Source organism: Acinetobacter sp. V104_13 (assembly GCF_031798995.1).
Lineage (GTDB): Bacteria > Pseudomonadota > Gammaproteobacteria > Pseudomonadales > Moraxellaceae > Acinetobacter > Acinetobacter pittii.
Genome location: NZ_JAVQNP010000027.1, coordinates 115,343 through 173,013, shown reverse-complemented (window position 1 = coordinate 173,013; position 57,671 = coordinate 115,343). Strand labels below are relative to the sequence as shown.

The window sequence follows — 57,671 nt, the reverse complement described above, 5'->3', positions numbered from 1 at the left end:
TAAAGTTTAGGCCGAAAACACAAAGGCCTTGCAGCATACAAAACAAGTGATCTTTTAAAGCAATTCGCTGTAATTTTCCTGAAAATAGTAAAACAACCCACAGTAATAAGGCTGAAATAGCAAAACGCCATAAAATTGCGACAACTGGTGTTGCATAATGGCTTTGAACGGCAATTCCAATCCATGTTGTTCCCCAAATCAACACCACCGCAACATAGAGTAAAATATTCATAACTTCATCCTCGATTACCAAGCTTAAGTATCTAGGAATGCTTCATTTTTCACGTATATATTCTTGTGTTTCACATGCAAGATCTTGCGTTTTTTTATATGACTGAACTAGCTGAATTTTGCTGAATATGGTTAACTTAAGCTCAATGATATTTGTTTTAATTTTGCATGGCCTATCAAACTTTAGAACAGCTACAGCAATCTAAAGCCAAGCTTCACGAAACTGTGGTGCTTGATGAGAATATGCAACTTGCATTTTGGTCTAATCAGCAAGATCGTGTAAGTGTCTGTAGCGATCACCACACTTTAAGTCTCTATATTCAAGATGGCTATGAAAGCTATCAAAAAACCCCTGCAGGCTGGAAAAACGGCGGTGGGCCGGGGCGTTTTTGCTTATTGCCTGAGCATCAGGAGTCGACTTGGGATATACGTGGTGGGCTTAAATTCGTTCACTTGTATTATACCGACCAACATTTGCGTGATGTTGCCGAAAAAATATGGGACAAAGAACCTAATCAAATTGAACTAAACGAAGTTGTTTTTAACGATGACGAAAAGATTCGAGCGCTTTATCAGTTTTTCTTGCTAGATTGTGATTGGAAAGATTCAGCAAACCATTTACAAATGAGTACAACTGCCAGTTTATTGCTGAACCATTTAATTCGAAGATATAGCAGTGTTCAATGGCAACAACCTACTATCAAGGGTGGGCTCGCTCCTCATAAACTCAAATATATTCAGGACTGGATTGAAGGGCATCTAGATCAAGCACTTACCTTGTCTGATTTGGCGAATGTTGTAAATTTAAGCGAATACCATTTTGCTCATATGTTTAAACAGTCCATGAATATGGCACCTCACCAATATGTCATGCAAAGACGCTTAACCAAGGCCAAAAGGCTAATTCAGTCATCTCAGCTTTCTTTGCAAGATATTGCCCTAGTATGTGGGTTTAGTTCAGCAAGCCATTTAAGTCATCGCTTTAAACAATTTTATGGCATAAGTCCTTCGCAGTTACGTTAAGTGTCTAATGTAATTGGTTTATCTTGAGCTGCATCAAACGCAGCTCTTGCCGCATCAATATCCGCAATATGCTGCTGAGCCCATTGGCCTAAAGCAATTACAGGTTCTGTAAGTGAATGGCCCAATGGAGTTAATTCATATTCAACATGAGGTGGAACTACAGGATAAACCGTACGTTTAACCAATCCATCTCTTTCTAAACCACGCAAACATAAGGTAAGCATACGCTGTGATATTCCATTGATACTTCTTTTAATTTCAGAAAAGCGATGAGAACGTGATGCAAGTGTCATTACAATGAGTATACTCCATTTCTCGCCAACTCTAGCCAATACTTGGCTGACTCTTTGGCAATCTGAACTTTGGATATCATGAGGTATAGTTACAGTCATATTACTTGGTTCCCTAAATGTGCCTTCTTGTGCATCAGAATAATAGTAGTAACATAATTAGTTCAAGTAACAATTTTATACTGTGAGTATAAACGATGAAACTACTTCAAATTGACACAAGTATTTTAGGTGAGCAGTCTGTTAGCCGCCAACTCACCTCATCTGTTATTGGAAAGCTCAGCGTAGCTTATCCTGATGCAAAAATTATTCATCACGATTTTGCTTTAGAACCAATTCCTCATTTATCTGATGCTGAGTTTTTGGCATGGCAAGGTGTTGAACCTAATAATGAAATAGCGCAGCAACATGTTGCACGAAACACCCAATATTTGGACGAGTTCTTATCGTCAGATATCGTTGTAATCGGCGCGCCAATGTATAACTTTAGCTTTCCATCACAGTTAAAAGCGTGGCTTGACCGACTATCTGTTGCTGGAAAAACATTCCGTTATACGGAAAACGGCCCTCAAGGTTTAGTAGAAGGTAAACGTGTCATTATTGCTTCTTCGCGTGGTGGTGTGTACTCAGAAGGTTCACCAGCCGAAGCTTTAGACTATCAAGAAACTTATATCAAAGCGTTTTTCAATTTTATTGGTGTGACTGATATTACTTTTGTGCGCGCGGAAGGGATCGCTTTCGGCCCAGAAGCACGTCAAGCTGCCTTAGATAATGCAGCAGCACAAATCGCACAATTAGCGGGTTAAAAATATAAACAGCCGAACAGAAAAGAAACTGTTCGGCCTTATTGATAAGATTTTCTGAATTTAAAAAATATTTAAATCAATAGTTAACTAAAAAAAGTGACAGCTAGTCCAACCAGCGCTGATGCAAAAATCACATATAACACGTTCACGTTAAAGCGGAATAAAGCAATAAATGCACCAACAGTAATGAAGGCTGCAACAATGTCAAAATGCCCTGAAAAGCCTTGTGGCCATAACACGTGATAACTAAAAAATAGTGCGAGATTTAAAATTACACCGACCACAGCCGCGGTAATTGCAGTGAGTGGCGCAGTAAATTTAATTTCATTATGTGTAGATTCAATAATAGGCGCACCCGCAAAAATAAATACAAATGAAAAGAGAAAGGTAAACCAAGTCACAATGACTGCACCAAGTGCTCCAGCAAAAAATAGATGCTCAGAGCCAAGTAATGAATGATTGACGCCTCCTAAAAAGCCAACAAAAGCCACTACCATAATCAGTGGACCCGGTGTAGTTTCACCTAAAGCTAAACCATCAATCATTTGTGTAGGTGAAAGCCATCCAAAATGATTTACAGCTCCTTGATAGACATAAGGTAAAACTGCATAGGCCCCACCAAAAGTGAGTAATGCAGCTTTAGTAAAAAACCACGCCATTTGAGTATAAGAATGATGCCATCCAAAATATGCGCCTAAAGCTAAAATTGGCAATAGCCATAAAGCGATTGCTACAAAAATAAGTTTAGCTAAACGCAACCAATGGAATTTAGCGTGCTCAGGTGTTGGAGTCTCATCATCAATAAATGCCGGACCATAATCTTTTTGACTGGCTTTATGTCCAGCCGCGGAGGAAAATAGTTCTGGGTACTTTTTACTCGCTAAATAGCCAGCAATACCAGCTGATAAAACGATAAGCGGGAAAGGAAGCTTTAAGACAAAGATGGCAAAGAACGCCGCAATCGCGACGATCCATAAAAACTTATTTTTAAGCGAACGACTACCTATACGGTACGTTGCATGGAAAACAATTGCGGTAACGGCAGGCTTGATTCCGTAGAAAATACCTGCAATAACGGGAACATCTCCAAATTTTATGTAAATCCAAGACAGTCCAATTAAAATAAATAAGGAGGGTAATACAAATAGAATACCTGCAACCAATCCTCCAGCAGTTCTATGCATAAGCCAACCAATGTAGGTTGCTAATTGCTGTGCTTCAGGACCAGGTAATAACATGCAGTAGTTCAGGGCATGCAAAAATCTTTTTTCGGATATCCAGCGTTTTTGCTCAACGAGTTCCTGATGCATCACAGCAATTTGTCCAGCTGGTCCCCCAAAGCTAATAAAGCCGAGCTTGAGCCAAAATAAAAAGGCTTGCCAGAAGGTGACTTGTACCACTGAATCATCAGGGGTATTTTGTTGTTTTTGTTGCATATTATCCCCTAAAAAATAATATTAATTTTTACGTTTATGGCATAACGGAGTATGTTTTATAGCATAACAAACACAAATGTATTTTTTATGATAAAAATTCAACTTTTATAGATAACTATTTATTAATTTATTGATATTAAATGAAATTATTTTTTTAACTAAAGTTATCGCTTTAAATTATTTCCAAAGCTGAAACATTTTAAACATTATTTGCTCAAGTTGTTATAACAGGTTGTGAGCCGTGAGCCAGCTACCCCAAGATCCCAAAAATCATAAGCCTCTTTACGATCAGTTAAGGGAACTCATCCTTAACAAAATTGTAAATGGTGAATATGCCGTGTTGAGTCAAATTCCATCTGAAAACGAGTTTGCTGAACAGTTCGGTGTAAGCCGAATCACAGTTCGCCAAGCACTCAACCAATTACAGTTGGAAGGCTATATTTTTAAGGTGCCGGGTAAAGGGACCTTTGTAAGTAAGCCAAAAACGTTCCAGAACATCTCAAGTTTGCAAGGTTTTGCAGAAGCAATGTCATCTGCTGGTCACGAAATTTTAAACCGTGTCATCTCCGCCGAGCTTAAGCAGGTCCCGATGCATGTTGTACCCAAATTAAAGTTACCAGTTAAAGCCAATGTGTATGAAATTCAACGTGTCCGTTTACTCAACCGTCAGCCAGTGTCGTATGAGTTGACTTATTTGCCTGAACATATTGGTTTGAAGCTTAAAGAGAAAGCGATTGATTTACGTACAACCGATATTTTCAAGGCATTAGAACAAGAGTGCGATATTCCTTTGGGACATGCGGATTTAAGCATTGATGCCACGGTAGCAGATGAAGAGTTAGCGGCTTTGTTGCAAGTCGAAATCGGAACTCCGGTATTACGGGTCGAACGTTTGACTCATGACGCAAATGGCCAACCAATTGACTATGAATATCTCTATTTCTCGGGCGATACCTTCCAGTACCGTTTACGTATTCATCGTTAATAACTCAAATAAAAATAAGGATTTTACAATGGAAACTAAATATCTTGAGTTCGATATTGTGGTGATTGGTGGTGGAACTGCTGGACCAATGGCTGCGATTAAAGCAAAACAAGAAAACCCGAATTTAAAAGTCTTGCTCATTGAAAAAGCGAATGTAAAACGCAGTGGGGCGATTTCAATGGGAATGGACGGGCTGAATAATGCTGTCATTCCGGGCTACGCAACACCTGAGCAATACACCAAAGAAATTACCATTGCTAATGATGGGGTAGTTAACCAAACCACTGTATATGCATATGCAAAGCATAGTTTCAAAACCATTCAACAGCTCGATCAATGGGGCATTAAGTTTGAAAAAGATGAGACTGGTGAATTTGCAGTAAAAAAAGTACATCACATGGGGGCATATGTTTTACCAATGCCCGAAGGTCATGACGTTAAAAAAGTTTTATATCGTCAATTAAAGCGTGCTCAAGTCAAAATTAATAATCGGATTGTCACCACGAAGCTTTTAAAAAATGAGCAAGGTGCAATCAATGGTGTACTTGGTTTTGACTGTCGTAGTGGTGACTTTTATGTCATTAAAACGAAAGCTGCCATTTTATGTTGTGGTGCGGCAGGGCGTTTAGGTTTGCCAGCTTCAGGCTACTTGATGGGCACTTATGAGAACCCAACCAATGCGGGTGACGGCTATGCAATGGCATATCATGCAGGTGCTGAACTTGCCAACTTAGAATGCTTCCAAATCAATCCACTGATTAAAGACTATAACGGCCCAGCTTGTGCCTATGTAACTGGTCCCCTAGGAGGTTATACGGCCAATAGTAAAGGTGAACGTTTCATTGAATGTGACTACTGGAGTGGTCAAATGATGTGGGAATTTTATCAAGAATTGGAAAGTGGTAATGGTCCTGTTTATTTAAAAGTAGATCATCTGGCCGAAGAAACCATTCAAACTATTGAAGAGATTCTACATACCAATGAGCGCCCAAGCCGTGGTCGTTTCCATGAGGGCCGAGGAACCAATTACCGTCAAGATATGGTGGAAATGCATATTTCAGAAATTGGTTTCTGTAGTGGACACAGTGCTTCTGGTGTATGGGTTAATGAAAAAGCTGAGACTTCGGTTAAAGGCTTATACAGTGCAGGTGATATGGCGGCTGTACCTCATAACTATATGCTTGGTGCATTTACCTACGGATGGTTTGCGGGTGTAAATGCTGCGCAATACGTAAATGCAATTGAAGATAGCGAATTAAACCAAAGCGAAATAGAAGCAGAAAAAGCTCGAATATTTGCGCCACTGGATTGCTCAGAAGGTTTACCTCCAGAACAAGTGGAATATAAGCTGCGCCGTTTTGTAAATGACTATTTGCAACCGCCTAAGACTCGCCAAAAAATGGAAATTGGGCTCAAACGTTTTGAAGAAATCAAACAGGATATTAAGCGAATCTCTGCAAGAAACCCGCATGAATTGATGCGTGCTGCTGAAGTTTCTTTTATTCGAGACTGCGCGGAAATGGCTGCTAGAGCCTCACTGTTTAGAGAAGAAAGCCGCTGGGGACTGTACCACTATAGAGCAGATTTCCCTCAAAAAAATAACTCGGATTGGTTCTGTCACGCTCATTTGAAAAAAGATGAACACGGCAACATGGTCAGTTTTAAAAAGCCAATCGAGCCTTATGTGGTTCCGATTAATCAAGATGAAGCTGTGTCGTATGACCGTTTACGCATTCAAAAAGATGTTGCTCTAGCAGACTAAATAAATCAGGAATTTAAATCATGGCTTTTATTTTTAAAGAAGTTCAACACCGTACTGTCGCACCCGTCATTATCGATGAAGATAAATGTATTGCTGATAAAGGATGCACAGTCTGTGTAGATGTTTGTCCAATGGACTTATTAGCAATCGATCCAATAACTCAAAAAGCTTTCATGCAGTTTGATGAATGTTGGTACTGCATGCCTTGTGAAAAAGACTGCCCAACAGATGCAGTCAAAGTAAATATCCCGTACCTACTCAAATAATTAATTTGGAATACGTAACATGAGACAAAATAAATTGATCAATAAAAAACTATTACTCAGTAGCTTAATTGGTGCCATTGTACTTGGCACTTTGGGGTGCAGTAGTAAAACAGAAACTGTTCGTGTAGCGATTGGCACACAAGACACGACTATTAACTGTGCAACAGGTGGGTTGCTCATTCGTGAATTGAATTTATTACCAAAATATTTGCCTAAAGATGGTAAATACAAACACGTTAAATATGATATTCAATGGAAAAACTTTACCTCTGGTGCACCACTTACCAGTGAGATGGTGGCTGGGCGTCTAGATTTGGGAGCAATGGCTGACTTTCCTGCTGTTAATAATTTAGCGGCATTAAAAAAAGCTGGAAAAGAAAGCATATTTTTAGCGCCATTGTCGGGCAGTATTAATGGTAGCGGTAATGCGATTGTTGTTCCAATTGACTCAAAAGTAACCTCGCTTAAAGAGCTAAAGGGGCAGACTATTTCCGTACCTTTTGCGTCAACTGCTCATGGCCTGTTGCTACGAGCCATTCAGGCAGAAGGCTGGCAACTTGATAAAGATATTAAAGTGATTGCTCAGGCGCCAGAAGTGGCGGGGCCTGCATTAAAAAGTCATAAGATTGCTGCGCATGCTGACTTCGTACCATTTGGAGAGTTATTTGCTTACCAAGGTTTTGCTAAAAAAATCTATGATGGTTCACAAGCAAAATCACCTACATTTCATGGTTCACTTGCCAGCAAGGATTATGCACAGCAGCATCCAGAAGTCATAAAAGCTTATTTACAGGCAACTATTGAAGCAAATCGTTTAATTCGCGAACAACCTGAAAAATATAGTGAATTTATTGCTGAAAAAACAGGTATTCCTGCCGAAGTGGTCTATCTGTTTCATGGTCCACTAGGTCTGCAAACTCGTGACTTAACTTGGAAACCTGAATATCGAAAAGCGACTCAAATTGCGATAGACACATTAAAAGTTTTAGGCAAAAACGACGGTACGCTTGATGTAAGTAAATTTATTGATGATCAATATATTAAGGATGCATTTCAGGCATCTGGACTTAATTACAGCCAGCAATTGGCTGACTATGCAAAATCACCTTTAGTTGCCAATGACGCTTTAACGGGACAACCCATCAAAACATTTGATAGGGTGACTCAAATTTGGGTAAAGGGTGAAGAAAAAGTGCGTAGCTATGAAACACCTGAGAATGCTTTTTCTGATTTAAAGAAAATTCAAGCCGCTGGAAAAACGGTGCGTGTGGTTTATAGCCAAGATCATCAGTCCGACATTAAGTTACTTGCCAATCTGGCATGGTATGCCACAGATAAAGCAGGACAAATTCAGGCCTTTTTATTAAAAGATGATGCTGAAAAATGGGCTAAACAACAGGGCGGAAAAGTATATGACTTTAAAGCTATTCAGCTTGTAACACAGAGCTGATGTGTTGTCTTACCTAATGAGCAGGAGGTGACGAATGAGTAGTTTAGTCCAAACAAAACCTAAAAACCAAAGTACATTTTTGATTAAATTTTTCCAACAATTGAGGTTATATCCGACGCATTTAAAAAACTACGCGATTGCTTTTATATCGATAGTTTTCTGGATAGTCATTTGGCAAGGCCTAGCTCAGTTTAAAATAAATTTAGGTATTGTGAACTTTAGCAATGTACCCACACCTTTAGATGTTATTCATGCACTGTGGACTTTCTTTCAACTCAGCACTGCATTTGAACATGTTGAATCTAGTGTCTTTCGCGTAGTAGTTGGTTTTGTATTGGCAGCTCTAATTGGTGTAGGTATTGGTTTGTTAGCAGGACGTTATCAAAAACTTGCTGCATTTCTAATGCCGCCATTAGAAGTACTACGTCCAATTCCAGCAGTTGCATGGATTCCTTTAGCGATTCTGATTTTTCCATCATCAGAAGCTTCCATGATTTTTATTACCTTTATTGGGGCTTTATTTCCCATTTTATTAAACACGGTACATGGCGTTGGTGCAGTTGACCCAAGACTCGTTGCATCTGCGAAAAGTCTAGGTGCTTCTGATCTCGCCATTATTCATGAAGTCATCATTCCGGGAGCATTACCGAACATCATTACCGGTTTATCTATTGGAATGGGTACTTGTTGGTTCTGTTTAGTGACTGCCGAAATGATTTCAGGCCAACACGGAATTGGATACTTCACATGGGAATCGTTCACCTTGCAAAACTATAGCAATATTGTGGTTGGCATGGTGTTGATCGGAGCTTTGGGTATGTTTAGCAGTACCTTGGTACGTGTGATTGGAAACCGATTTACCCCATGGTATCAACTAAGGAAGTCTTAAAATGTCAATTACACAAGGCCATGTGCGTATTCAAAATCTATCTCTACATTTAGGGCAAGCTAAAAATCGTTTTCAGGCATTAGATCGGGTTAATTTCGAAATACAACCGGGCGAGTTTATATGTCTACTTGGCCCGTCGGGTTGTGGTAAATCCACATTATTAGGCGCTTTAGCAGGACATTTACCGATTAGTTCTGGGACTTTAACGGTCGATAATGAATCTATACTTGAACCGCATCCAGACAGAGGTTTGGTATTCCAGCAACATACCTTATTTCCATGGAAAAGTGTGCTTGAAAATATTGCCTTTGGTTTAAAAATGAAAGGCATCGCCAAACAAAAGCGTATTGAACAAGCTAAGAAAATGATTGATCTGGTCGGGCTTAAAGGTTTTGAACATAAATTTCCAGCCGAACTCTCTGGAGGCATGCAGCAACGGGTTGAAATTGCGAGAGTACTGATTAATCAACCTCGCATTTTATTAATGGATGAGCCTTTTGGTGCGTTAGATGCGCAAACTCGTTTAAAAATGCAAATGCTATTACTCGAAATTTGGCAAGAAATTCAAACATCGGTTTTATTTATTACCCACGATATTGATGAGGCACTTTTTTTAGCTGATCGAGTGCTGATTATGAGCCATAGACCGGGGCGAATTATTGAAGAAATTCCGCTTAAGTTTGAACGCCCAAGAGACGTTGAGCTTGTAACAAGTAGTGAATTTACAGCCATTAAAAAACATTGCATCCAGACTTTAAAAGAAGCAACCCAACAAGAAGAGTTAAGCCGTTTAAATCCATTAGGGCTTGGAAAGAAATCACAAATTAAGGAATACGAATGAGTTTTTATTATCAAGCTTTAGATGACCTCGATGAATATAATCAGGAATTTCTTGCGCAGCTCAATCATGCAGATGAAAAGATCCGCTTTGTCGCTTTAATGAATATTGGTGATGAAGAAAATCCGGATTTACTTCCTTGGTTGCATACAGCACTGCAACACGACTCTTCAGCTTTAGTCCGTGAAGAGGCGGCAAAAAAACTAGAAAGTTGGGAAGATCCAACCAGTTTGCAAGTATTGGCACAAGCCTTATTTGATACTGATCTGAATGTAAAACAAGCTGCCAGCCAAAGCTTAAGTGAAGTAAAAAATGCGGCATCAGCCCAGATCCTTGCGCCTTATTTAAAGCATACGGATACTTTTGCTCTTAGTGCAATTTTACGTGCTTTAAGACCTTTACGACCACAGCAATTATTCACAGAGATATCTGCTTTGGTACATCATGAAGATGCTTTAGTGCGCCGTGAGGCAGTCAGTGCATTAAGTTGGTTACAACAAGACCAAGCGATTACGATATTGGCAAAAATTGCAGAAACAGATACAGATGATGAGGTTCGCCGCATTGCAACAGGTGGTTTGGCTTATAGCCAGAACATAAACGCTGATGTTATCCAAGCGCTTCAACATTCTTTAACCTCGGAAAGTTGGCAACTAAGAGTGGAAGCCGCACTTACGATTGGAAAATTACATATCATTCAGCTTGAAACTCTCTTAATTCATGCTTTATCTGACTTGTATTGGCAAGTACGTATTGCAGCAGTAAGGAGCTTGGGACTACTTAAATCACATCTGGCAGTTGCTCATTTGACTGATAACTTTAAACATGAAATTAGTAATTTACGTAAAGAAGTCGCTTTAGCACTCGGTGAAATTGGTACATCAGAAGCTCAGAAGCTATTGGAACAACATCAAAATGATCCAGATCCTGAAGTACGAAAAGCGATTCGTATTGGATTAAATCAAATTGGTGAGGTGAAATATGCAAATCAGACCTGATATCCGTGTCGACACTATAAATAAGCAGGTTCACTTTATATGGACCGATGGCTCAAGCGTATCTTTGAGCCATCAAAATTTAAGGGAAATTTGCCCATGTGGCTTTTGCCGAGCGAAGCGAATTAAGCAAATTAAAATTGAAGATCAAAATGTCGAAGTAACAGCTATGTTCGATCAAGGTTACGGTGCCCAAATTTGTTTTAGTGATGGGCATGATAAAGGGATTTTTCCGTGGGCTTTTTTAAAAGAATTTGCTAAGTGCTAAAAAATGCCTTCTGGTTGGGACAGAAGGCATCTGATTTAATTAATGATCATGTTCTAAATAATCTGGTTTTTTCGGAAGCGCAAGGCTACATAAGAAACAGATAATCAGCATGACAATGACATATATAAAGAAGGTATTTTCAATTCCGGCAGCTTTGAACTGTAAGGCAACTGAAGGTGCAGAACCACCAAACAGCGCATTACCTACCGCATAAGAAAATCCTACGCCTAAAGCTCGTACATGAGGTGGGAACATTTCAGCTTTTACCAAGCCACTGATAGATGTATAGAAACTGAGTAACATCATCATAAAAATAAGTAGCAAGGTAATAATGATCGGCGAATCAATATAGGCACGCATCCCGATCACCATGACTGGGTATATAAAAATCGCAGACAATAAGCTAAAGGCCAGCATTGAAGAGCGTCGCCCAATACGGTCGGAAATTGCACCAAATACAGGTTGAGCACACATATAGACAAATAGGGCGAAGGTCATGATATAACCAACGGTTTTTCCATCCATCCCTAAATTGGTTAAATAGGTTTTTGAATAAACAGTCTCTACATAAAACGTTAATGAACCAGCAGAAGTGTATCCAACCACCAATAAAAAGGTTTTCCAGTGCTTTTTAAAGAGTTCTCTTAAGCTACCAGACTCTTTTCGTTCGCTGTCTTGATGAGAAAGCGTTTCTTCTAAACGACTACGTGCAAGCAAAGATAAGATTGCTGCAATACCACCAATAACAAATGGAATACGCCATCCACCATCATGTAATTGTTGTTCACTTAAGAACGTTAATAAAATTACACCAAGTAAGCTTGCGAGTAACTGACCACCAGAAAGGGTGACATATTGGAAAGATGAGTAAAAACCACGTTGGCCTTTTAAACCCAATTCACTCATATATGTTGCTACTGCACCATATTCACCACCAACCGATAAGCCTTGAAGTAAGCGCACTACCAGTAAAAGAAAAGGGGCAAATAAGCCAACTTGGTCATAAGTAGGTAGGGCTGCAAATAGAAAAGAACTCAAAGCCATCAGACAAATTGAGATGACCATCGACTTTTTTCGACCATGCCGGTCTGCAATTCGTCCAAATACCCAACTACCAATAGGACGCATAAAAAAGCTTGCAGCGAATACGCCCCAAACATAGATAGATTTAGTCGTACTATCCATATCAGGTGCTGTTAATGCTTGAGTAAAGTAGGCAGCAAATACTGCATAGATATAAAAGTCGAACCATTCAACTAAATTACCAGAGGCTGCGCCTACAATCCCACGTATTCTGCTACGTTTTTCTTCCTGAGTGTATGTCATATTTCTTCCATCATTTTGCAGACAAAAATGAGGAATTTTTAGATATGCTGGATAGAAAATAGAATGAAACTTTAAATATCACTCAATCCTGAGCACTTCCTTAAATTCCTAACCATTCATTTTTTCTAATTTTAAAATTCGTTTCTAGTAAGATTACGTCCTTTTGTTCGATTTAAAGATAATTTTACCAATGATCGAACACTTCCTTTCATTTAACTTAATAATTAATTCTATTTAAAATCAGTGAGCTAATTTACAACGGTACTTTTCTATTTTATTTCTCCTTTTAAGTTTCATTTCGAGCTTAAGTTTATTTTGAATATTTGGTAATACTTAAAAAGTTATAGCGTCAATTCCTAATAAAATAAATGAAATTTATATAATGATAAGTTTATAAAATTTGTGTCAAATACACTTAATCGAAAAAGTACAGAATGTATTGTTTCTCAATATATGTAGCTGTATTCTTGCGTGGCTAAAAATAGACTCCGCACTCATTTCTAGCGCTTTAGAATTATGCACGGTATGGCAGGTAGTTATTCAATGGAAAGACGTTCGATAAATCTTCACTTCATGACATGCTCTAAAACAGCATTGGCTTCATCTATTGCACTCATAACATCTGTCGTCTATGCAAATGAAGCGGAGGTTTCGCAGCTCCCAACTATTACTGTGAATGCTACACAAAATAATGATGCACTATATACGTCTAAAAAAGTTAATTTATCTGGTTTTCAAACTAGTGATGTAAAGAAAGCTCCTGCATCTATTACAACTATTACATCTGAGCGCATAGCAGACCAACACGCAAAAACTTTAACTGATGTTATTAAAAACGATTCTTCTTTAGGGGATGGCTATGCTGCAATTGGCTACTATCCAAATTTTGTAGCACGTGGTTTTGCGCTTGATTTAGGCTCAAGTTATCTCATTAATGGCCATACTATACGTGGCGAACAAAACGTGGCTTTAGAAAATAAAGAACAAGTTGAAATCTTAAAAGGCATTTCTGCAATTCAATCTGGAATGTCGACGCCGGGTGGTGTGGTTAACTATGTAACCAAAAGACCAGCCGATGTTAAAAACATTACTGTAGATGCAAATTCAGAAGGTGGCTATACGCTGGCAACAGATGTTGGCGGCTTTGTTAATAATAGTTTTGGTTATCGAATCAATTTAGCCCATGAAAGCATCCATCCAAATGTTGATCATGCAAATGGTAAACGAGAGTTTGGTTCAGTTGCTTTAGACTGGAAAATTAATGATCGTTCTAAATTATTGTTTGATATTGAAGCTCAGCATCAAAGTCAACGTTCAGTACCAGGTTATCAACTGCTTGATGGGCAAGAAGTACCAACAAATGTAGATCAAGACCGTTTATTGGGTTATCAGTCTTGGAGTAAACCTGTTGTAAATAACAGTGTAAATGCAAGTTTGAAATATCAATATGCATTTAATGATCAATGGAATGCTAGCTTAAGTGCATCGCAAAGCCGTGTTGTGATTGATGATTATATTGTGTTTCCTTATGGAAGTTATTATTCATCGGGTAATCCACTTGCAGTATTTGACAAAGATGGAAACTATGATCTTTATGACTATCGTAGCCCAGATGACACACGTATAACTAATCAGTTTTCTGCTGGGTTAGAGGGTCAATTCAATACTGGCAATATTGAGCATCAGGTAGCTTTTGAATTGCAAAATACACGTAAAAACCTGAAGCGTTATGATCCGAGTAATCAACTTATTGAGAATGAAATTGGCAATATTTATACTGATTCATCAGATTTTAAAATGCCACCTGAAAAATTAGGCAATCGCTTTAAAGCTCTAGAAAGCGATCAGACTGCTTTTACTATATCTGACCGAGTTCAGTTTAACGATCAATGGTCAACTTTATTGGGTGGAAAACTTATTCATCTTGACGAACAAGCCTATAAGCCAGATGGCCAGCAAAGTCGTGATACCGACTTAAACAAGTTCTTACCACAATTAGCGCTTATGTATAGCCCAACTGCTAAGACTAATCTTTATGCTTCATATGCTAAAGGTTTATCAGATGGTGGCGAAGCTCCTTGGTTTGCTAATAATGCTCTAGAAGTTCTATCACCGAAAAATTCTGAACAATATGAACTTGGTGTTAAGCAACAAATACGAAACTTCTTATTAACAGCAGCTATTTTTGATTTAAAACAAGACAATCAATATAGCAAAGTAAATGCAGAAGGAACTTTCGATTTTGTTTCACAAGGTGAACAACACAATAAAGGTATTGAATTAGGTTTAACAGGTGCTTTAACTGATACACTCGATGTAAGTTCAGGTATTACCTATACCAAATCTCGTCTAGTTGATATTGATAATGACAGCTACAAAGGTCATCAAACTCAAAATGTACCGAAAGTACGCGCAACTGCACAGTTATCTTATAAAGTTCCGTCAGTTGAAGGGTTAAGATTACTTAGTGGTATGCAATACAGTAGCAGTAAATATGCAAACAAAGAGGGAACTGCAAAAGTAGGCGGTTACAGCGTTTTTAATATTGGTGCGGCCTATAAAACAAATTTTGCTGGGCATGACACAACTTTTAGATTCAATATTGATAACTTGTTTAATAAGAAATATTGGCGTGATGTAGGGGCATTTATGGGTGATGACTATTTATTCTTAGGTAATCCACGTACAGCCCAGTTCTCTACAACTTTCAGTTTTTAAAATATAGAACAAATAAAAAAGGAGCTTATAAAAGCTCCTTTTTTATTTTCAGGAATTAAGCCGACATTTTTGGTTTAACCATATTATTAATCGACAAGATATCATCAAGCACTTGTGCCGATAATAAACCTTCATTTTGAACTAAAGCCAATACGCTTTGTCCAGTTTCGTTTGCAGTTTTAGCAATACGAGTTGTAGTTTCATAACCTAGATATGGGTTAAGTGCAGTCACAATACCAATTGAGTTTTCAACCAAAGCTTTACAATGCTCAGGGTTCGCCGTAATTGTATCAATACACTTACTTTGGAACATTGCCATTGCCTTACCAAGCAAATCCATAGATTCAAACAGTTTGAATGCAATAAGTGGTTCCATTGCATTTAACTGTAATTGGCCCGCTTCAGCAGCTAAAGTTACAGCCAAGTCATTTGCAATGATCTGGAAACAAGCAAGGTTCATCGCTTCAGGAATAACTGGGTTTACTTTACCCGGCATGATCGAGCTACCCGGTTGGCGAGCTTCTAAATTAATTTCATTAATGCCAGTACGTGGACCACTTGAAAGTAAACGTAAGTCATTGGCAATTTTTGAAAGTTTAGTTGCGGTACGCTTTAATAAACCAGATAAAAGAACAAAGTCACCCATATCTGAAGTTGCTTCGATTAGATCAGGAGCAGACTTAATTTTCTTACCAGAAATTTTTGCAAGTGCTTGAATAGCAAGTTCACGGTAACTATATTCAGTAGTAATTCCCGTACCAATCGCCGTACCACCAAGGTTCATATAGGCTAAAACATTTGGAATAAGCGTATTAATTTGTTCAAGGTCTTTTTGTAAAGTTACTGCAAAAGCACCAAACTCTTGACCTAATGTCATTGGCACAGCATCTTGTAACTGTGTACGGCCCATTTTCAGGATGTGAGCAAACTCTTGAGATTTATTGCGGAAACTTAAAATTAAATTGTTAAAAGGAAGATTTAGTTCATCTAAGCTTAATAACAAACCTAAGCGAATCGCAGTAGGGTACACGTCATTTGTTGACTGTGACATGTTAATGTCATTATTAGGATGCAAATATTGATATTGGCCTTTTGCATGTCCCATATATTCTAAAGCGACGTTTGCTAATACTTCATTTGCGTTCATATTGGTTGAAGTACCAGCACCGCCTTGCATCATATCTATCGGAAACTGATCATGAAAATTACCGCGAATCAGCTGATTACAGCTGTATTCAATTGCTTCAAATTTAGTCTGATCTAAGCTTTTAAGATTATAGTTCGCTTCAGCGCAAGCAAGCTTTACCATTGCTAAAGCTTTAATAAGGTGAGGGAAATTTCCGACCTTGCTTTGAGTTAAATTAAAGTTTTCTAGAGCACGTAATGTTTGAACTCCGTAGTAGTCGTTATTATTGATCTCTCTATAACCAATAAGATCCTTCTCAATACGGGTGGTAATTTCAGCGTTCATCATTAAACTTCGAATTAGTAAAGAAGATAATTCATATTAGATTTCGAAATGCTTCACTTCTAATGCATTTATCAAGTTGATTATGCATTTTTTGCATATCAATTTTTTAATTTTATAGTCAACTAAATAGGAGAGCTCATTTTCAACTATTAATTTAACTTTATAAATTAACAACTTAAGATTGATATGAAGTTGATTTCAAAATTTGCTTGATACAATGAATGGTCATCTAATTTTTGAAAGAAACCCATTGTAAAAATTAAGACTAGTTAATTTAAGTGAAATATCAACTTAATTATCTTTATTATTAGCTTTTAAAGTGAAGCTTATCTAACAAATTCATATAAAAATGTGATGCATTTCACATAAAAAACACTATAATACGAAAAAATCTTAGTTTTAAGTTTATGTTAAAAGTCACAGCCGCATTAATTATTTTGGGAAGTTTTACATACTATGTGCTTTTCCACGGTGAAGAGAAAAGTGAGTCTAAAACTTCTCGTCTGCTTAAAGAAGCAGAGCAATCAATCGCTTCTGCTGAAACCTCAGTAAACAAAGCTAATAGTATTGTGCCCATATCTTACAAGTAGCCTCAGTTCTTAGGTTAACCATTCCATATTATCCATCAAAATATTGTTTTATCTAGATTTTCTTAAAATTTGGGTAAAAGACTGTATGTATAGAGACAAAATTCATGAGAATGAAGTTTATCGCCTATGATCCCAATTCTGGGGAAAAATTAAGCTTAAAAGAGCATATCCACCATATGGATAAATACACCACTTATATCTTTTTTAGTGATGAAAACGACAATATGGTGTTCAATCCCCAGAAAAAGCAAGTTTTTGAAATTACTCAATATACTTCTAATATGATGGTTGAAATTTCAAGAAAGTTATATTACCTCATTGGTGAATATTAGAAATTCGGTTTTTATTCAATCTTAAGTTAAATACTTTAGTAGAATAGTCAGGTTTTATGGACTGAGCTATACTACAAGCATATCTTCTGATTTAAATGAATTTATTGAGTCAGAGAGCTTAATTCCTGAAATAAGCAAGATAGTCAATTTCAGTTTTACAGTCCGTATTCTTCCCCAAGGTGCGGACTTTTTTTATAAAAAAAACATGAGTAAAGCATAGGGTTATTTCTATTTTTTATTAACTTAAAACTTGTTATTTACTTGCTTTATATGCTCTTTACTTTTTGATTTAAAATAATTTTTAGAGTGATAATTTTATATTTGTATGAGTTGTTGATTTAAATCAAAGTCTTTTATTCTCTTACGCTCTTTTCTATGTCAGAATTATTTAAATACTTACTTTTATTGTTTGGCTTTGCCAACCCTCCATCGCATTTTTGCAGGTACTCCCATGTTTTATAGTTTTTATTCATCTATTCAGCTATTTATTCAGCTTCCCAACCAGACAGATTAAGGACATAAATATAAAAAGGGAATGCATAAAATGAACTTAGAAGTACGTTGGGTAGAAGACCTTTTGACACTTGAACGTGAGCGTTCTATTTCAAAAGCAGCCGAAAAACGATTTATTAGTCAATCTGCGTTTACGCGTAGAATTCAGCAAATAGAAGAGATGATCGGAGCTGAAGTTATTATTCGAAATAATAAAAATAATATTGAATTTACAGACATTGGGCGGATTATGCTGGTGATGTCTAAAAATATTGAGAAGCAGGTAGAAGAAACAGCAAAGCTGATTAAAAACATCAAAAATGAAACCGAATCTACGATTCGTTTCTGTGTTGTTCATTCATTAGCATCAGGTTTTTTAACCACTTTTTTAAAAAAATTCCCAACGTTTATGCGTGATTTAAAAATTGAAATTGTCGCAACGAATAGTGGTGAAGGCTTATCTCTTTTAAAAGAAGGTGCCTGCGATTTTATGATTTGCTATGCAGATCGATCTAATATTAATCGAGTTGGTGATGATATTTTAAGTGGCATCAAGATCGCTGAAACAGAGATTGTTCCAGTGTCAGCTACCGAAGCAGATCATACGCCTAAGCATACAATTCAGAGTAATTTTTCATTACTTGCTTATAGTAAACATGCTTATTTGCGCAAATTGGTCGATCAATTGATTGAAGGTAAACTGATCTATAAAACCTTATATGAAACTGACAATGCCACCAACTTGAAAGAGCTTGTATTACAAGGTTTAGGTGTAGCATGGATTCCAAAAATTAATGTAGAGGAAGATCTCGCTACCGGAAAATTGGTCATGTTGGACCATAACGAATACTGCCTGCCACAGGATATTTATATTTTTAAAAATAACTTGAGTGATAACAAATCTGTTCAGCAAATTTGGAAGGGCTTCCAAACTCAGCATGATTAAAATTTATAATGATATGTGATGTCCTCAAGATATTTACATACAAAGTAATCAATTAAAGAGCTCATACCTTTGTCTTTATGATGAAAGGCTTTATAAAGCATTGCTCATGGTCTAGATTCTTTGTTAATTTAGACCATATATCAATAATTCAGAAATCTAGAGAGCATTTTTATATCTGCTGTGCCTGATTTCATTCCTTTTGAATGGATTATTTGATCCAGACGGAGACAATTTTGTTTGATCTAGATAGTAGATTACTAAATATTTTTTATCATATTTATCGGTTTAAAAGTGTTTCAATGGCTGCTGATGCTATTGGCCTTACACAACCGAGCGTTAGTAATGGACTGAACAAAATCCGTCAGCATTTTAATGATCCACTTTTTATTCGTGTTGGGAATGAGATGATCCCAACCGAATTAGCAAAAGAAATTTTTCCACTCATTAGTGAAGTTATTGATAAAGTGGAAAGCATTAATAACTTTAGTGTGAACTTTGATCCGCTAACTTCAGACCAACTTTTTACAATTGCGATGACAGATGTATCTCATTTGGTTTTATTACCGCAATTAACAAACTATTTAAAAGAGAAAGCCCCTTTAATTCGCTTGAATATCAGGCCCATTACGCCAGAAACCAGCTATCAAATGGCAAATGGTGAGATTGATCTTGCAATTGGCTTTTTACCCCAACTAGAAGAAGGCTTTTATCAACAAAAGTTTTTTAAACAACATTATGTGGTGATTAGCTCTAAGAGCCATCCTCGTTTAGACCCAAATAATTTTACTTTAGATGATTATATGCGCGAGTATCATATCGATATTGATGCGGGAATCGGGCACTACCATATTAAAAATGAATTACAGAACAAAGGATTGGATCGAAATATCTTAATTCGATTACCGAGCTATCTTGGAGTGGGATTAGTCGTACAAGAAACAGATGCGATCGCAACGGTACCGTATTATTTAAGCCAAGTCTTATTGGTGAGAGAAAATTTACAGATTTTACCAGCACCTCTAGACTTCCCAACTTATGATGTTAAACAACATTGGCATATGTCTTGCCATCATAAAAGTAGCCATAAATGGTTCCGTCAAACCTGTTATGAACTTTTTAAAGTCTAAAAAAGAAGATGTAAGAAAAATTCTTACATCTTCCGTGCACTTTAATTTTTAGATTTCAATTGCAACAGCTGTAGCTTCACCACCACCAATACATAATGCAGCAACACCTTTCTTCTTACCAAAGCGTTTTAAAGCATAGATAAGAGAAAGAATAATTCTTGAACCAGTTGCGCCAATTGGATGGCCTAAAGCACAAGCACCACCATGGACGTTTACTTTTGCCTCATCAATGCCGAGTTCATGAATTGGCGCCATTGCGACCATTGCAAAAGCTTCATTAATTTCCCAAGCATCTACCTCGTCAACTGACCAACCAGCGCGCTCAAGCACTTTTTGAATAGCACTAATTGGAGCGATGGTAAATTCACTTGGATGCTGGGAGTGCGTAGAAGTTGCAACAATTTTTGCTAAAGTATTTAAACCATGACTTTGAGCATATTCTTCAGTGGTGAGTACTAACGCCGCAGCACCATCAGAAATTGAGCTTGAGTTCGCAGCTGTAATTGTCCCATCTTTACTAAAAGCTGGACGTAATGTTGGGATCTTCTCAAGATTCGCTTTTAATGGCTGTTCATCTTGATCGATAACTTCAACACCTTTACGTGTTTTTACTTCAACAGGAACAATTTCTTCTTTGAAATAACCTTCAGTAATCGCAGTTTGCGCTTTTTTAAGTGAAGAAATCGCAAAGTTATCCATTTGCTCACGTGTAAAACCTTTGGTGTTTGCCATGTCTTGAGCAAAAGAACCCATTAAGCGGCCTGTTTCAGCATCTTCAAGACCATCTAAAAACATATGGTCTTTAATTTCACCATGTCCCATACGGTAACCACCGCGAGCTTTAGGTAAAATATAAGGCGCATTGGTCATAGATTCCATGCCACCTGCCACAATAATATTGGCACTGCCTGCTTTTAAAGTATCTGATGCCATTAACACCGCTTTCATGGCAGAGCCACATAGTTTATTAATGGTAACTGCGCCGACATGATCAGGTACACCAGCTTTACGCATCGCCTGACGAGCAGGACCTTGACCTATACCTGCACTCAATACACAACCAAAAATAACTTCATCTACTTGGTCAGGTGCAACACCTGCACGTTGAATAGATTCACGAATTACAGCTGCGCCAAGCTCTGGTGCAGTTAAAGCAGATAGGTTACCTTGAAAACCGCCCATTGCAGTACGGCTACCTGAAACTATAACAATTGAACTCATCTTAATATCTCTTATTGATGTATTTGCTAAATTTGCCTTTAGCCTAAACCAAAGGCGCCAGTAAATTAAAAAGTAGGTGGGGTATAGCTAAGCGTTCTTCCAAAGAACCATAATAAAAATAAAACTAACGGAAAATGCACAACGAGCTGAGTGACTGTAAAACCAATCACATCTTTTGCTTTTAGTTTTAAAATGCCTAACATTGGAAGCATAAAGAACGGATTGATTAAGTTCGGTAAAGCTTCGGCTGCATTATAAATTTGTACAGACCAGCCTAAATGAACTTTCAAATCATTTGCTGCTTGCATGACATATGGGGCTTCAATAATCCATTTTCCACCGCCAGATGGCACAAAGAACCCAAGAATCGCAGAGTAAATTCCCATCACAATTGCAAAGGTTTCTTTTGAGGCGATTGAAACGAAAAACTCAGCTATATAATGCGACAGCGATAAATCTTGACTGTTTAAAGCTTGCGTCATAATAAAGGCGATACTTCCATAAAGTGGAAACTGAATTAAGATTCCTGAGACAGCCGGAACTGCTTTTGAAACTGCATTTAAAAAGTTTCGTGGTGTGCCATGTAACGCTAAACCAAGCATTAAAAACACAAAGTTGTATGTATTTAAGCTTGAAATAGCAATAATTGGATTACTTTTTGAAAACTCAAAAAACATCCAGATTAATCCTAATGCGACCACAATAATCGTTAAGATAGGCGAGTTTTCTAACCAGTCACCTGGACGATTAGATTTCTCATCATGGGGTTTGTCTTCTTCAAATTGAACATCAAAACTATCAATCGTTTTAACATTATTACCTTTTGGAGCTGACCAGTAAGCGATTGCGATTGAAACAATCACTAAAATAATAGTCATCGCAATTGATTGCCAAAGGAAAATCGTTTCAGTAAATGGAATAACGCCAGTTAGGTTGTAAATTGACTCAGGTAAACTAGTTTTATTCGCTTGAAGCTGTGCTGCCGAAGAGCTGATTCCAAGAGCCCAAGTTGCACCCATACCAATGATTGCTGCCGCTGCCGCAGCGCGGTAATCCATATTCAGCTCTTTACGTTTCGCTAATGCAATCACTAAAAGTGCTGTAAGAATCGTGCTTACTGCCCAATTGACCAGTGAAATTAACAAGCTGACGGTTGCAACTAAAACAATAGCACCACGTCCAGAATTTGGAATACGTGCCATTTTTTGAATGAGGAACTTTACGGGCTTAGATACAGAAACGACATAACCTACAATAATGAGCATCGTCATTTGCAGAGTAAAGGGAATAAGACTCCAGAAACCGTTACCGAAGGAAGTCGCGACATCGTGAATAGGTGCACCAATACCTAAAGCGGCAACTGACACGATAATGACGCCAAGTAATGCAAAAATATATGAATCAGGAAACCATTTTTCAGACCAATCACTAATCCGAAGAGCGAATCTTTCAAAAATTCCTTGCTTTTTTTCCATAGCTGAAAAAATCCTTCTCATTCTTATTTATAGACAGCACATCCGGTGCTTTAAAGGGCTAAGACTCAAGCTCACTTTCTAACTTAAGTCTTATCTGGCTTACTAAAAATTAAAATTTACGCGACTAAGGTTTTATAAAACTCAACGCCAGTAGCAGCTTGAATCTGTTCAAGCGTGACATCTTTAGCAAGTTCAATCAGCTCTACGCCTTGTGGTGTAATGTCCATTACACCTAAGTCAGTAATGACGCGATGAACCACACCTTTACCTGTTAAAGGTAGGCTACAGTTTTTAACGATCTTTGGCGTACCATCTTTTGCACAGTGTTCCATAAGCACTACAACTTTTTGGACACCAACAACCAAATCCATGGCACCACCCATACCTTTGACTTTCTTGCCAGGAATCATCCAGTTCGCTAAGTCACCATTTTCGGAAACTTCCATTGCACCTAAAATTGCAATGTTGACATGGCCACCGCGGATCATGGCAAAAGATTCTGAGCTTGAGAAAAATGCTGCACCAGGGCGAGCAGTAACTGTTTGTTTACCGGCGTTAATTAAATCAGCATCAACAGTTTCTTCAGTTGGAAACTCACCAATGCCTAATAGACCATTTTCAGATTGAAGCCAAACATTAATATTTTCTGGAATATAGTTAGCAACTAGAGTAGGTAAGCCAATACCTAAATTGACATAAAAACCGTCTTCAAGTTCTTTTGCAGCACGTTGTGCCATTTCATTGCGTGACCAAGCCATTTTATACTGCCTCCGTGCTTAAAGTTTTATGCTCAATACGTTTTTCAGGTGACGCATTAAGTACAATGCGGTTTACATAGATACCCGCTAAATGGATCTCATCCGGATCTAATTCACCAATTTCAACAACCTGTTCAACTTCGGCGATTGTAATTTTTCCAGCCATTGCACATTCAGGGTTAAAATTCTGAGCAGTTTTACGGAACACTAAGTTACCAGCCTTATCTGCCTTATAGGCCTTAACAAGAGCCACATCTGCTGTTAAAGATTCTTCTAAAATGTAGTTTTTGCCATTAAAGGTACGTTCTTCTTTACCTTCGGCAATGAGTGTACCAACGCCAGTTTGTGTATAAAACGCCGGAATTCCAGCACCGCCAGCACGTAACTTTTCAGCTAAAGTACCTTGTGGAGTAAGTTCTACATCAAGTTCACCATTTAAATATTGGCGCTCAAATTCTTTGTTTTCACCAACATAAGAAGAGATCATTTTTTTGATCTGTTTGGTTTGAAGCAAAATACCTAAACCAAAATCATCTACACCTGCGTTATTTGAAATACAAGTTAGACCAGTCACACCACTTTGCTTAACTGCAACAATCAGTTTTTCCGGAATTCCACATAAACCAAAACCGCCCACGGCAAGTGTTTGATTATCTGCAATAACATCTTTCAGTGCTGCCTCTGCATTGGCATAAACTTTATTCATTCTATTGTTATCCTATATCCCTTAGTAATCTTAGTTTTAGCATCACATTTTGCGTTATAGAAGTTAATTTTTTTAAATGATTAATAAGTATAATCAATGAATGGTTTCAAATCGTCTACAAAAGATCAGACGAACATAAAGCAAAATACTTTAAAAAATCACCTCATATCATTGAAAATTATTATAATTAATAATTTTAGCTTAAGCGTATGCTTAGCTCATCCTAAAAAGCAGTCTTTAATTTTTTAAAATTTATATTGAATCAAAGCTTCAATAAATTGAGTCGAAATATTTGAAATTTCAAAGTTCTTTTTATAAACAATTCCTACAGTCTTATGGATAGATTCATCCTTTAACTCAATGAGTACGTTATGTTCTTTATCAATGTGTTTAGCAAAATGTCTTGGAATTGCACTTACCCCAATTCCATAAGCCACAAAACTTGAAAGTGATGAAATTTGATGACATTCAACTTTCAAATCGAGCGTTATATTATTTCGCAAACAATTCTGCTCAACCAAATATCGAACAATTGAAGGTTTTTGCAATGTCACGAATGGATTTGAACAAAGCTCTTGCCATGTAATAGAAGATGATTGAGCAAGTGGGTGAGTCTTTGGTAATAGAGCTAAGAAATCTTCTTCAAATAGTGGTTTGAACTCTAGGCCTTCGGTGAGATCAGGTTCAAAGCAGATACCAAGCTCGAAAATACCATCTTGTACTTTTTCTATAATGGTTTCATTGGGAATATCGTGAATTGAAAAGTTAAGATTGGGATGAAGTTCTAAAAATTGATGAATCACCTCAGGCAAAATTGCATGGGTCACAAAGGGCATTGAGGCAATACTTAAAGTTCCACGATTGAGCTTAAAACGTTGTTTAACATCGTTTTCCATTTCATCCCAATTGGCGAGTAATTTTTTAGCATAGGGAATGAGGGATTTACCTTCTTGTGTAAGCTCAACACGGCGAGTATTACGGTTAAAGAGCTTTCCGCCTAATTCTTCCTCTAAGCTTTTGATGGTGAGACTTAAAGCAGACTGGCTGAGATGTAGCTCTAAAGAGGCATTAGCATAGTTGAGGGTACGCGCAAGGGCTAAAAAAGCTTTTAGTTGTTTAAGCGTCATTTCATTCCTTTAGATTACCCAGCTCACTTAGAAGGGTAATTTATACGAAAATTTGTTTAATATGATGTTTTTTTAAAAAAAATTAAGAAAATAAAGCAGGGGACAATAGGCTGAGCTACTTCAGTAAATTTTCCCAACAAAACTCATCTGTGTTGTTAGCAAAGTATAGAGCCATTCCAACTATATGGAAAAACAAATAACCTAGCCAAATTGCTTGAGGAGCAACTTTTAAGCCTTCTAATAAAATAGTTATTGAATAGATTGTTAACAAAAAGGTAAAGAGGATGATGTATGTAGTACTCGCTACAAATTTATATTTTGGTGCTAATTGAGGAATTTTATAACCAATCAAAATTTGCATACCGCAATTTATGATCAATGAAAGTATAGCTACAAGGATTTGTGGCATATTTAGATATGTTAAAGAGAGTTGCATAATTATGAAAATAATTTGCCACAGTATAAACATCCCCCAAGGATATATTATAAATTTAATCCACATCATATTTTGTTTTCTTATCAAGATCTTACATTGTTATTCTATTGAATAATTTAAATTAAATAAATACTATTTTTAAAAAATTTAAAGCACTGGCAGGTGGTTTTTAACTTTCTGAGCTGTTAAATTTTAAACATTATTAAAATGGATAATTTCATGAAAAAGATTATTTTTTTAGGATTAGTTCTTGGTTTATTTGGGTGTTCAACAGCTCCAGTTGTTTCGAATACAGCGAAACCAATACCTAATGAGAGAGTGTACAATCAGAACTACTTAAAGAAACAGACTCCTGAACAAGCACAAGTTACATTTTTAAGAGATAAAGGTTTTCTAGGATCTGGCTGTACTCATGATATTTATGTAAATAACGAAAAAGCATTCTCAATCCACTCAAACGAAATAGCTACCATTTATCTTGAGCCTAAATATTATATCTTTAGATTAGAAACTGGTGGGGGAATGTGCCCAAATATTGCAACTTCCCAAGAAACGGAAGTCAGACCAGGAGCTGAGATAGAATATCGCATTTTACTTCCATCCGACTTTAATTTAAGACTAACTCGAATGAAATAAAAGAGTAAGTTTCTGGGGCTAAGGCAATCGAGTAATATTAGCTTTTAATTAAACCCACTCGTCATAAGGTGGGTTTTTTCTTACTTACTAATAGACATTAATCTAAGCCAAGAAAATATTTATCAAATTAATTTAAAAAACATATTATTTAATTGTCTTTATTAAATAATAAAAAGATATTGATTTAATTTACTCAATAATTAATAAGTTTTATTAAATAATAATAGTTTTTAAATAATTAAATTTTACTAATGAAGAAACTTAACTATTTGTATTTCATTTATATTTTAAAATTAAAATAAATTACATTGTTTTTAAATATTTTAATGATATTTTATTTTTAAGCTCATTTACCTATTACCACACATGGATATTGTGATTTTTATCATTATAGGTTTGGGATAACCTAAATATCTTTTGGTAATTTAATTGAACCTAATATCTATTCTTTAGGGAGAAAGAATATATGTGGGAATTATTTGTAATTCTACTTTCACTTGGGCTGTTGATGTATACAGCTTACAAGGGCTTTTCAGTCATTCTCATGGCACCAATTTGTGCCTTACTTGCTGTTCTACTCATTAACCCTGCAAATGTCTTACCGTTTTATTCGGGTGTATTTATGCCCAAAATGGTGAACTTTATTAAAGATTACTTTCTTGTATTTTTACTCGGGGCAATTTTCGGTAAAGTCGTTGAAATGTCAGGAATTGCTGAGTCTATTGCACGAACCATTGTGAGATGGATTGGAGCAAAAAAAGCAATTTTAACCGTTGTATTGTTAGGTGCAATTTTAACATATAGCGGTGTAAGTTTATTTGTTGCTGTGTTTGCCATTTATCCTTTTGCAAACCAGCTATTTAGACAAGCCAATATTCCAAAACGTTTAATTCCGGGGACCATCGCGCTTGGTGCATTTACATTTACCATGGATGCATTGCCAGGTACGCCACAAATTCAAAACGTAATTCCAACTACATTCTTTGGCACCAATATTTATGCCGCACCATTTCTAGGAATTATCGGTGCAATTTTTGTTTTATGCATGGGTTTGGCTTACTTAGAATGGCGTCGCCGCGCTGCTGCAAAAGCAGGTGAAGGGTACTCTGGCTTTGGCGCAGACAACACACAGCCTCAAGAAATTGAAGCCGATATGAACTTGCAAAATAACGGAAGTACGGCGCGTCAGTTTTTAGCTTTTGTACCTCTTATTCTTGTTGCTGTAATGAACAAATATTTGTCTAAAGCAATCAAAGAGTGGTATCCAAATGGTTTTGATTTTGCCGCAGTTGGATTAGCGGATTACACCGTAGATGTTGCGAAAACTGGCGCGATCTGGGCGGTGGGCCTTGCGCTTATTGTCGGGATTATTTCCGCAATTTTATTTGATTATCAGCGTGTAGTGATGAACTTCAAAGAGGGTATTAATGCGAGTATTGGTGGTTCACTTTTAGCGGTGATGAATACAGCTTCTGAGTATGGTTTCGGTGCAATTATTGCGTCATTACCGGGCTTTGCTCTGATTAGCCATGCAATGAGTAGTACCTTCACAAATCCTTTAGTCAATGGGGCTGTGACCACAACCGTTTTAGCAGGTATTACCGGTTCAGCTTCGGGTGGTATGAGTATCGCTTTAAGTGCGATGGCTGAACAATATAACGCCGCGATTTTAGCTGCGGGTATTCCACCAGAAGTCATGCACCGTGTGGTTGCGATGGCGTCAGGCGGTATGGATACACTTCCGCATAATGGTGCTGTTATTACTTTACTCGCTGTTACTGGGTTAACCCATAAACAATCGTATAAAGATATTTTTGCAGTTACCGTAATTAAAACATTAGCGGTATTTGTGGTGATTACGGTCTTTACCGTAACAGGTATTGTTTAAATCAGCACATTATAAGTATTAAGGAGTAAATAAATGACTAAACTTTTAGACGGTAAAGTTGCTTTTATTACAGGTTCTGCAAGTGGTATCGGTCTAGAGATTGCTAAGAAATTTGCTCAAGAAGGTGCCAAAGTTGTTATTTCTGATATGAATGCTGAAAAGTGCCAAGAAACGGCGAACTCTCTTAAAGAGCAAGGTTTTGATGCATTATCTGCACCTTGTGATGTGACCGATGAAGATGCTTATAGACAAGCCATTGAGCTGACTCAAAAGACCTTTGGTACAGTTGATATCTTAATTAATAATGCTGGTTTCCAGCATGTTGCGCCTATTGAAGAGTTTCCAACTGCTGTTTTTCAAAAGTTAGTTCAAGTCATGTTAACGGGGGCATTTATTGGGATTAAACATGTCCTTCCAATTATGAAAGCTCAAAAATATGGCCGTATCATTAATATGGCTTCAATTAATGGTTTGATTGGTTTCGCTGGAAAGGCCGGTTATAACAGTGCTAAACATGGCGTAATTGGTCTAACAAAAGTTGCCGCTTTAGAATGTGCACGTGACGGTATTACAGTAAATGCTTTATGTCCAGGTTATGTAGATACGCCATTGGTTCGTGGGCAAATTGCAGATTTAGCTAAAACTCGTAATGTAAGTTTAGACAGCGCACTTGAAGATGTAATTTTGGCAATGGTTCCTCAAAAGCGGTTGCTCTCTGTTGAAGAAATTGCTGACTATGCAATTTTCCTTGCGAGTAGCAAAGCAGGTGGGGTAACAGGCCAAGCTGTGGTGATGGATGGTGGTTACACTGCCCAATAATTTAAGTATTTTATAAAAGCCGCTTATTTAAAATAGGTGGTTTTTTTATTCGTTAAAAATTTACGATAATCTACTGTTCAAAAGAATGCTTTATCTCTACTCTATTTCTTTATAAAAAATCTAATAAAATAAGTTTGTTAAGGTATGAAATTATACTTTAAAGGTATTTAACTTATTTCCATTTTTAAAATCTAATAGAGTATGAGAAAGTAATCTTCAGTTTCTTTCTTGATTCGATATTTTTTCAGGAAAACTCGTCAATTAAAGGATATTAATTGGCATACAAGTTGCTTTTTAAGCAATAAGTTATTTAGCTAGGTGAAAAGGATATGATATCACTCAGCCAACAGACGGAACTCAATCATTATTCGCGCAAAGCTGAATTTGCGCAGAATTTGATGTCCACAATTTGTGGGGAACACCGTCTAGATACAATTTACAAAGACACTCTCGATTTTCACTATGACGGAATGCGTTTGCCTAATAAAAAAATGGCAATCGGTACAATCAGTTATGGTGCAAACGTTGCCATTAACATCTCAAATTTAAAAGCGTATAGTATTAGCTTACCTATACAAGGGCGACAAGCTCTCAATATTCGTGGCGCTCATTATCAGTCTGATGAAAACAGAGGCCTTATTGTTTCTAATAACGATCAGCAAGATTTGATTATCGATAAAGATTGTAGAAAATTTCAGGTCGTTATTCCTGAGCGAAGTATGCAGATTGTCCTTGCGGATCTACTGAATAAACCCATAGAGACACCTATCATTTTTAATCCTGAAATGCACTTAGACTCTGAGCAACTTATTGGTGCATGGTGGAAGAATATTCAAAATTTTTTACAGCTAAAATCGCAATATAGCAATTTTTATGGTTTGCAGATGTTATCTGAAGACTATGAAAATTTTGTAATTAAAGCTTTACTATTATCTCAAGAAAACAACTACTCTGAAGCCTTAAAGTCACTTTCACATCAAGATGAGCCAGCTTATATACGTAAGGTTCGTAATTTTATTATTGAACATGCGCACGAGGAAATCTGTGCAGAAGATTTGCAGCGTTTGGCTGGGGTTTCAAAATCAAAATTGTATGATGAATTTCAACAATACTACGGCACCAGTCCAATGTCGTATTTAAAAAAATATCGCCTCCAACAAATTTACAAAATTCTGAGCACCACAGGAGCTGATAGAAAGGTTTCTATTTCAAAGCTTGCGTATGACTGGGGCTTTAACCATTTAAGTCGTTTTTCTCAAGAATATCGTGAAGAATTTGGAGAAAATCCAAGTGAGACTAAAGGGAAAATTTTCTAATATTTAATTTTTCGCAATAAAAAACTGATTTAGGCAACTAAATCAGTTTTTTATTTATCGCTTAATATTTATAGACTTTCTTCGAGCTTTAACACTTGTTTGTTTTTAGATTTCTCATAAATCACTTTCAAGCTAAGCGCAATAAATGAGATGAAGGTTGGTAATGCAAGAATAAAGAAAATACCGCTTAAGCTTAGGTTAAAAGTGAAAATGAGCGAGCCAAAGAAAGCACCTAAAATTGCACCGATACGACCAATACCATGCATCCATGAAACACCAACCGCGCGGCAAACTGCTGGATAGAACATAGCTGCAAGTGGCAGTAATGAAGACTGTGCACCAGCGAGCAATGCACCAATTAAGAAGATAGTAAGACCTAACAAGAAAATATTTGAGCTCACTAGACCTGCAATAATGAACAGTCCGAAAGCGATGAGATATGAATATTTAATCACTGTAGTTGGATTCAGTTTATCCATGTACCATCCCATAATGGTTGCACCAATCACACCACCAAAAGGGAAAATCGCGGCAATTAAACTAAACTGTTGCGTACTAAAACCAGCTGTTTTTAAAATTGTTGGCATCCAGCTTGTTAAAAGATAAAACACTAAAAGACTCGTAAAGCAGCAGAGCCAAAGCATGCTTGAACCCCACAGATATTTTCCTAAAGCCACTTTAACTGGATTTTCATCTGAAGCATTTTCTGCTTGAGTTAAAACAAGTTTTACTGGCTCTTGGAAGGAATGTCCTTGAATATTTTCTAATATACGCTGAGCTTTGTCTTGTTGATGACGTGTAATTAAGTATTGAGTTGATTCAGGTAATTTAAGCAATAAAGCAACCACTAAAATTAGGGGAATGCTTCCGCCAATAATAATCACTTTTGCCCAGCCATAGCTTTCTAATAGATAAGCTGACAACACACCGCCACAAGAAATACCCAGCATAAAACCACAGCCAGCAAGACCTGTAAGGAATGCTTTACGTTTTACAGGCATATATTCAGAGACAATGGTACTGATGTTTGGCATGGCTGCGCCTAAACCAACACCTGTAATAAAGCGATAAATCATTAAGTCTTGAGTTGAATTAGCAAAGCCACACAAAATCGTAAATATGGAAAACAAAAGGCTGGTAAAAACAATAACGCCTTTACGGCCAAATTTATCGGCTAAGGGCCCCGAAATGATTGCACCAATTGACATGCCGACTAAAGCTGCACTTAAAACTGGGGCAAGCTGAGGCTTGGTAATTCCCCAATCATCTAATAATGCTGGGGCAATAAAACCGATAATTCCTGTGTCTAGACCATCACAGAAGAAGACAAAAAAGCCTAGGATAAAAACCATCCATTGTAATGGAGACAGTTTTTCGCGATTGATAATCGTGTTTGCATCTATCGTTTTCATACGTATTCCTTATTCATTAAAATTTTTTGCTGTAATTGACGAAGAAACGGTTTTCAGAGAAATCGTTTCCATGCTTAACGTCGTAATTGATAAAGATGTATTGAAGAGCTAAACCTTTGAGGAGTGGCTGTTGAAGGGCATAATTGACAATAACGTTTGCTTCACTTTCTTTATTTTTTAAGCCATCTGCTGTCTTAAAGTGATCGCCATATACATACTTCAAAGTGGTATTTAGGCCCAGCACATAATCTTTAAAGTCATAGCCATAGATGAAGTGATAAGACTTTTCATCTTGTTTGAAGAAACCAGTCGTATTCCAGTTAATGAAATAAGTTTCAGGCAAGAAACCATCTGGTAACGGGTAAGCAGACTCACCAATAATTTGCTGATAACCCACACCAAAACTATGATTTTTTATTTTAAGCGTTTCTAGTAACCCTACATTTTGTGCGTCGATGTCAAAAAGATTTCCATTATCTTTGGCATTGAAATATTTGAATTTTGAATTAACTGAAAAATTAGCGTTTTTCCATAGGTGGTCAACGCCGACATAATGTTTGTTATATAAATCCTCCATATTTCCAAAGTAATATTCGCCTTTCAACGTAGGCGTAAATTGATAGCGAAGATCTATATAGTTAAGGCCGTCGGAGTAACCAGTCACACCTTTTGAAGTAAAAGAAAATCGATGGAAATCTTCTTCATTTCGCGGTGATACTTTTTCAATACGGCCAATTTCTGCAAAAAGCTTATCGTTTAGCTGACTTTTAAGATTAGTTCCCCAATAAGACGTTAGAAGTTGTCGACTTGCATCTACAGTGGTTACGGGTAAATCCAGCCATAATTCACCAATGCTGAGTAGTGTCTTGTTATAGCCTAACTTTAAGGTTGCGCCATATTTTAGATAATCAGGTGCTTGGGACTGCGTCGCTTTATCGAAAGGTAATACCGTATCTGCAACATGTTTATCTTGGCTTAAACGAACCGCATATTGTGCTGAAGCATTTGCGCCAATTTGAATTGGGGTTCCACCAATTTCTAACGGCGTATCATGCATATTTGAGTTGTAAAATAGAGAAACTGATTGTGACCAGCTACCTGTGTCTTTTACATCTGGATTGTCATAGTTTCTGTCTATATATGCATTTTTTGATATAAATTTCCATTCTTCATCCGCTGAATAAGCCTGAGTAGAAAATGCACTACAACATAAAATATTGATGAGCATTAACGTTTTTTGTTGTCCATAAATTGGCCATGGTCGATGCATAAATAAAACGCCTTAATTTAGAAAATGACTGGGCTTTTTTTATGTAATCAAACGAATTACATGACTTGATTGAACTATTTTTAGCCAATCGTCACTATCCAATAAGTCCTAATCTTCATCCATTTTTTCCAAATTAGATAAAAAGTATTAATTTAATTTTTTAATTTAAAGTTATGAAATTTATTAGTTTTATTATTTTTAGTGTTTTATCCATTTTTATTGATTTTGATAATTGCGCAGAGATTGGATAGTGCTTGCAGCTTTTGGACAGCCTAAAAAAATATTCGGATAGAAGATAAAGCCATAACAATGTCAGGAGTTGACACTATGGCTGGTCAAACCGTTCAAATTAAAACAGCATCTGGAAAGCAGTTCAGTGCATATCTAGCGACACCAGAAACAGGAAAAGGACCTGGAGTGGTGCTTTGTCAGGAAATCTTTGGGGTGAATGCGGCCATGCGAGAAAAAGCAGAATTTCTTGCAGAAGAAGGCTATACCGTTTTAGTTCCTGATTTATTTTGGCGTGTAGCACCTAATATAGAACTGGGTTACACACCAGATGACTTTCAAAAAGCTTTTGAAATTTATCAGCAATATGACGAAAACCTCGGTGTTGAAGATATTCAGGACAGCTTAGCTTTTTTAAAGACTCGACCAGAATGTGACACTTCTACAGGTCTCGGTGTGGTGGGGTACTGTTTGGGTGGAAAGCTTGCTTATCTGGCAGGCTGCCGACTTCCTGATGTGGCATGTGCTGTAGGTTATTACGGTGTAGGCATTGAAAAATCGTTAGATGAGTTAGCCAACGTAAAAGGACGTTTGGTTTTACATATTGCAGAACTGGACCAATTTACACCGCCAGATACGAGACAAGCGATTGTTGATGCAGCCAACCAATATTCAAATGTACAAACTTATGTTTACAAAGGTGTTGATCATGCATTTGCACGCCCAAAAAGCAATCATTATCACAAACCTTCAGCACGTTTTGCCCACGAGCGTACAGTAACAGCTCTACATGACACGATTGGACCGAAATATGACCTAGTTGCCTTATGGGAAGAGCATATTCGTCATGAGTTTGATACGCGTGATGTGCCAGCAACCATGGCAACAATGGTCGCAGAACCGTATGTGAACCATATTCCAACTTTAACTGGTGGTGTAGGCCAAAGCCAGCTTGCTCGTTTTTATCAATATCACTTTGTCCATCAAAACCCGAAAGATATGAAGATCACCTCGATCTCTCGTACGGTTGGCTCAACGCAAGTGGTAGACGAGTTCATTATGAGCTTTACACACGACGCTGAAATTGACTGGTTATTACCGGGTGTAAAACCGACTGGTAAATATGTCGAGATTCCAATGTTAGGTGTAATTCAGTTCAGAGGTTCAAAGCTATGCCATGAGCATATTTACTGGGACCAAGCATCTGTACTTGTTCAAATTGGTTTATTAGACCCAACAGGCTTACCAGTTGCAGGTGTCGAGACAGCAAGAAAACTTCTTGATGAAGATCTTCCTTCAAATACGTTGATGCCATCTTGGTCAAGTAGTGAAGGCAAACCAGTCAATTAAGGAGAATCTGCAATGAATATAGATTTAAAAGGAAAAGTCGCTGTGGTGAGTGGCGGTGCAACACTGATTGGTAAAGCTGTTGTACAAGCTTTGGTAAGTGCGGGCGCTCATGTCGCTATCTTAGATATTGATGCCAAAGGCAAGTCAATTGCAGAAAGCTTTAACCATGATGTGATGTTTATTCAAACCGATTTAACCAGCGATGCGGCTATTCAACAAGCTGTGGCGGATATTCACCAACATTTAGGTGAAGTGAGTTACTTGGTCAATCTAGCATGTACCTACTTAGATGACGGTTTTAAATCTTCACGTCAGGACTGGTTACAAGCACTCGATCTTAATTTGGTCTCTACCGTTGAGCTGAGTCGTGCTTTATACCATGACCTAAAAAAGCAACAAGGTTCAATCGTTAATTTTACTTCAATCTCGGCCAAAGTGGCGCAAACAGGGCGCTGGTTATATCCAGTTTCCAAAGCTGCAATACGTCAACTCACACAAAGCATGGCAATGGATTTTGCTGCCGATGGTATTCGCGTCAATTCAGTTTCACCGGGTTGGACATGGTCTCGTGTCATTGCAGAAGTCAGTGGTAATAACCGTGAAAAAGCCGACAGTGTAGCAGCCGATTATCACTTGCTAGGCCGATTGGGTCATCCCGAAGAAGTTGCCAATGTTGTTTTGTTTTTATTGTCACCTGCTGCGAGCTTTGTTACCGGAGCAGATTACGCAGTTGACGGTGGCTATTCAGTGATGGGCCCCGAAGGATTACAGCCCGCTATTCCACGTTTAGCCGAATAGCACAGCGTTTTAAAAGCACATTTAGAAAATTATGGAGAAGATTATGCGCCGTATTGCAATTGTTGGAGCAGGACAGTCTGGTTTACAGCTTGGTTTGGGTTTATTAGATACAGGTTACGACGTGACAATGATCACCAACCGAACTGCCGATGAAATCCGTCAAGGTAAAGTCATGTCAAGCCAGTGTATGTTTCATACCGCTTTACAAACTGAACGTGACTTGGGACTAAATTTCTGGGAAGAACAATGTCCAGCGGTTGAAGGCATTGGGCTAGCTTTAGTTAATCCTGAAAATGGTGGTAAAGCATTTGAATGGAGTGCTCGTCTTGAGCGCTACGCTCAATCGGTCGATCAACGCGTCAAAATGCCATATTGGATGGAAGAATTTGAACGCCGTGGTGGTCGATTAGTAATTCAGGATGTTGGAATAGAAGAGTTAGAACAACTCGCAAACGACTACGAGCTTGTATTACTCGCGGCTGGTAAAGGCGAAGTTGTTAAACAATTTGAACGTGATGATGTACGAAGTGTTTTTGATAAACCGCAGCGTGCTTTGGCTTTGACCTATGTCAAGAACATGAAGCCAATTTCACCTTATTCACGTGTGACTTTTAACATTATTCCTGAAGTCGGTGAATACTTTTCATTTCCAGCACTTACCGTGAATGGGCCTTGCGACATTATGGTGTTTGAAGGTATTCCAAACGGTCCAATGGACTGCTGGCAAGATGTCAAAACACCTGAACAGCACCTGCAATGCAGTCTGGACTTACTCAAGAAATTTGTGCCTTGGGAATATGAACGTTGCACAAATGTTGAGTTGACCGATGCAGGCGGATATTTGGCTGGACGTTTCCCACCGACCGTACGTAAACCCGTTTTGACATTACCGTCTGGCAAGAAGATTCTTGGCATGGCAGATGCCTTAGTGGTCAATGATCCGATTACCGGTCAAGGCTCAAACAATGCGGCAAAGTGTAGCAAGATCTATTTCGATGCCATTTTAGCCAATGATAATCAAAGCTTTAGCGAACAATGGATGGTTCAAACTTTTGAGCGTTATTGGGCTTATGCAGAAAAAGTCGTGGCTTGGACCAATAGCTTGTTATTACCACCTGAGCCTCATGTCGTTGAACTCCTAGCAGCTGCAAGTCAAAACCAGAGCATTGCTTCAATTATGGCCAATAACTTTGATGACCCTCGCGCTTTTGCCCCTTGGTGGTTTGATGCAGATCAGGCTCAGGCATTCATAGCCTCAAAAACCGCAGCAAAAGTGGCTTAAGGTCAAAATATCAAAGGGAGAATTAAAAATGGACATAATTGAAACTCAAGGTTTACAAACCATTAATGCTGAAAACCCAAGAGAAATTCGTAATTTACTTGGTCAGTTTGCAACTGGCGTTACCGTGATTACAACCCGTGGTAAAGACGGTCGGAAAATAGGCATGACAGCCAATTCATTTTCATCACTGTCTTTAGACCCGCCATTAATTTTATGGAGCCTTTCAAAAACAGCGCCAAGTTTGTTTGATTTTGTAGAAGCTGAATATTTTGCCATTCACATGTTGGCACAGGAGCATCACCAGCTTTCGGGACATTTTGCTCGGGGAGCTGAAGACAAATTTGCAGGCATTGCCCATCAACAATGCAATGCTGGCGTTCCAATTTTGTCCGATGCGCTCGCAACCTTGGTTTGCCGCAATGTAAATCAATACGAAGGCGGAGATCACCTGATTTTTATTGGTCAAATTGAACAATACCAACAACGCCAAGGTGAACCATTGGTATTCCACGCAGGAAAGTATCGGATTGCCGCAGAGCATCCAGAATTAGCACATTAATTCACCACAATCACGATCAATCCGGTCGTGATTTTTTTTATAGGAAATAAGAATATGAAAAGCACTTTAATTAAACATGGTTTTTTAGCAGGGACATTGTTGGGTTTGCCATGGGTTACACATGCCTATGATTTACCGACCGTAAACTTAGGTATGACCAGCTTTCTCGATGGTGGTTTACCCGCAGGGCCTGGCTGGTATGCTCAAACTTACTTTCAAAATTACGATAGCAATAAACTAGTCGATGCCAATGGACAAAAATTAGGTCTACCTAAAACAGATTTAAGTTATCAAGTACTGGTTGAGCAGATTAGTTATTTATCGAATGTTCGAGTAAAAGATAAAGCCAGCCTAGGTATGAATTTTTTAATTCCTTTTGTCAGTAAAATGGACATGCATGATGGCTTGAATAATGCTGCCATTAAGGCCCAAAGCGGATTTGGGGACATTATGATTGGACCTTTTATTCAGTTTGATCCAGTCATGGGCGCACAAGGACCGAAGTTTGTACATCGTTTTGAGTTTCAGGTCAATTTACCTACTGGGGAGTACGACCAGCAAAAAGATATTAATCCAAGTAATAACGCTGTTTCATTTGATCCTTATTGGGCTGCCACATATTGGTTTAATCCAAAATGGACAGCTTCAACGCGTATTCATTATCTCTATAACTTTAAGAATAATGACCCAAGCTATGCATTTGCTGGAGCAAATGATATGCGAGCTGGGCAAGCAATTCATGCAAACTTTGCAACAGACTATGCTATTACCGAACAGTTCCGCTTAGGACTAAATGGTTATTGGCTAAAACAAATCACAGACACCGAAGTTGATGGTGAAAAAGTCAAAGGCCGACGTGAACAAGTCTGGGCGATTGGCCCCGGTGCGATGTATAGTTTTTCTAAAAATGACCATTTAGTTGCAAATGCTTATTTTGAGCAAGATGCTGAAAACCGCCCAGAGGGAACACGACTGCAAGTTCGTTATATCCATCATTTTTAAGTCATAAAAAAAGCCTTTTATATCAAAAATATAAAAGGCTTTTATCTATTTTAGTTTAAGAAAAAGTTGAAGTAATTAAGCCTTCACTGTGACCAGATCGGCGAGTAGACGAAGGTAACTCACCATAACGGCGTTTATATTCTTGAGAAAAACGGCCTAAATGGCTAAATCCCCATTTAAATGCAACGTCTGTGACCGATAGATTTTCATTGTGCATCAGCTCTAAATGGGCTTGCTCAAAGCGTAACTCTTTTAAATAAGACATTGGGGTTGTCCCCAAATAATTTTTAAAACCGGTAAATAGCGTTCTCACACTCACGCCTGCATGTTCAGCCAAAATTTCGACATTAAGCGGCTCATGTAAATGTTCTTTAATATAGGCTTCTGTGCGCTTCACAAAATAAGGAGAGACGGTTTTTTCTTTATGCTGATCTATTTTATGTAATGCGTTATTGGGTTGACCATAAATGAGTGCATTGAATAGATTCGACTCAAACTGTTTAAAGGCTAAAGGATGATGAAGCGGGTGTTGTTCACAAGCCAAAGCATCCATCAATGTTCTAACGAGCTGTAAAAAGTAGCCTCCACTTTGTGTAGCAAAGTCTAATTTTGGGTCGAAAATGAGTAAGTTGTTTTCTGAATCGGCAATGTGTTGGCGACAATGGTAAGTAAAATCATCCTTTGAAACTTTTAAAATGAGCTGCGGTGAGTTAGCGTGCCAGCGCATACGTAAAGATTGCTGAGGAGAAATAAGAGAAGCAACTTGAGAATAAGAAATAAACTTTTGAGAACCAAACTCGATTTCTGCGTAGCCTTGAGTTGGAATTTGAATTAGGTAAAAGCTATCAAGGTAATCTGGTTCAATAATGACATCCGCACCATATTCCAAGCGACTAATAGACAGTGCGCCTGTTTTAACATGGTGCATGGTTGCACTGAAATCTCGCTTCTGCTGAGAGATTTTAAGATCATGCGGTTTAAAAATTTGGCCTACATTTCGGCAAGTTTCGCTTAAATCGTGGTGATCAAACACCAGATTATGATTGGTAAAGATAGACTCATTTTGAAAATGACGCCCACTGAGTTCTGGGGAGTTGGCTTGGTTCATATTTATCCCTTTTGGCTCACTCCTGTATTTACTTGTATTGCAAGAGCTTTAAAACTTCGCTGCACAGCAAGTAAATACGGCACTTAAAAAATTAAGTTACTCGCAAATTACAATGAGATATAAGCAAAATACAGACCAATTTAACCGCTAGTTAATGTGATTTTCTCAAATTTTTACATCGGATTTTGTCCATCAATTTAGTAAATTCGAGAAAGAAATAGAATAGGGGGATATAAAAGGTGCTATAAGTTAATCTCATCATGATCTTATTCCTTAAGATCTATCAAAATATATAGCAAATCCGAGTGAGCTGGTCAATTTATTTTGTCGGAATTTATTGTTTTATATTATTGATATATAAAAACTTTTAATTTAAATGCAAAAATTCAATATACCCCCTACAGAGTATATTGAATCATTTCAGGTTTTAGTGGTTTTTAAATTATTTATACTTCAACGTGATGTATTACTCTGTAAAAACTTCTCGCTGTAAATACGGTAGTTTTGCAAAGATTGTTCATCTAACCAATTTTTAACAGCTTCAATCATTGGCGGTGGACCACATAAATACATATCAAAAGCCTGCTCGGCCAATTGATCTTTATTTAAATGCTCATGAATATAACCCGCTTTGCCTTGCCAAGCTTCGGTTGCTTTAGTCACAATCGGGTGATAACTAAAGTTTGGTAGCTGTTCAGCATAGGCATGTAAACGCTGTTGTTCACACAAGTCAGTTTCATTATTTACGCCGTAATACAACTGAACTGCAGGTGAGTTAGGTTGTTCGACCAAGTTATCTAGCATTCCCAAGAAAGCTGATAATCCTGTTCCACCTGCCACAAAAACCAGTGGTCGCTGTACTTCACGTAAATAGAAACTACCAAGCGGCGCTTCAATAAGTAGGGCTTGTCCAACCTGACAGCGATCACGCAAATAATTACTCATCACACCGTCTGGCAAGAGACGAATGAGAAATTGCAATTGATTGGTTGCATTTGGTCTATTTGCAAAAGAATAAGAACGCCAATCTTCAGTATCTGGAATTTGCAAACGAGCATATTGACCCGGTAAAAACTGAAGCTGTTCAGCATGACTGCTCGCATCAAGATGTAAAATTGCTGTCGTTTCAGAAACCAGCTCAACTGCAGTCACTTTGGTTTCAATTTTTAAAGTATCACCAGCGTTACAGATAGCAGAATCATGATCGAAATAAAAAGCAGCATCGGATTTCACACGTGTCTGGCAAGCTAACATTTTACGCTCAGCCAAATCACGCTCACTTAATGCATCTTCATCAACATATTCTTGTTCATAAATACCGGTTTCACACTGTCCCTGACAGGTACCACAAACACCTTCACGGCAGTCTAGCGGGAGGTTAATTCCTTGGCGAACTGCTGCATCAAGCAGCAATTCGTCGTTATTTACCGAAATGAAAAAGGTTTTGCCATCGGCAAAATTAAGTGCAACTGAATGTCCCATTTTCATTCCCCTTAAACGTGATAGAAGTCTAAAACGGAATCAATTTTGTCATTCAGCAAAATGCTGTGCTGATGACGAATGCGGAAACCATCTGCTGTTTGGCGTAAAAGATAAGTAGCGTGTCCGTAAAAACAGCCTTCTAAACCTTGACGGTTATAAAGCGTTTGCCATGCAATTTTTGCTTCAATTAATCCATCATCCAATGTTTTAACTCGGATATTGTTTATGCTATGCAAAGTACGTGGTAACGGTGTTGCAGATGCTGCTTTACCTGTACGAATACGGAATATACGGTCTTCAAGGCCTGTACGGTCTGCATAATAAATATAAGACAAACCCTGATTGGGATCTTGAACATAGTTATGGTCATCAATCCACTGTGGAATATGATATTCACTATCTTCATCGTAAAGCTCTAGATAGGCATCCCAGTCATAAGCATCACAAAGCTCTGCCTTTTTGTACAAAAACTGAGATACAGCAAAATGTAGTTCTTGTGACATGGTTACACCTCATCCATTACGGCATTATTTTCAAAAGTAATATCCTGCATTTTTAATGCTTTCTTGTTTAATCCGTCGAGCATTAGACGTTGCCAATGTCCATGCTGGTTTACATAAAGTCCTTCATGGGTAAATTCACGACCAGTAATAACGGGGTGAATGCCTAAATCTTGCGAGTTTTTGGTCGCGCCATATTCCCAAGACTGACAACCACGCGAAATATCGCTCCAACGTTCAAGTCGTGCCTGAAAACCTTTTTGCTGTTCACGGAATTCAACTAAATCGTCGGGTGTACCAAGGCCTGATACGTTAAAGAAATCTTCGAACTGGCGAATACGGTTACGGCGTGCTTCAGCAGATTCACCTTTAACCCCAATACATTGGCTAATGACTTCAGTTTTATTCCATGCAACAGGGCGAACAATACGAAGCTGTGAACTAATTTGGTCCATAAAAAATAGGCTAGGGTACAAGTTCAAATTTCTTAAACGATGCATTGCCCATTCAGCATATTTTTCGCCATATTTTTCAACCATATATGGCATAACTGTGCTGTAACCCGGACGAACTGTAGGGTTTGGCATGTCACTAAATAATACGCTATGACCATTTTTAAAACTAAACCAGCCATCGTCAGTTTCTGAATCACCGGCACCTAACTTGCTATAGTCAAGCGTATCGAGTTCTTCACCTTTTGATGCATTGACTTGCTGACGATGTTGAACTGTAGAGACATAGTTATAGTGAACAGTGCTGACATGGTAACCATCTAGGCCATTTTCATTTTGTAGTTTCCAGTTACCTGCAAAGGTATAAGATGACTTGCCTTGTAATACTTCGAGTTCACCTGTTGGAGATTGGTTAACCATTAAATCAAGGAACAGTTTTGCATCGCCCAAAAAATCTTCTAGAGAGTCTGTTGCTTGAGTATCAAGACTTACAAATATAAATCCACGATAGCTGGCAATACGGCCTTGTTTTAAGCCACGGCTTGATTTATCAAAATCTTCACAGTACTCGCTAGGCGCTTTTACCTTAACCAAACGACCATCTGACTTGTAGCACCATGCGTGGAATGGACAAGTAAATGTAGACTGATTGCCTTTAGCAACGCGTGTTAAGGTCGCTCCACGATGCTCACAAGCATTAACCATGGCATGTAGTTCGCCTTTACCATCACGGCTCACAATAATCGGCTGACGGCCAATTTGAACGGTTAGGAAATCATGATTGTTTGGAATCTCACTTTCATGACATGCATAAATCCAAACCTTTTCAAAAATAAGTTCCATTTCCAAGTCAAATAGTTCAGGCTCGGTAAACATATTACGTGCAATACGAAACACGCCATCGTTAGGACGGAAGTCGATACATCCATCTATAAAATCATTCCATTGTTTTAAATTAGATGAGGTCATTTGCTCAATCCTCCAATCAATCAGCTTTTAACTGATTGAACCGCGATTAGGCCTTAGCCTCTATCCGTTTTTTCCAGATCTTTATCCACTTTGTGCAGTTTTGATTTTTTGATCGAACTCTTTTTAGGAAAGAGTATAGATTTAAAAATTCTATGTGTTTTAACCTATCAAAGTTCCTTATAATGTTAAGGAGCATAAAATGAAATTTTGTGAACTAAGTCTATGAAAGAACAAAACTTAAAATTACAAATTAGAATTCTTTTAGAGCAAAATATTGCATTTGGTCCGGGTAAGGCAGACTTACTTGAAGCAATTGAGAGAACTGGTTCGATCTCACAAGCCGCAAAATCTATGAATATGAGTTACCGCCGTGCGTGGCAGTTAGTCGATACAATGAATCAGTGCTTTGAAACAGCTTTGGTTGAAACTCAAACAGGTGGAACACATGGTGGTGGGGCAGCCGTTACAGCTTTTGGCCAGAAAGTCTTACAGCATTACCGCCAAATGGAAATCAATGCTCGACAAGCCTTAGAACATGATTATCAAATCATGAGTACCTATTTAAAAGGTTAAGGTAAAAGATTGCATAACGACGAAATCTTTTAATTTGGTATAGCTTTTGCTTAATTCAAATTAAGTGCTGAAAAAGCACTGCTGCATTCCAGACATCTATAGTTAATGAATTATGCTTTTCATAATCTTCATGTAGCGCTATATTCTTGGGTATATATCGCTGCAAAAACGACAAAAAGGTAAAAATAATGGTAAGTGATACGAAGATAAAAAAATTGGCTTTAGCTTGTTCAGTCCTCAGCATCGGATTGATCTTTAATATCTCAGCCAAGGCTGAATCGGTTACCGTTTATGCAGCAGCGAGCTTAACCAATGCAATTAATGATTTAGAAAAAATTTACGAAAAACAGAATAAAGTAGAAGTTAAAACTTCGTATGCTGGTTCATCAACCTTAGCTAAACAAATTGAAGCTGGGGCACCTGCGGATATTTTTATTTCAGCAGATACCCAGTGGATGGATTATCTGCAAAATAAAAAATTAGTTTCAGCAAATGACCGTATAAATTTATTAGGTAACCATTTGGTTCTAATTATTCCAAAAGGTCAGTCATTAAACATCAAATTAGATAAAACGACCGATCCCAATAAAGTATTTACAGGCAAGATTTGTACAGGCGATACCAAAAGTGTGCCTGTAGGCAAATATGCTAAACAAGCTTTTACCAATTTAGGTTGGTGGAGTCGTATTGAGCCAAAGTTAGTTGAAACAGAAGATGTTCGAGCTGCATTAAATTTTGTTGCACGTGGTGAATGTCAGGCTGGGATTGTCTATGCAACTGATGCAGCGATTAGCAAAGACGTAAAAGTAGTTGGTGTATTTCCGATAAATACACATTCGCCAATTACTTATCCTGTAGGGTTGATTAAAAAGAATCCGAGCTCAACAAAGTTCTATCATTTTTTACAAAGCAATCAAGCCAAAGCTGTTTTTAAAAAATATGGCTTTAGCGTGTTGGCTCCAGCAAAACCATGATGTTCTCTTTAACCCCAGAAGAGCTTAGCGTGCTACAACTTTCTTGTAAGGTTGCAGCAAGTTGTCTTGTGGTCAGTATTATTCCTGCAATTTGTGTGGGATGGTTTTTGGCACGTAAAGAGTTCTGGGGCAAGTCATTCATTGAAACATTAGTGTTTTTACCTTTGGTTTTACCGCCAGTTGTTCCTGGTTATTTGCTTTTACAAGTTTTTGGGAGCCGCGGCTTTATTGGACAACATTTGGCACCGCTTGGAATTGATTTTGCATTTAACTGGAAAGGTGCCGTTCTTGCTTCGGCAGTAATGGGTTTTCCGTTATTGGTGCAATCTATTCGACTAGCGATTGAACTGGTCGATCAGCGTTTAGAAATGGCAGCAAAGACATTAGGTGCCTCATCCTTAGGGGCCTTTTTTCATGTCACGTTGCCTCTTGCCAGCAGTGGTATTTTAATTGGTGCTATTTTATGTTTTTGCCGCAGTTTAGGTGAGTTTGGTGCAACCATTACCTTTGTGGGTAATATTTCAAATGAAACACGGACTTTGCCTCTAGCCATGTATAGCTTAATGCAACAGCCCGATACCGAGGCCGCCATTCAACGGCTTATTGTTTTATCGTTAAGCGTGGCTTTTTTAGCCCTATGGTTTGCACAGTGGTTTCATCGTTATCAAAAAAAGCGCTTAGGACGGTAGAATTATGTTGATTGATTGCCGTTTTCAGCTACAAATGGGCCAATTTCATATTGAACCTAGTTTCCAGTCAGATGCTTCTGTTATTGGCTTATTCGGTGCATCGGGTTCAGGTAAAACATCGATTTTACATGCCATTGCAGGGCTGAACACACCGCGTAGTGGGCTCATTAAAATACAGGATCAAACATGGTTTGATTCAGATCAAAACATTAACTTGAGTACCCGAAAGCGGCATATTGGATTGGTTTTTCAAGATGCTCAGCTTTTTCCACATAAAACGGTAAAGCAAAACTTATTATTTGGTCTTAAGCATCTTTCCCAACAAGAACGTCACTTTGAAGCAGATTATATTATTGAGTTATTAAAGTTAGAGCACTTATTACAACGTATGCCCATTAAACTCTCAGGAGGGGAAAAACAGCGCGTGGCACTAGGCCGAGCATTATTATATTCACCTAAGCTGTTACTACTAGATGAGCCTTTATCAGCATTAGATGCGAATCATAAAGCTGAAATTATTCCTTTTTTTCAGAAAGTAAAAGAGGAAATAAAAATTCCAATGATTTATGTGAGTCATGATATTCAAGAGATTAAACAACTGACTGAAACAATGTGGATTCTATAATTTTTCATTTTTTATACGTATTTCCAAACTTACAAGATTCAGGATTATCGAGAACTCATTCTTAGCCTGCTGGAGATTGAACCCTAAAAAGTTACTAGGTTTAATAAACCATAAATCTGATTTTAGCCGAATAAATCAAAACCTGCCTTATTGAAAATGATTATTAACAATAAAATATTTCTGACCTTATAATTTAATAAAACGCATATAAAGCAACAATTTAATTTAAAATTTTAAGCTAAAGCTCATTTGCCTGAGATCATAAATTAATCTTTTATCTTAATTTGCTCTTGATAAGAATGATAATTATTTGCAATTATATTTATAGATTTCTTTATAATATAAATTGGAGTATCCACATGCGCTCTACCATCGTGGTCACAGGTGCTGCAAGAGGGATAGGAGCGGCTATTGCCAAGCAACTACTAGATCAGGGCTATCATGTTATTGGTATTGACCGACAAGAAAATCCTAAACAATGGGATATCAGCAAAACAATAACGCCGGATCAAACTTCACAATGGCAAGGCATCTCACAAGACATTACCCATCAACAAGAAACACAAACTTTAATTTCAGAGCTTTTAGAAAGATACGAAATTACGGGGTTAGTAAATGCAGCAGGAGTATTAATTATGCGCTCCATGCTTGAAGCCAAAACGGAAGATTGGGAAACACTTTTTGCGGTCAATGTCATGGCACCTATTGCGATTAGCCAACAAGTTGCTAAACATTTTTGTGCAAAAAGGCAGGGCAGTATTGTCACTATTAGTTCAAATAGTGCACGCATGCCGCGTATGCAACTTGGTATGTACGCCACCACTAAGGCTGCACTGAGTCATTTTTGTCGCAATCTGGCACTTGAAATCGCACCTTATCAAGTCAGGCTAAATATCGTTTCACCAGGATCAACTCTCACTCAAATGCAGCAACAACTCTGGACTGATAATGCACCTCCACCTGCAGTAATTGATGGTGATTTGAGTCAGTACCGAACAGGTATTCCCTTAAGAAAACTCGCGCAACCAGATGATATTGCCAATACCGTGAGCTTTTTACTTTCGGACCGAGCGGCCCAAATTACGATGCAAGAAATAGTGGTAGACGGGGGAGCTACGCTTGGGGTCTAAAGATTACTTGAGTACAACAACACCCTGAAATTAAAAAACAAATCTTTTTAAAGATAGAAAAGGAAAATACTAATGAGTATTCCAAAGATTGCAAGTTACAGTATGCCCCAAGCCCATGAATTTACTCCCAACAAAACAAATTGGCCATTGCATACCAATCGAGCTGTTTTATTGGTTCATGATATGCAGCAATATTTTTTAGATTTCTATGACTTGACTCAGGAACCTATTCCAGAACTCATTAAAAACACCAAAGCATTAATTGACGCCGCTCATCAATCTAATATTCCCGTTGTTTATACAGCACAACCGGGCAATCAATCACCTGAACATCGACAGTTATTAACTGATTTTTGGGGACCTGGTTTAAAGAATGAGCCGAGCTTTACGCAGATTTTGCCAAAAATTTCACCTCAAAAAAATGATACGGTTCTTACCAAGTGGAGATATAGTGTTTTTAAATTTTCACCTCTCGAACAACTCATGCGGGAGTCTGGTCGCGATCAACTAATTATCTGTGGGGTATATGCACATATTGGTTGTCTTATGAGTGCTGCTGAAGCTTTTATGCTAAACATCCAACCATTCTTATGTGGTGATGCACTAGCTGACTTTAGCCGAGAAGAGCACGATATGGCGTTAAAATATGCTAGTACACGATGCGCTCAAGTCATGACAACACAACAAGTGATTCATGCATGGATGCAAGAACAAGATGCACTATCCTTAGCATAATAGTCATTTAACTTATTCTATTTAAAATATAAAAAGCAGATCATCGATCTGCTTTTTATATGGGTGGAAATGAATACTTATTTAGTAATATATAATGGTTATCATTATGTATTTGATAATTACTTAATATTGAATATTGAAACTTATATGTATATGATACACCGCTAAACACAAATGATAATATTTATCATGTGTTAATCATTATATAGAATAAGGTCGAAAAATGACTTAATGAAGAGGGTGCAATATGGTTCAGCTCAAGAATGCTTTTATTAGCCAAGCGCGTACATGTAGATAGTGAGGTAGGAGTAATATTAAATTATTCAGAATCTTATAATCAGCTCAAAGCTTATTTATAGGGTAATAAGCTCTGATTTATACATCCAATCATTTCCATAATTTTCAAGTAAGTATAGACAAAATAATTTTAAAAAATTTCTATTTTTTTTCAACATTAAGGTTAATTAATCATGACAGCAACTTCAAAATCATTATTAAATGGACTACCCATAAAAAAATCGAGAATACAGGTTTTTGAAATTTTAAATCAAAATCCACAAGGCTTAAGTGCTGTGAGTATTTATACGCAAATTAAAAATGAACATAAAATAACGCTAGGAACGATTTATCGAATCTTGTCAGAATTTGAAAACCGTAAACTCATCAAAAGAGTATTTCTAGGAAAAAGCAAAAGTATTTATAAGCTTAGAAAAGACAAGATGAGTTGTAACCTCATTTCGCTCAAAACCTCTGAAGCATTGAACTTTGAAAATGACAAAGTTAAAGAATTACTTCATGAGGTTACTGATATTATTTTTGCAAATACCGGAGTCGATATCAGTAGTGTTGAGCTCAATCTATATACCGAATAAAAATCTTTTAAACTGCCATAAAAAATAAAGGACAGCATCATACTGTCCTCTATTTTATTAAATCAGTTACTTGATAACTTTAATTCGAGTTGTAGCTGGAATAGTTAAAGGTGAATTGCTAGTAACATAAGTTTCAAGTGCATCAATATCTTGACCACCACCGACACGGTTTTGGCCTTCTTTTAATACCGTAAAGTTGTCACCACCATCTGCCAAGAAGCTATTTACCGTCACGCGATACACTTTAGTGTCAACTAAGGGAGAACCAGCAACTATGATGTTACTTGCTCGTGGTGAAACAGATGTATTTGCTGCATATTGGTAACTCAACTCTTTAGATGGCTGTAAAATTCTAGGTGAATTTGCATTTGCACCAGACCATTGCTGTTCAAGCACATCTCTAATCTGTTTACCGGTTAAGCTCAAAGTCACAATAGAGTTACCGAAAGGTTGAACTGCAAAAACATCGCCAAAGGTAATCTGGTTACTACTATTAATGAGTAGATCCGCACGCACACCACCTGGATTCATTAGCGTAAAGTCTGAGCCTTGATTACTTGCTTTTAAGGCAGCCGCTTGCTGAGCATCGGCAATCATAATACCTAGCGGACTTTCACCACTTTCGACTTGAGTACGGCTCACAACGGCAGTAGATGTACCAACCACACGACTTGAAATGGTGGTCACAGCTTGGCGGTATTTATCTAAAATTGCTTCAATGCTTGGGGTTTTACTAAATTTTTGATAGAGATCTGTAAGACTTACTGTGGTTGTACCAGACGTATATGCTTCACTTTGTACAGGAACCTGTTTCGCATCTTTTTTAATTACATCACCAGTTTTACCATCTAATTCAATCTTGATGTCAGTAATAAGCGTGCCATATTGTCCAGCTGAAGTAAGTAAGAATGGTTTAGCTGGATTTTTTGTTGCATAGTCACAAATATAAGATTGATGTGTGTGACCTGAAACAACAATATCAACTGCTGGATTAAGCTTATCCAAAATTCCTAAAATCGGACCACTTAAACCATCACATGTTTTTTGATTGAGCTTCGTACTTGGCGCCGCACCTTCATGGACAACGACTACAATCGCTTCAATTCCTTGTTTTTTTAATTCAGGAATCAACGCATTTACTGTATCTGCTTCATCACGGAACTCAACGTCTTTAATACCTGCCGCAGAAACAATACTTGGCGTCGCTTTAAGAGTTAAACCAATAAATGCAACTGGAATTCCGCCATAAGTTTTGACTTTATAGGCTGGGAAGATCGTTTTACTGGTGTCATTTTTCATTGCGACGTTAGCAGCGAGGAAATCAAATTTTGCACCACTAAAGTTTTTATTAATTTGACAAGGTACAGTGCTGGTATATTGCTGACATCCACCATTTTTTAAACGGCGTAATTCGTCTGTACCACGGTCAAATTCATGGTTACCTACAGCATTAAAGTCAATTTGAATATCATTCATGACTTCAATGGTTGGTTCATCTAAAAATAAAGAAGAGGTGAGGGGAGAAGCGCTAATTAAATCACCTGCCGAAACCACAGCATTATTTGGATTTTCTGCTTTAAGTTTTTTAATCGCATCGGCGAAGTAACTCACTCCTCCTACAGGAATACGAACAGATTGAGCAGCATCATTTGGATTTGGTGCCTCGACATAACGCTTAGGTGGCTCAAGATTTCCATGAAAGTCATTAAAAGCTAAAATATTTACGGTTTGATTGCTTCTTTGGGCAGGTGGTGCTGTGTCATTATCATCATCGTCATTACATCCCGCCAATAATGCTACAGCCAGAGAAAGTGTTGTTACTTTAAAAAGTATTGTTAAATTTTTCATTTTTTTATCATTTGATCAATTAAGACGGATAAAAAATACGCTTTTAGTATGAATGTTTGATGAAACACCCAATAAGCAAATATGTTCGAAATATTAAAATTTGGACAAAAAACACAATTATCGAACAATATCTTAGCTAGGGGTGGTCTACAAACCCAATTTTTTTATTTAGAATAAATTTTTAATTGCCTTATAAATCTTAATCAAGTGATTCATTTCATAAGATTAATATGAACCGGAGATAATTTATGCAATGGACTAAACCAGCTTTTACTGATTTACGCATTGGTTTTGAAGTTACAATGTACTTTGAAGCACGTTAATCAGTTTCGTCAAATATGTCATAAGCCCTAGTCTTGTTCTAGGGCTTATCTCTTTCTAATAAGATATTAATTTTATGTATATTTATGTTTTAGGTTCAGCTGCCGGAGGCGGGTTCCCGCAGTGGAATTGTAATTGCCCGAATTGTGATGGTGTGCGCACAGGTACAATCCAAGCCAAAGCCCGTACTCAATCATCGATTGCTGTTTCTGAAAATGGAACAGACTGGGTTTTATTAAACGCGTCACCTGATATCCGTCAGCAACTCTTCGAATTTAAAGCAGCTCAACCAGCACGTAAATTACGTGATACAGGAATAACAAGCGTTATTTTAATGGATAGTCAGTTAGACCATACCACTGGGCTCTTAACCTTACGTGAAGGTTGTCCAATGAATGTATGGTGTACAGAAATGGTCCACCAAGATTTAACGAGTGGCTTTCCAGTATTTAATATGCTTAAACACTGGAATGGTGGTCTTCAATATAATGAAATTAATCCTAAACAAGCCTTTAAAATTGATGGTTTCGAAAATTTAGAATTTTTGCCTTTAATTATTAAAAGTGCAGCTCCACCATATTCACCGCATCGAAATGACCCACATGACGGCGACAATATCGCTTTAATTATCAAAGATCATAAAACACAAAAGCAGTTATTCTATGCACCGGGTCTTGGAAAAATTGACGATCAAATCATGCAGATTATGCAGAGTTCAGACTGCGTCATGATTGATGGTACGCTTTGGACAGATGATGAAATGCAACAAACAGGGGTTGGAACTAAAACTGGCCGTGAAATGGGACATTTATATATTAGTGGCGAAGGTGGTTCATTGTCTTATTTAAACCAGTTGAGTACACCTAAAAAAGTGCTGATTCATATTAACAATACCAATCCAATTTTAAATGAAGACTCCGCTCAATTTGCCGAACTAAAAGCAAATGGTGTAGAAGTTGCCTATGATGGCATGCAGATTGAACTCTAAGGTGAAACATGACTCAAACACCTGAAGCTTTAACAACAGAACAATTTAAACAAGCCATTATCGATAAAGGTCAGTATTATCATATCTATCATCCATTTCATGTGATGATGTATGAAGGTAAAGCGACCCAGCAACAAATTCAGGCTTGGGTTGCAAACCGCTACTACTATCAGATCAATATTCCGCTCAAAGATGCCGCAATCATGGCAAATTGTCCTGATCAACGTGTGCGTCAAGAATGGATTCAACGTATGATCGATCAAGATGGTGAATATCCAGATGGCGGTGGTCGAGAAGCATGGCTACGCTTAGCCGAAGCTGTGGGCTTGAGTCGTGAACAAGTTATTTCCGAAGAATTAGTTTTGCCGGGTGTACGTTTCGCAGTAGATGCATATGTGAACTTTGCACGTCGTGCTTCATGGCGTGAAGCAGCAAGCAGTTCTTTAACAGAACTTTTTGCTCCTCAAATTCATCAATCACGTCTTGATTCATGGCCACAACATTACCCATGGATTGATGATAAAGGCTATGAGTATTTTCGTTCTCGTTTAAGTCAGGCACGCCGTGATGTTGAACATGGTTTAACAATTACGCTTGATTCATTTACAACTTTTGAGCAACAAGAACGAATGCTGGAAATATTACAGTTTAAGCTGGATATTTTATGGAGCATTTTAGATGCTTTAACTTTGGCATATGTTCACAATGAAGCACCATATCACAGCGTGACAAGCAAACGAGTTTGGCACAAAGGACTATTTAAATGAATAAAGAGCAGTTTGATTTAAACCTTGTGCCAACATGGCGACAAGGTTACCGTTTTCAGTTCGAGCCAGCTCAAAATGGTTTTGTGATTTTATATCCTGAAGGCATGATCAAATTAAATGAAAGTGCAGGGGCAATTGGACAATATATTGATGGGCAGCAAAATGTTTCTGCAATTATTGCTCAGTTAAAGCAAAAATTTGGTGATATTGCTGAGATTGATCAGGATGTAGTGGATTACATGCTGGTCGCAAAGCAGCAACACTGGATTGATTTAGTATGACAGAAGGTGTTGGCCTGCCTTTATGGTTATTAGCGGAGTTAACTTATCGTTGTCCGCTACAATGCCCATATTGCTCAAACCCATTAGACTACGCTCAGCATAAAAATGAACTAACCACTCAAGAGTGGTTTGACGTTTTTGATCAAGCACGTCAGATGGGTGCTGTTCAACTTGGCTTCTCTGGCGGTGAACCACTGGTACGTCAAGATTTAGAACAACTCGTTGCACATGCTCATCAACAAGGGTTTTATACCAACCTCATTACCTCTGGTATGGGCCTTACTGAACAACGTATTGCCGATCTAAAACAAGCGGGTCTAGACCACATTCAAGTGAGCTTTCAAGCTAGCGACCCTGTGGTGAATGATGCCTTGGCAGGTTCAAAACATGCTTTTGAACAAAAGTATGAAATGTGCCGGTTGGTTAAGAAATACGATTACCCAATGGTGCTTAACTTTGTTATTCATAGACATAACATTGACCAGATTGAACAAATCATTGAACTTTGCCTTGAGCTGAATGCCGATACAGTCGAGTTGGCAATTTGTCAGTTTTACGGCTGGGCTTTTTTAAACCGCCAAGGTTTATTACCTACACAAGAGCAACTGACACGAGCTGAACGGATTACCAATGAATATCGAGAAAAATTAAAAGCGCAAAATCACCCTTGCAAACTTATTTTTGTAGTGCCTGATTATTATGAAGAACGACCAAAAGCCTGTATGAATGGCTGGGGTAAAATCTTCTTTACGGTTGCTCCAGATGGTATGGCGCTACCTTGCCATGCAGCACGACAACTGCCCATTTCGTTTCCAAACGTCCGCGAACATAAATTGTCAGATATTTGGTACAAATCAACTGGATTTAATCATTTCCGTGGCGATGCATGGATGCCAGAAGGGTGCCGTAGCTGTCCCGATAAAGATCGTGATTTTGGCGGATGTCGTTGTCAGGCCTATATGTTGACTGGAGATGCGGCTAATGCTGATCCTGTATGTGGGAAATCGCCGTATCATCAAATGATTGAACAAGCGCGGACAGAAAGTCAATTGGCTGCACCTTTGCAAAATTTAGTATTCCGTAATAGTAGAAACTCTAAATCCTTAAGCACCGCACAAAATATTCTAGTCCACACAATTACAGACATATAGCAATTAACAGGAATACTCATGAAGCCTCGCCATATTCCAGTTTTTGATGGACATAATGATGCATTAACACGCTTATGGCTAAGTGACCATCCAGATCCTGTACATGCTTTTGTTCATGAACGTTTAGTGGGCCATCTTGATTTAAAACGCTGTCAAGAAGCTGGTTTTATTGGTGGAATGTTTGCGATTTTTTTACCGCCATATAGCTATGTGCAACAGCATCATTCCAATAAATTATTTGATCAGAATGCTTCTGATTTTACGCAACAGCAAATTGAACAAATTTGCTTGGAACAACTTGATTTAGCTCACCAACTTGCTCAGTATTCTAAAAATATTAAAATTTGCACCTCGGTTCAAGATATTCAAGATTGCAGAGCAGAGAAAAAGCTAGCAATTGTATTGCATATGGAAGGTGCAGAAGCTTTACAACAAAATCCTGATTTACTCGATGTATTTTATGAAAGAGGCTTGCGTAGTATTGGCCCACTCTGGAATAGACCTAGCCGTTTTGGACATGGTTTAAATGCTAAGTTTCCGCACTCACCTGACACTGGAGCAGGTCTCACGAGTGATGGCAAACATTTTATAAGACGCTGTGCAAATAAAAAAATGGTGATTGATGTTTCACATATGAATGAGAAAGCTTTTTGGAATACTGTAGATATATTGCAGCAGCCAATTGTAGCAACACACTCTAATTCACATGCTTTATGTCCTCAAGCTCGCAACTTAACTGACCCACAACTCAAAGCAATAAGGGAAAGTAAAGGGATGGTGGGGGTAAATTTCGATGTCGCTTTTTTACGGTCAGATGGACAACGAAATACAGATACATCGATTGATGTAATTTTGGAACATTTAGAATATTTAATGGATCATTTGGGCGAAGAACATGTAGGTTTTGGTTCGGACTTCGATGGTGCACTTATAGGTACTGAACTTGAAGATGTAACAGGCCTACATCGCTTAATTGAACGTATGCAACAGCGTGGTTATTCAAAAACACTGATTGAAAATATATGTCTTAATAATTGGGTGAGGGTGCTTTATAGAATTTTTGGTCAATAATGAATGACTAAATAGAGTTAATCTACAGAATCATAACTATTTTTTTATTGGCCGAAATGACTAAAAAAAATACAAATAGTTTAATTGTCAACCATTCGGTATATTCACTACACTCAACCTTACTGAATGTAAGAACATTTGGTATTTCAGGTCTTTTGTGGTTTTCACATCACCCATTTCTTTATGAGAAGTAGAAATGGGTTTTTTCTTATCCTAATTATATAAACGTGACAGTCATCACAATAATCACTAATTATTGGTAAAAACCCTCAATCCCATCTTGACTAAAAGTTCAGCATTAAATACATTTGTAATGTATTTTTAAAGATAATAAGATTGCATAAAGCGATTCATAATACTGCTTAATCCTGAAATACAGTGAAAAGCCTATTCTTTTTTAGAATAGGCTTTTTGCTTTGTATCAAAATTTATTTTTCGGGATTATTTTTCTCTTCAATTAACATAAAAAATAAACACCTTACAAAAGCGGAGCAAATGAAAGCCGTTAAATAACAAATTTTATGCTATTAATTTAAGCTAATTTCTCAAAAGTTACTCCGTTAATCGAAGAGGTGCAAAATGTTAAAGTCAATTATAGTATTGGGAACAGGTATCGCGATTGGGATGTGTATGTACAAGAAAAAGCAAAAAAATAGCAAAAGCTTTACCACAGATAGTGATACAGGCTCATTGATTAGTAAAGACACTGCTAAAAATAAAGATGATGGTTCGCTGGATAACGCAGTACAAGTTTAGAATTAAATAAAAAGGGTTCAATTAATGAACCCTTTTTATTTAATTAAAAGTAAATTTTTTAATAAGTAATATTTACATTGAATAGATTAACTTAAAAATAATATTTAAATTAAATAATCACTCAACTATTCATTTAATTATTACAAAAATATGATTAGAACAAAGAAAACACTTTCATTATTAAAATTTACATATTGTATCAGTGGAGTCTTTATTATTGTCGATGCGGATAATAAAAAAATGGAGACTAGTATGTCAAAACGCCATATCTTAAAAGAAGTGAATGCTAAAAGTATGTGTGGTATGGAAATCGTTGTCGAACAAATTTATGAAAATATCAATGAAAAAAACTTTATAGACGTTGAACTGGAACAGAGCTGGTTACCACTTTCTAAAATTGTGATTTCGGATAAAGTCATCAATTTAGATCCAGATAATACCTTTGCTCATCCAAGAACAGGTAAAGTCTTTAAAGTACTTAATTCTTAATCGTTTTCCTGTCAGTAGACTTTTCATATTTCTAAGTCATTGAGGCGAAACATAGATACGTTTCGCCTCAATGTATTTAACTAAGAATTAATTTACTTTTTTGAAAATAGTTTCTCTGCGGCTCCCAACACAAAAATAAAGAACACAGGAACAAAAAAGATGGCTAAGATGGTGGCAGATATCATGCCTCCAAATACTCCTGTACCTAATGCATGCTGAGTTTCCGAACTTGCTCCAGTTGCAATGACCAATGGGATAACACCACAGGTAAAGGCAAGGGAAGTCATCAAAATTGGGCGTAGGCGTAACTTTGCTGCTGCAACGGCTGCTTCAATTAAAGTCATGCCTTCTTCTTTGAGCATCTTTGCGAACTCAACAATTAAGATCGCATTTTTGGCAGATAAACCAATAATAGTGATAAGACCAATTTTGAAGAAAATATCGTTTGGCATTCCTCTTAACATAATGGCCATTACCGCACCAAAGATGCCTAAAGGAACAACAAGCATGACAGATAACGGAATTGACCAACTTTCATAAAGTGCAGCTAAAACTAAAAACACGACTAACATCGATAAAGCAATAAGGAATACCATTTGAGATTCAGATTGCTTTTCTTGTAATGAAATACCTGTCCACTCATAACCAATACCTTGAGGAAGTTTGGCAATCAGCTTTTCCATTTCTCGCATCGCATCACCTGAAGATACCCCTATGTTAGGCACTCCAGCGATACTTAATGATGGTCGGCCATTGTAGCGGTTATATTGCTGCGGCAACTTATTCCACAGAGGAATCACGACCTCAGATAAAGACACCAGTTGTCCGTTTGCGCCTGCAACCTTTAAACTCAAGATATCTTTTAAATGCATTCGTGATTTTGCATTGGCTTGAACAATAACTTGCTGCATTCTGCCTTGATTTGGAAAATCATTGATATACATCGATCCCATTGAGGTCGAAATAATATCTGAAACAGAAGCAAAGCTTACTCCTAGAGTGTTTAATTTCTCGCGGTCGATTTTCAAGCTAATATTGTCACCTTGAGGTAAACCTTCTGGGTAAACCATATAAAACTTTTTGTTTTGGGCCGCCATTTCCATGAGCTTTTCTTGGGCCGAAATTAAAGCAGGCATTCCTAAATTTGCTTTGTCTTGTAAACGCAAACTAAAGCCTGAAGATGTACCCAATTCATCAATTGCTGGAGGAAGTACAGACATAGTTGTACCTTCTTTACTGTTTGCCATTTCAGCATTTATGAAGTTGGTATAGTCAGTAGTAGATTTATCACGCTCACCAAAATCTTTTAAGGTTGTAAAAGCGAGTGCAACGTTTTGACCCGCGCCACTAAAACCCCAACCCATAA

The 57,671-nt window shown here is 37.6% G+C and carries 58 protein-coding genes (2 of these 58 running past the window's edge); 39 read left to right on the top strand and 19 right to left on the bottom strand.

The genetic code is table 11. From position 1 onward, the window contains the following. A protein-coding gene (locus tag RMB06_RS13560; RefSeq protein ID WP_311079918.1) for a DMT family transporter crosses the window boundary here: on the bottom strand, positions 1-232 show its 5' end (the start). 686 nt of this gene lie to the left of the window's left edge; the window shows 232 of its 918 coding nt (coding positions 1-232); the start codon lies at positions 230-232; the stop codon falls past the left edge of the window. A gap of 167 nt (positions 233-399) precedes the next feature. Here RMB06_RS13560 and RMB06_RS13555 point away from each other — a divergent pair, with 167 nt between their 5' ends. Then, on the top strand, positions 400-1,254 hold the full coding sequence (locus RMB06_RS13555; protein ID WP_311079917.1) for a helix-turn-helix domain-containing protein: 855 nt from the start codon (positions 400-402) through the stop codon (positions 1,252-1,254). Here RMB06_RS13555 and RMB06_RS13550 read toward each other — a convergent pair. Beyond that, positions 1,251-1,646, bottom strand: a complete 396-nt coding sequence (locus RMB06_RS13550; RefSeq protein WP_005069321.1) for a helix-turn-helix domain-containing protein — start codon at positions 1,644-1,646, stop codon at positions 1,251-1,253. The two genes, RMB06_RS13555 and RMB06_RS13550, sit on opposite strands and share 4 nt — an antisense overlap. Before the next feature lie 95 nt (positions 1,647-1,741). On the opposite strand from RMB06_RS13550, the gene RMB06_RS13545 reads away from it, so the two are divergent. After that, positions 1,742-2,350, top strand: coding sequence for an NAD(P)H-dependent oxidoreductase (locus RMB06_RS13545; RefSeq protein WP_311079914.1), 609 nt, complete (start codon positions 1,742-1,744; stop codon positions 2,348-2,350). A gap of 83 nt (positions 2,351-2,433) precedes the next feature. Here the strand turns inward: RMB06_RS13545 and chrA are convergent, their stop codons facing one another. Next, positions 2,434-3,786: a chromate efflux transporter gene (gene chrA / locus RMB06_RS13540; protein WP_311079912.1), complete on the bottom strand. Its 1,353-nt coding sequence runs from the start codon at positions 3,784-3,786 to the stop codon at positions 2,434-2,436. A 241-nt stretch (positions 3,787-4,027) separates the two neighbouring features. Between chrA and RMB06_RS13535 the strand changes: the two genes are divergently transcribed. The 8 genes from RMB06_RS13535 to RMB06_RS13500 are packed head-to-tail and all read left to right on the top strand — an operon-like array spanning position 4,028 to position 11,239. Beyond that, complete coding sequence (locus RMB06_RS13535) at positions 4,028-4,771, top strand: GntR family transcriptional regulator (protein WP_000080819.1); 744 nt, start codon at positions 4,028-4,030, stop codon at positions 4,769-4,771. Between the two features lie 28 nt (positions 4,772-4,799). Continuing rightward, positions 4,800-6,533, top strand: a complete 1,734-nt coding sequence (locus RMB06_RS13530) for a fumarate reductase/succinate dehydrogenase flavoprotein subunit (protein WP_017816470.1) — start codon at positions 4,800-4,802, stop codon at positions 6,531-6,533. Between the two features lie 20 nt (positions 6,534-6,553). Next, positions 6,554-6,799 (top strand): ferredoxin family protein, encoded by a 246-nt coding sequence (locus RMB06_RS13525; protein ID WP_002049790.1) that lies wholly within the window; start codon positions 6,554-6,556, stop codon positions 6,797-6,799. Positions 6,800-6,818: 19 nt separating this feature from the next. Continuing rightward, positions 6,819-8,249: an ABC transporter substrate-binding protein gene (locus tag RMB06_RS13520; protein WP_311079907.1), complete on the top strand. Its 1,431-nt coding sequence runs from the start codon at positions 6,819-6,821 to the stop codon at positions 8,247-8,249. A 34-nt stretch (positions 8,250-8,283) separates the two neighbouring features. Next, on the top strand, positions 8,284-9,138 hold the full coding sequence (locus RMB06_RS13515; RefSeq protein WP_130120613.1) for an ABC transporter permease: 855 nt from the start codon (positions 8,284-8,286) through the stop codon (positions 9,136-9,138). A 1-nt stretch (position 9,139) separates the two neighbouring features. Next, positions 9,140-9,979 (top strand): ABC transporter ATP-binding protein, encoded by an 840-nt coding sequence (locus RMB06_RS13510; protein WP_005305043.1) that lies wholly within the window; start codon positions 9,140-9,142, stop codon positions 9,977-9,979. Continuing rightward, positions 9,976-10,974 carry a HEAT repeat domain-containing protein gene (locus RMB06_RS13505; protein WP_311079903.1) on the top strand — a complete coding sequence of 333 codons (999 nt, stop codon included), beginning with the start codon at positions 9,976-9,978 and terminating at the stop codon, positions 10,972-10,974. The genes RMB06_RS13510 and RMB06_RS13505 overlap by 4 nt, the downstream gene beginning before the upstream one ends. Then, the gene (locus tag RMB06_RS13500) at positions 10,958-11,239 is read left to right on the top strand and encodes a gamma-butyrobetaine hydroxylase-like domain-containing protein (protein WP_039761491.1); all 282 of its coding nucleotides are present in this window, start codon (positions 10,958-10,960) and stop codon (positions 11,237-11,239) included. Before RMB06_RS13505 ends, RMB06_RS13500 begins: the two co-directional genes overlap by 17 nt. 39 nt (positions 11,240-11,278) lie before the next feature. Here the strand turns inward: RMB06_RS13500 and RMB06_RS13495 are convergent, their stop codons facing one another. Further along, the gene (locus tag RMB06_RS13495; RefSeq protein ID WP_017481182.1) at positions 11,279-12,565 is read right to left on the bottom strand and encodes an MFS transporter; all 1,287 of its coding nucleotides are present in this window, start codon (positions 12,563-12,565) and stop codon (positions 11,279-11,281) included. 516 nt (positions 12,566-13,081) lie between these two features. Here RMB06_RS13495 and RMB06_RS13490 point away from each other — a divergent pair. Then, positions 13,082-15,283, top strand: coding sequence for a TonB-dependent siderophore receptor (locus tag RMB06_RS13490; RefSeq protein ID WP_311079900.1), 2,202 nt, complete (start codon positions 13,082-13,084; stop codon positions 15,281-15,283). A gap of 55 nt (positions 15,284-15,338) precedes the next feature. On the opposite strand, the gene RMB06_RS13485 is transcribed toward RMB06_RS13490, so the two are convergent. Next, entirely contained in the window at positions 15,339-16,757 is a 1,419-nt protein-coding gene (locus tag RMB06_RS13485) for an aspartate ammonia-lyase (RefSeq protein WP_017399577.1), read from the bottom strand. A gap of 404 nt (positions 16,758-17,161) precedes the next feature. On the opposite strand from RMB06_RS13485, the gene RMB06_RS13480 reads away from it, so the two are divergent. The 4 genes from RMB06_RS13480 (at position 17,162) to RMB06_RS13465 (ending at position 20,241) form a co-directional block, all read left to right on the top strand. Next, positions 17,162-17,344, top strand: coding sequence for a hypothetical protein (locus RMB06_RS13480; protein WP_002113649.1), 183 nt, complete (start codon positions 17,162-17,164; stop codon positions 17,342-17,344). A gap of 110 nt (positions 17,345-17,454) precedes the next feature. Then, positions 17,455-17,676 (top strand): hypothetical protein, encoded by a 222-nt coding sequence (locus RMB06_RS13475; RefSeq protein ID WP_014206692.1) that lies wholly within the window; start codon positions 17,455-17,457, stop codon positions 17,674-17,676. 544 nt (positions 17,677-18,220) lie between these two features. Beyond that, complete coding sequence (locus RMB06_RS13470) at positions 18,221-19,114, top strand: LysR substrate-binding domain-containing protein (RefSeq protein WP_002113716.1); 894 nt, start codon at positions 18,221-18,223, stop codon at positions 19,112-19,114. A gap of 233 nt (positions 19,115-19,347) precedes the next feature. Next, positions 19,348-20,241: a LysR family transcriptional regulator gene (locus RMB06_RS13465; protein ID WP_003651675.1), complete on the top strand. Its 894-nt coding sequence runs from the start codon at positions 19,348-19,350 to the stop codon at positions 20,239-20,241. A gap of 48 nt (positions 20,242-20,289) precedes the next feature. On the opposite strand, the gene RMB06_RS13460 is transcribed toward RMB06_RS13465, so the two are convergent. The 6 genes from RMB06_RS13460 to RMB06_RS13435 all read right to left on the bottom strand — a co-directional run bounded on the left by RMB06_RS13460 (position 20,290) and on the right by RMB06_RS13435 (position 26,033). After that, a complete protein-coding gene (locus RMB06_RS13460; protein ID WP_311079897.1) occupies positions 20,290-21,462 on the bottom strand; it encodes a thiolase family protein in 1,173 nt (390 codons plus the stop codon). Between the two features lie 65 nt (positions 21,463-21,527). Further along, positions 21,528-22,937, bottom strand: a complete 1,410-nt coding sequence (locus RMB06_RS13455; RefSeq protein ID WP_262729397.1) for a short-chain fatty acid transporter — start codon at positions 22,935-22,937, stop codon at positions 21,528-21,530. 116 nt (positions 22,938-23,053) lie between these two features. Then, complete coding sequence (locus RMB06_RS13450; protein WP_014206696.1) at positions 23,054-23,695, bottom strand: 3-oxoacid CoA-transferase subunit B; 642 nt, start codon at positions 23,693-23,695, stop codon at positions 23,054-23,056. 1 nt (position 23,696) lies between these two features. Next, positions 23,697-24,401 carry a CoA transferase subunit A gene (locus RMB06_RS13445; protein WP_002113873.1) on the bottom strand — a complete coding sequence of 235 codons (705 nt, stop codon included), beginning with the start codon at positions 24,399-24,401 and terminating at the stop codon, positions 23,697-23,699. A 245-nt stretch (positions 24,402-24,646) separates the two neighbouring features. After that, entirely contained in the window at positions 24,647-25,528 is an 882-nt protein-coding gene (locus RMB06_RS13440; RefSeq protein ID WP_014206698.1) for a LysR family transcriptional regulator, read from the bottom strand. Positions 25,529-25,643: 115 nt separating this feature from the next. Beyond that, positions 25,644-26,033 carry a hypothetical protein gene (locus RMB06_RS13435; RefSeq protein WP_311079896.1) on the bottom strand — a complete coding sequence of 130 codons (390 nt, stop codon included), beginning with the start codon at positions 26,031-26,033 and terminating at the stop codon, positions 25,644-25,646. A 150-nt stretch (positions 26,034-26,183) separates the two neighbouring features. On the opposite strand from RMB06_RS13435, the gene RMB06_RS13430 reads away from it, so the two are divergent. From RMB06_RS13430 to RMB06_RS13415, 4 genes are all read left to right on the top strand, one after another. Then, positions 26,184-26,600, top strand: coding sequence for a hypothetical protein (locus RMB06_RS13430; protein WP_311079895.1), 417 nt, complete (start codon positions 26,184-26,186; stop codon positions 26,598-26,600). Between the two features lie 466 nt (positions 26,601-27,066). Continuing rightward, positions 27,067-28,488: a GntP family permease gene (locus RMB06_RS13425; protein WP_311079894.1), complete on the top strand. Its 1,422-nt coding sequence runs from the start codon at positions 27,067-27,069 to the stop codon at positions 28,486-28,488. A gap of 33 nt (positions 28,489-28,521) precedes the next feature. Continuing rightward, a complete protein-coding gene (locus RMB06_RS13420; RefSeq protein WP_032000179.1) occupies positions 28,522-29,307 on the top strand; it encodes a 3-hydroxybutyrate dehydrogenase in 786 nt (261 codons plus the stop codon). A 329-nt stretch (positions 29,308-29,636) separates the two neighbouring features. Then, positions 29,637-30,623 carry an AraC family transcriptional regulator gene (locus tag RMB06_RS13415; protein ID WP_017481170.1) on the top strand — a complete coding sequence of 329 codons (987 nt, stop codon included), beginning with the start codon at positions 29,637-29,639 and terminating at the stop codon, positions 30,621-30,623. 68 nt (positions 30,624-30,691) lie between these two features. On the opposite strand, the gene RMB06_RS13410 is transcribed toward RMB06_RS13415, so the two are convergent. Together RMB06_RS13410 and RMB06_RS13405 are read right to left on the bottom strand one after the other, a co-directional pair. Further along, complete coding sequence (locus tag RMB06_RS13410; protein ID WP_311079893.1) at positions 30,692-32,035, bottom strand: MFS transporter; 1,344 nt, start codon at positions 32,033-32,035, stop codon at positions 30,692-30,694. A 16-nt stretch (positions 32,036-32,051) separates the two neighbouring features. Next, positions 32,052-33,263, bottom strand: a complete 1,212-nt coding sequence (locus tag RMB06_RS13405; RefSeq protein WP_404976485.1) for an OprD family outer membrane porin — start codon at positions 33,261-33,263, stop codon at positions 32,052-32,054. A 369-nt stretch (positions 33,264-33,632) separates the two neighbouring features. Between RMB06_RS13405 and RMB06_RS13400 the strand changes: the two genes are divergently transcribed. The 5 genes from RMB06_RS13400 to RMB06_RS13380 are packed head-to-tail and all read left to right on the top strand — an operon-like array spanning position 33,633 to position 38,524. After that, a complete protein-coding gene (locus RMB06_RS13400; protein WP_311079891.1) occupies positions 33,633-34,883 on the top strand; it encodes a dienelactone hydrolase family protein in 1,251 nt (416 codons plus the stop codon). Between the two features lie 12 nt (positions 34,884-34,895). Continuing rightward, positions 34,896-35,681 carry an SDR family oxidoreductase gene (locus tag RMB06_RS13395; RefSeq protein ID WP_311079890.1) on the top strand — a complete coding sequence of 262 codons (786 nt, stop codon included), beginning with the start codon at positions 34,896-34,898 and terminating at the stop codon, positions 35,679-35,681. A 43-nt stretch (positions 35,682-35,724) separates the two neighbouring features. After that, positions 35,725-36,963 carry a styrene monooxygenase/indole monooxygenase family protein gene (locus tag RMB06_RS13390; protein WP_311079889.1) on the top strand — a complete coding sequence of 413 codons (1,239 nt, stop codon included), beginning with the start codon at positions 35,725-35,727 and terminating at the stop codon, positions 36,961-36,963. A 28-nt stretch (positions 36,964-36,991) separates the two neighbouring features. Next, positions 36,992-37,522, top strand: a complete 531-nt coding sequence (locus tag RMB06_RS13385) for a flavin reductase family protein (protein ID WP_311079887.1) — start codon at positions 36,992-36,994, stop codon at positions 37,520-37,522. Between the two features lie 54 nt (positions 37,523-37,576). Beyond that, positions 37,577-38,524 carry a transporter gene (locus tag RMB06_RS13380; RefSeq protein WP_311079885.1) on the top strand — a complete coding sequence of 316 codons (948 nt, stop codon included), beginning with the start codon at positions 37,577-37,579 and terminating at the stop codon, positions 38,522-38,524. Positions 38,525-38,579: 55 nt separating this feature from the next. On the opposite strand, the gene RMB06_RS13375 is transcribed toward RMB06_RS13380, so the two are convergent. From RMB06_RS13375 to antA, 4 genes are all read right to left on the bottom strand, one after another. Then, entirely contained in the window at positions 38,580-39,632 is a 1,053-nt protein-coding gene (locus RMB06_RS13375) for an AraC family transcriptional regulator (RefSeq protein WP_311079882.1), read from the bottom strand. Positions 39,633-40,085: 453 nt separating this feature from the next. After that, the gene (gene antC / locus RMB06_RS13370; RefSeq protein ID WP_311079880.1) at positions 40,086-41,120 is read right to left on the bottom strand and encodes an anthranilate 1,2-dioxygenase electron transfer component AntC; all 1,035 of its coding nucleotides are present in this window, start codon (positions 41,118-41,120) and stop codon (positions 40,086-40,088) included. A 5-nt stretch (positions 41,121-41,125) separates the two neighbouring features. Then, a complete protein-coding gene (antB, locus tag RMB06_RS13365) occupies positions 41,126-41,617 on the bottom strand; it encodes an anthranilate 1,2-dioxygenase small subunit (protein ID WP_311079879.1) in 492 nt (163 codons plus the stop codon). A gap of 2 nt (positions 41,618-41,619) precedes the next feature. Then, on the bottom strand, positions 41,620-43,035 hold the full coding sequence (gene antA, locus RMB06_RS13360; protein ID WP_311079877.1) for an anthranilate 1,2-dioxygenase large subunit: 1,416 nt from the start codon (positions 43,033-43,035) through the stop codon (positions 41,620-41,622). Between the two features lie 222 nt (positions 43,036-43,257). Here antA and RMB06_RS13355 point away from each other — a divergent pair, with 222 nt between their 5' ends. The 7 genes from RMB06_RS13355 (at position 43,258) to RMB06_RS13325 (ending at position 48,633) form a co-directional block, all read left to right on the top strand. Next, positions 43,258-43,608 (top strand): LysR family transcriptional regulator, encoded by a 351-nt coding sequence (locus RMB06_RS13355; RefSeq protein WP_311079875.1) that lies wholly within the window; start codon positions 43,258-43,260, stop codon positions 43,606-43,608. 188 nt (positions 43,609-43,796) lie between these two features. Further along, positions 43,797-44,582: a molybdate ABC transporter substrate-binding protein gene (gene modA, locus RMB06_RS13350; RefSeq protein WP_311079873.1), complete on the top strand. Its 786-nt coding sequence runs from the start codon at positions 43,797-43,799 to the stop codon at positions 44,580-44,582. After that, on the top strand, positions 44,579-45,271 hold the full coding sequence (gene modB, locus RMB06_RS13345) for a molybdate ABC transporter permease subunit (protein ID WP_311079872.1): 693 nt from the start codon (positions 44,579-44,581) through the stop codon (positions 45,269-45,271). Before modA ends, modB begins: the two co-directional genes overlap by 4 nt. 4 nt (positions 45,272-45,275) lie before the next feature. After that, entirely contained in the window at positions 45,276-45,896 is a 621-nt protein-coding gene (locus tag RMB06_RS13340; protein WP_311079871.1) for an ATP-binding cassette domain-containing protein, read from the top strand. A gap of 359 nt (positions 45,897-46,255) precedes the next feature. Next, positions 46,256-47,026: an SDR family oxidoreductase gene (locus tag RMB06_RS13335; RefSeq protein ID WP_017386943.1), complete on the top strand. Its 771-nt coding sequence runs from the start codon at positions 46,256-46,258 to the stop codon at positions 47,024-47,026. A 72-nt stretch (positions 47,027-47,098) separates the two neighbouring features. Further along, complete coding sequence (locus tag RMB06_RS13330) at positions 47,099-47,761, top strand: isochorismatase family protein (RefSeq protein ID WP_032006183.1); 663 nt, start codon at positions 47,099-47,101, stop codon at positions 47,759-47,761. Positions 47,762-48,231: 470 nt separating this feature from the next. Next, positions 48,232-48,633 carry a transcriptional repressor gene (locus RMB06_RS13325; protein WP_005076029.1) on the top strand — a complete coding sequence of 134 codons (402 nt, stop codon included), beginning with the start codon at positions 48,232-48,234 and terminating at the stop codon, positions 48,631-48,633. A gap of 66 nt (positions 48,634-48,699) precedes the next feature. Here RMB06_RS13325 and RMB06_RS13320 read toward each other — a convergent pair whose 3' ends face one another. Beyond that, the gene (locus RMB06_RS13320) at positions 48,700-50,481 is read right to left on the bottom strand and encodes a bifunctional metallophosphatase/5'-nucleotidase (protein ID WP_311079868.1); all 1,782 of its coding nucleotides are present in this window, start codon (positions 50,479-50,481) and stop codon (positions 48,700-48,702) included. Between the two features lie 248 nt (positions 50,482-50,729). On the opposite strand from RMB06_RS13320, the gene pqqA reads away from it, so the two are divergent. From pqqA to RMB06_RS13280, 8 genes are all read left to right on the top strand, one after another. Further along, the gene (pqqA, locus tag RMB06_RS13315) at positions 50,730-50,804 is read left to right on the top strand and encodes a pyrroloquinoline quinone precursor peptide PqqA (protein WP_001982218.1); all 75 of its coding nucleotides are present in this window, start codon (positions 50,730-50,732) and stop codon (positions 50,802-50,804) included. A 74-nt stretch (positions 50,805-50,878) separates the two neighbouring features. Next, entirely contained in the window at positions 50,879-51,790 is a 912-nt protein-coding gene (gene pqqB, locus RMB06_RS13310; protein ID WP_311079866.1) for a pyrroloquinoline quinone biosynthesis protein PqqB, read from the top strand. A gap of 8 nt (positions 51,791-51,798) precedes the next feature. After that, positions 51,799-52,557 (top strand): pyrroloquinoline-quinone synthase PqqC, encoded by a 759-nt coding sequence (gene pqqC / locus RMB06_RS13305; protein ID WP_002113690.1) that lies wholly within the window; start codon positions 51,799-51,801, stop codon positions 52,555-52,557. Next, the gene (gene pqqD / locus RMB06_RS13300; protein WP_004792407.1) at positions 52,554-52,838 is read left to right on the top strand and encodes a pyrroloquinoline quinone biosynthesis peptide chaperone PqqD; all 285 of its coding nucleotides are present in this window, start codon (positions 52,554-52,556) and stop codon (positions 52,836-52,838) included. Before pqqC ends, pqqD begins: the two co-directional genes overlap by 4 nt. Beyond that, positions 52,835-53,989, top strand: a complete 1,155-nt coding sequence (gene pqqE, locus RMB06_RS13295; RefSeq protein WP_311079863.1) for a pyrroloquinoline quinone biosynthesis protein PqqE — start codon at positions 52,835-52,837, stop codon at positions 53,987-53,989. Before pqqD ends, pqqE begins: the two co-directional genes overlap by 4 nt. 18 nt (positions 53,990-54,007) lie before the next feature. Then, on the top strand, positions 54,008-55,060 hold the full coding sequence (locus RMB06_RS13290) for a dipeptidase (protein ID WP_311079862.1): 1,053 nt from the start codon (positions 54,008-54,010) through the stop codon (positions 55,058-55,060). Positions 55,061-55,639: 579 nt separating this feature from the next. Then, positions 55,640-55,816 carry a hypothetical protein gene (locus RMB06_RS13285; protein ID WP_213074774.1) on the top strand — a complete coding sequence of 59 codons (177 nt, stop codon included), beginning with the start codon at positions 55,640-55,642 and terminating at the stop codon, positions 55,814-55,816. A gap of 252 nt (positions 55,817-56,068) precedes the next feature. Next, the gene (locus RMB06_RS13280; RefSeq protein ID WP_069140449.1) at positions 56,069-56,305 is read left to right on the top strand and encodes a hypothetical protein; all 237 of its coding nucleotides are present in this window, start codon (positions 56,069-56,071) and stop codon (positions 56,303-56,305) included. A 92-nt stretch (positions 56,306-56,397) separates the two neighbouring features. Here the strand turns inward: RMB06_RS13280 and RMB06_RS13275 are convergent, their stop codons facing one another. Beyond that, positions 56,398-57,671: the 3' portion of an efflux RND transporter permease subunit gene (locus RMB06_RS13275; RefSeq protein ID WP_311079861.1), read on the bottom strand. The gene runs 1,822 nt beyond the window's last position; only the last 1,274 of its 3,096 coding nucleotides appear in the window; its start codon lies beyond the right edge, outside the window; it ends in the stop codon at positions 56,398-56,400.

Coding starts and splice junctions, on each gene's coding strand:
- RMB06_RS13555 (WP_311079917.1), top strand. CDS start 400: ATGGCCTATCAAACTTTAGAACAGCTACAGCAATCTAAAGCCAAGCTT.
- RMB06_RS13550 (WP_005069321.1), bottom strand. CDS start 1,646: ATGACTGTAACTATACCTCATGATATCCAAAGTTCAGATTGCCAAAGA.
- RMB06_RS13545 (WP_311079914.1), top strand. CDS start 1,742: ATGAAACTACTTCAAATTGACACAAGTATTTTAGGTGAGCAGTCTGTT.
- chrA (WP_311079912.1), bottom strand. CDS start 3,786: ATGCAACAAAAACAACAAAATACCCCTGATGATTCAGTGGTACAAGTC.
- RMB06_RS13530 (WP_017816470.1), top strand. CDS start 4,800: ATGGAAACTAAATATCTTGAGTTCGATATTGTGGTGATTGGTGGTGGA.
- RMB06_RS13525 (WP_002049790.1), top strand. CDS start 6,554: ATGGCTTTTATTTTTAAAGAAGTTCAACACCGTACTGTCGCACCCGTC.
- RMB06_RS13520 (WP_311079907.1), top strand. CDS start 6,819: ATGAGACAAAATAAATTGATCAATAAAAAACTATTACTCAGTAGCTTA.
- RMB06_RS13515 (WP_130120613.1), top strand. CDS start 8,284: ATGAGTAGTTTAGTCCAAACAAAACCTAAAAACCAAAGTACATTTTTG.
- RMB06_RS13510 (WP_005305043.1), top strand. CDS start 9,140: ATGTCAATTACACAAGGCCATGTGCGTATTCAAAATCTATCTCTACAT.
- RMB06_RS13505 (WP_311079903.1), top strand. CDS start 9,976: ATGAGTTTTTATTATCAAGCTTTAGATGACCTCGATGAATATAATCAG.
- RMB06_RS13500 (WP_039761491.1), top strand. CDS start 10,958: ATGCAAATCAGACCTGATATCCGTGTCGACACTATAAATAAGCAGGTT.
- RMB06_RS13495 (WP_017481182.1), bottom strand. CDS start 12,565: ATGACATACACTCAGGAAGAAAAACGTAGCAGAATACGTGGGATTGTA.
- RMB06_RS13490 (WP_311079900.1), top strand. CDS start 13,082: ATGCACGGTATGGCAGGTAGTTATTCAATGGAAAGACGTTCGATAAAT.
- RMB06_RS13485 (WP_017399577.1), bottom strand. CDS start 16,757: ATGATGAACGCTGAAATTACCACCCGTATTGAGAAGGATCTTATTGGT.
- RMB06_RS13480 (WP_002113649.1), top strand. CDS start 17,162: ATGTTAAAAGTCACAGCCGCATTAATTATTTTGGGAAGTTTTACATAC.
- RMB06_RS13475 (WP_014206692.1), top strand. CDS start 17,455: ATGAAGTTTATCGCCTATGATCCCAATTCTGGGGAAAAATTAAGCTTA.
- RMB06_RS13470 (WP_002113716.1), top strand. CDS start 18,221: ATGAACTTAGAAGTACGTTGGGTAGAAGACCTTTTGACACTTGAACGT.
- RMB06_RS13460 (WP_311079897.1), bottom strand. CDS start 21,462: ATGAGTTCAATTGTTATAGTTTCAGGTAGCCGTACTGCAATGGGCGGT.
- RMB06_RS13455 (WP_262729397.1), bottom strand. CDS start 22,937: ATGGAAAAAAAGCAAGGAATTTTTGAAAGATTCGCTCTTCGGATTAGT.
- RMB06_RS13450 (WP_014206696.1), bottom strand. CDS start 23,695: ATGGCTTGGTCACGCAATGAAATGGCACAACGTGCTGCAAAAGAACTT.
- RMB06_RS13445 (WP_002113873.1), bottom strand. CDS start 24,401: ATGAATAAAGTTTATGCCAATGCAGAGGCAGCACTGAAAGATGTTATT.
- RMB06_RS13440 (WP_014206698.1), bottom strand. CDS start 25,528: ATGACGCTTAAACAACTAAAAGCTTTTTTAGCCCTTGCGCGTACCCTC.
- RMB06_RS13435 (WP_311079896.1), bottom strand. CDS start 26,033: ATGATGTGGATTAAATTTATAATATATCCTTGGGGGATGTTTATACTG.
- RMB06_RS13430 (WP_311079895.1), top strand. CDS start 26,184: ATGAAAAAGATTATTTTTTTAGGATTAGTTCTTGGTTTATTTGGGTGT.
- RMB06_RS13425 (WP_311079894.1), top strand. CDS start 27,067: ATGTGGGAATTATTTGTAATTCTACTTTCACTTGGGCTGTTGATGTAT.
- RMB06_RS13420 (WP_032000179.1), top strand. CDS start 28,522: ATGACTAAACTTTTAGACGGTAAAGTTGCTTTTATTACAGGTTCTGCA.
- RMB06_RS13415 (WP_017481170.1), top strand. CDS start 29,637: ATGATATCACTCAGCCAACAGACGGAACTCAATCATTATTCGCGCAAA.
- RMB06_RS13410 (WP_311079893.1), bottom strand. CDS start 32,035: ATGAAAACGATAGATGCAAACACGATTATCAATCGCGAAAAACTGTCT.
- RMB06_RS13405 (WP_404976485.1), bottom strand. CDS start 33,263: ATGCTCATCAATATTTTATGTTGTAGTGCATTTTCTACTCAGGCTTAT.
- RMB06_RS13400 (WP_311079891.1), top strand. CDS start 33,633: ATGGCTGGTCAAACCGTTCAAATTAAAACAGCATCTGGAAAGCAGTTC.
- RMB06_RS13395 (WP_311079890.1), top strand. CDS start 34,896: ATGAATATAGATTTAAAAGGAAAAGTCGCTGTGGTGAGTGGCGGTGCA.
- RMB06_RS13390 (WP_311079889.1), top strand. CDS start 35,725: ATGCGCCGTATTGCAATTGTTGGAGCAGGACAGTCTGGTTTACAGCTT.
- RMB06_RS13385 (WP_311079887.1), top strand. CDS start 36,992: ATGGACATAATTGAAACTCAAGGTTTACAAACCATTAATGCTGAAAAC.
- RMB06_RS13380 (WP_311079885.1), top strand. CDS start 37,577: ATGAAAAGCACTTTAATTAAACATGGTTTTTTAGCAGGGACATTGTTG.
- RMB06_RS13375 (WP_311079882.1), bottom strand. CDS start 39,632: ATGAACCAAGCCAACTCCCCAGAACTCAGTGGGCGTCATTTTCAAAAT.
- antC (WP_311079880.1), bottom strand. CDS start 41,120: ATGAAAATGGGACATTCAGTTGCACTTAATTTTGCCGATGGCAAAACC.
- antB (WP_311079879.1), bottom strand. CDS start 41,617: ATGTCACAAGAACTACATTTTGCTGTATCTCAGTTTTTGTACAAAAAG.
- antA (WP_311079877.1), bottom strand. CDS start 43,035: ATGACCTCATCTAATTTAAAACAATGGAATGATTTTATAGATGGATGT.
- RMB06_RS13355 (WP_311079875.1), top strand. CDS start 43,258: ATGAAAGAACAAAACTTAAAATTACAAATTAGAATTCTTTTAGAGCAA.
- modA (WP_311079873.1), top strand. CDS start 43,797: ATGGTAAGTGATACGAAGATAAAAAAATTGGCTTTAGCTTGTTCAGTC.
- modB (WP_311079872.1), top strand. CDS start 44,579: ATGATGTTCTCTTTAACCCCAGAAGAGCTTAGCGTGCTACAACTTTCT.
- RMB06_RS13340 (WP_311079871.1), top strand. CDS start 45,276: ATGTTGATTGATTGCCGTTTTCAGCTACAAATGGGCCAATTTCATATT.
- RMB06_RS13335 (WP_017386943.1), top strand. CDS start 46,256: ATGCGCTCTACCATCGTGGTCACAGGTGCTGCAAGAGGGATAGGAGCG.
- RMB06_RS13330 (WP_032006183.1), top strand. CDS start 47,099: ATGAGTATTCCAAAGATTGCAAGTTACAGTATGCCCCAAGCCCATGAA.
- RMB06_RS13325 (WP_005076029.1), top strand. CDS start 48,232: ATGACAGCAACTTCAAAATCATTATTAAATGGACTACCCATAAAAAAA.
- RMB06_RS13320 (WP_311079868.1), bottom strand. CDS start 50,481: ATGAAAAATTTAACAATACTTTTTAAAGTAACAACACTTTCTCTGGCT.
- pqqB (WP_311079866.1), top strand. CDS start 50,879: ATGTATATTTATGTTTTAGGTTCAGCTGCCGGAGGCGGGTTCCCGCAG.
- pqqC (WP_002113690.1), top strand. CDS start 51,799: ATGACTCAAACACCTGAAGCTTTAACAACAGAACAATTTAAACAAGCC.
- pqqD (WP_004792407.1), top strand. CDS start 52,554: ATGAATAAAGAGCAGTTTGATTTAAACCTTGTGCCAACATGGCGACAA.
- pqqE (WP_311079863.1), top strand. CDS start 52,835: ATGACAGAAGGTGTTGGCCTGCCTTTATGGTTATTAGCGGAGTTAACT.
- RMB06_RS13290 (WP_311079862.1), top strand. CDS start 54,008: ATGAAGCCTCGCCATATTCCAGTTTTTGATGGACATAATGATGCATTA.
- RMB06_RS13285 (WP_213074774.1), top strand. CDS start 55,640: ATGTTAAAGTCAATTATAGTATTGGGAACAGGTATCGCGATTGGGATG.
- RMB06_RS13280 (WP_069140449.1), top strand. CDS start 56,069: ATGTCAAAACGCCATATCTTAAAAGAAGTGAATGCTAAAAGTATGTGT.